Genomic DNA, 57,671 nt, shown 5'->3' with positions numbered 1-57,671 from the left:
ACATGCTCGTGGACGTGGAGGGCATGCGCTCGGCCGCCTACTACGCGGCGTGGGCCGTGGGCGCCGGCGACCCCGAGGCGTCGTCGGCCGCAGCGGCGGCCAAGGTGTGGTGCTCGGACGCGGCTCGGCGCGTCATGGCGTCGGGCCTGCAGGTGCACGGCGGGATCGGCTTCACGTGGGAGCACGACCTCCACCTGTTCCTCAAGCGGTCCCAGCTCGACCAGGTGAGCTTCGGCACCGCCGCCCACCACCGGGAGCGCCTCGCCAGGATCCTGCGGCCGCGCGCCGAGGCCGGCGAACCGGTCCTGTGACCGTCAGGGGCGACGGGCGAGGTCGGCCGCCAGCGTCCTGAGCGCCTTGCGGTCGGGCTTGCCCGCCGCGAGCACCGGCAGCGCGTCGAGCCGGACGACGATCTCGGGCGTCTTGTAGCGGGTGACGCCACGCGCCGCGAACCACGACCGGCAGGTGTCGAGGTCGAACGGGGCCGTCGCCTCCACGAAGGCGGCCACGCGCTCACCGACCTCGGGGTCGGGCACCGCCACCGCCACCGCGTGGCGCACGGCGGGGTGCGCTTCGAGGACGGCCTCGACCTCCGACGCCGAGATGTTCTCCCCGGCGCGGATGATGATGTCCGAGAGTCGACCCACCACCCGCAGCCACCCCTGCTCGTCGAGCACGCCCAGGTCGCCGCTGCGGTACCACCGTCCCCGGGAGGAGAGGACGGCCGCGGTGGCCGCGGGGTCGGCGTACCCGGCGAACAGCTCCGGGCCGCGCAGCCACAGTTCCCCGACGGCACCGGGCCCCAGGCGCACGGCGCTGTCGGGGTCGCGCACCTCGAGCTCGACCTCGCCCACGGCGCGGCCGTCGGTGTCCCGGGCGCGCCCGGGGCCGTCGTCGGGCCCCGAGGTGGTGACGGTCGGCGCCTCGGTCGACCCGTACGTGCGCTTCACCCGGCAGCCGAAGGCCTCGGCGGTGGCATCGACGAACGCCGGGCTGACCGACGCACCGCCGGTGGAGACGAGCCGGAGGCTGCGCACGCGCTCGCGCCGGAACCCTGCCGCGCCGGCCATCTGCGAGAAGAAGATCGGCGGCGCCCCCATGAACGACACGCCTTCGCCCTCGATGCGGCGCAAGGCCTCGTCGGGGTCCCACGCGGCCATGAGGACGGTGGGGATCCCCGCCGCGGCCGGGATGAGCACCCCGTTGAGGAGCCCCGACACGTGGGCCAGCGGCGCGGGCATGAGCACGGCGTCGCCGGGGCCCAGGCCGTGCACGGCGACCATGAGCGCCGCCTTGTACCCGAGGCTGCGGTGGGTGTGCAGCGCGGCCTTGGGAACGCCCGTCGACCCCGACGTGAACAGGGCGACGGCGACGTCGGCGGGACGGGCGGGGCAGTCCCGGGCGGCCATCGCCGGCGCCGGGGCCAGCCACTCGAGGAGGTCGCCGGGACCGGTCCCCCCCGCCACGACGAGCGCGCCGCGCACCTCGGCCGCCGGCGTGCCCGCGCCGGCCACCACGAGCACGGGCCGCACCTGGTCGAGGGCGGCACCCACCTCGGCGGCGCCCATGCGGTGGTGCAGCGGCGCCGCCACCGCACCGAGCCGCCAGCACGCCCGGTACAGCAGCAGCGCGGCGGCGCCGTTCGGGAGCTGCCAGGCGAGGGCGTCCCCGCGCCGGACCCCGGCGGCGCCCAGCCGTCCGGCCAGCGCGGCCACGCCGTGGCGGACGGCGGCGGCGTCGAGGCGGCCGGCGCCGTCGACGACCGCCGGCCCCGGGCCCGCCCGGAACGATGCGTCCAGCGCGCCGCGGTCCCAGGGGCCCCCGGCACGGCGGTAGCGCGCCGCCCCGGCGGGCACCAGGGTGGGGCGGAGCCGTGGTCCGGACCGTCGTCGCACCCCCTGCACCTGGGCCATCCGGCCACGCTACCGCCGCGCCGATTGCCCTAACCTGACGCCGTGGTCAGAGAACGCGCCGCCTCCCGGACGCACGTCGTGGCCCCGCCCGAGGTCGCCGAGCGCGTCGCCCTGGCGCCGGCACCGGGCGAGGCGCCGCTGCCGGCGCCCAACGCCGCCGCCCTGCTCAGGCGCAACGGCACCGACCCGGTGTACGCGCCGCGGCCGGCGCTGCACTTCGGCGATCGCACCTGGTCGCACGCCGAGCTGTTCGGGGAGGCCACGCGCTTCGCCGGGCTCTTCCGCCGACGCCTCGACCCCGACCGCCCGCCGCACGTCGCCGTGCTGCTCGACAACACCCCCGACTACGTCTTCGCCCTGGCCGGCGCTGCCCTCGTCGGGGCCGCGGTGGTGGGCCTCAACCACACGCGACGCGACGAGCACCTGCTCGCCGACATCACGCACACCGACGTCCAGCTGCTCATCACCGAGCCACGCCACCAGGAGCTCCTGGCCCCGGTGGCGGCCGAGCTGGCGCTCCCCGGTGGCCTGTTCGTGTCCGGGCGCTTCGCCGACGACGACGACCCCCCCGTCGTCCTGGGCGACGAGCTCGACGCCGCGCTGGCGCCCTGGGGCCCCGGTGAGGGCGACGCCGGCCTCGAGCCCGACGTGGAGACCCTGTGGGTGCTGCTGTTCACCTCGGGGACCTCGGCGGCCCCGAAGGCGGTGCGCTGCACGCAGCGGCGGCTGCTCACGACCGGCAACCGCATGACGATGGTCCTCGACGTCGGCCCCGACGACGTGGGGTACCTGGCCATGCCGCTGTTCCACTCCAACTCGCTCATGGTCGGCCTGGCCCCGGCGCTGGTGGCGGGAGCCTCGGTCGGCCTCGCCCGGCGCTTCAGCGCGTCGCGGTTCCTCGACGACGTGCGCCGGTACGGCGCCACGTGGTTCAACTACACCGGCAAGCCGCTGGCGTACCTCCTCGCCACGCCCGAGAAGCCGGACGACGCCCGCAACCCCCTCAAGCTGGCCTACGGCAACGAGGGCTCCCCGCACGTGGTGGAGGCGGTGGCCGAGCGCTTCGGGGTGGCGGTGGTCGACGTGTTCGGCTCGACCGAAGGAGGCATCGCCCTCGACCGCTCGGGCGGCGTGCCCCGGGGGTCGGTCGGCCGCCTGCGCCAGGGCATCAAGGTCGTCGACCCCGGCGGCAACGAGCTGCCCCGTGCCGTGTTCGACGGCGAGGGAAGGCTCGTGAACGCCGAGGAGTGCGTGGGCGAGATCGTCAACGCCGAGGGCGTGGGCCCGTTCGAGGGCTACTACCGCAACGCCGAGGCCATGGCCCGTACCACCCGCAACGGCTGGTACTGGAGCGGTGACCTCGGGTACGTCGACGCGCAGGACTGGGTGTACTTCGCCGGCCGCACCTCGGACTGGCTGCGCGTCGACGGAGAGAATTTTCCGGCCGCGCCGATCGAGGCCATCGTGGCCCGCCACCCCGACGTCATGCTGGTGTCGGTGTACGGGGTCCCCGACGCCGACGCCGGCGACCAGGTCATGGCGGCCGTGGTCCTGGGCGAGGGCGCGGCCTTCGACCCCGCGGCGTTCGCCGCCTGGCTGGACGCGCAACCCGACCTGAGCCCGAAGTGGCGGCCCCGCTACGTCCGGCTGTGCGGCGCGCTCCCCACCACGCCGACCAACAAGGTCCTCGTGCGCACCCTCGTGCACCAGAAGTTCCGCGCCGACCGGGTGGACGGGGACGCCGTGTTCACCCGGGGCCGCGGGGAGGACGCCTACCGGTCGTTCGGCCCCGACGAGGAGGCGGCGCTGCACGCCGCGTTCGGCGAGAGCGGTCGCACCCAGGCCTGGGACCTGTAGGGCCGCGGTGGACCTGTCGCTCGACGCCGACGAGCAGCGCTTCGCGACCGAGGTGCGGGCGTGGCTGGCGGCGCACGTGGAGCCCGCGCCCGACACCGACGACCTGGCGCAGGCCGTGGCGTGGGGGCGGGCCTGGCAGGCCGAGCTGGCGGCCGCCGGGTGGGTCGGCATCGACTGGCCCGCCGAGTACGGGGGACGGGGCGCGACGGCCGTGGAGGTGGCGATCTTCAACGCCGAGTACGCCCGCAGCGGCGCCGCCCAGCTCGTCAACCGCGTCGGCATCAACCTGGCGGGGCCCACCCTGCTCGCCCACGGCACGCCCGACCAGTGCCGGCGCTGGCTCCCGGCCATCACCACGGCCGAGGAGATCTGGTGCCAGCTCTTCAGCGAGCCCGGCGCGGGATCGGACCTGGCCGGCCTGTCCACCCGCGCCGAGCCGGTGCCCGGCGGCGGCTGGCGCGTGAGCGGCCAGAAGGTGTGGACCTCGTACGCGCAGTTCGCCCGGTACGGCCTGTGCCTGGCGCGCAGCGTCGCCGGCAGCACGGGACCACGCGGCCTGTCGCTGCTCGTCGTGGACATGGAGGCGCCCGGCGTGGAGATCCGCCCGCTCGTGCAGATCACCGGCGACGCCGAGTTCAACGAGGTCTTCCTCGACGGCGTCGAGGTCCCCGACGAGCACCTGGTCGGCCCGGCCGGCGAGGGCTGGGCCGTGGCGTCGACCACGCTGGCGCACGAACGGGGCACGACCTTCCCCTTCAAGGAGGAGGTCGTGCACGAGGGCTACCTCTCCCGGCTGTTCACCGAGGCCGCCCGCAACGGGTCGCTCGACGACCCCGACGTGGCCGACGCGCTCGTCGACGCCTACGTGTCGCTCGTCGTGCTGCGCACCCACAACTGGCGCACGCTGTCGAAGCTGGCGCGCGGCGGTGTGCCCGGGCCCGAGTCGAGCTGGGTCAAGCTCACGTGGTCCGACATGACCCAGCACCTGTCCGACGCCGCCCTGGCAGTGGAGGGGCCGGCGTCGAGCACGTGGGGGCCGTGGCAGCGGCAGTGGCTGTGGTCCAAAGCGGCGAGCATCGCCGGCGGCACGTCCGAAGTGCAGCGCAACGTGATCGGGGAGCGCATCCTGGGCCTCCCCCGGGAGCAGAGGAGGTAGGCGTGCCCGTCCACTACGAGCTTGGCGACGACCATGTGGTCTGGATCACCATCGACCGCCTGGCGGCGATGAACAGCCTCGACATGGACCACTTCGCCCAGCTGCGCGGCGCCTGGGACCGCTTCGCCGGCGACGAGGACGCCTGGGTCGCCATCATCACGGGTGTGGGCAACGCCTTCTGTTCCGGCGCGGACCTGAAGACCTACATACCCGAGGTCACGAAGCTCCAGCGCGAGATCGCCTCGCGGCAGGTGGAGGAGATCGACGGCTACCGCATCGACGACGGGGTGCGCGCCGTGCTGCGCGGCGTGAAGCTGTACAAGCCCATCGTGGCCGCCGTGAACGGGGCGTGCGTGGCCGGCGGCATGGAGATGCTGGGGGGCTGCGATCTGCGCGTGGCCGTCCCCGAGGCGTACTTCGGCGTGATGGAGCCCAAGCGCGGGCTGTTCGCCGGCGGGGGGACCACCGTCCGCCTGCCGCGCCAGATCCCGTTCCCGGCGGCCATGGAGTTCCTCCTGTGCGCGGATCGGGTGCCGGCCCAGCAGGCGCTCGAGTTCGGGCTGCTCAACGCGATCGTGCCCGCCGACCAGCTGCGCGCCAAGGCCGAGGAGTACGCGCACCGCATCACCGCCAACGGGCCCCTGGCCGTACGCAAGACCAAGGAGAGTGTGCTGCGCGCCCTGGCGGTCGACATGAAAGAGGCGTACCGGATCGAGTCGTCCATCGCCACCGAGGTGTTCTCGAGCGAGGACGCCAAGGAGGGGCCGAAGGCCTTCGCCGAGAAGCGCCCGCCGCGCTGGACCGGCCGGTAGGCGCGGCGGGGACCGGGGGATCGGGGGCGCTCGTGGAGCACCTGTCGCTCGAGGACGCCGTCGCCCGGCACGTGCAGCGCGGCGACACCGTGCACGTGCTGTGCGGGCACAGCCGGTGGACCGCGGCGGCGCGCGAGATGGCCCGGCAGCACTGGGGGAGCGACGCCGGCTTCACGCTGGTGATGCTCAGCCTGAGCTCGCTCGGCGCGCTGTTCTTCCGCGGCGGCATGGTCGCCAAGGTGGTCACGGCGTACTCGGGCGACACCTTCCCGACGTACACCCCCAACCCGATCTTCCAGGAGGCGTACGCCTCGGGCGCGGTCGAGGTCGAGCACTGGTCGATCCTGACCTTCACCCAGCGGCTCGAGGCGGCCGCGCGGGGGCTGCCCGCACTCGTCACCGGGTCGCTCCAGGGCTCCTCGATGGCCGCCAACGATGCGTTCAGCGTGGCCGACACCCCGTTCGGGCCCGTCGGTCTGGTGGCGCCGCTCGTGCCCGACGTGGTCCTCGTCCACGGGGCCGTCGCCGACGAGGAGGGCAACGTGGCGCTGTCCGAGCCCCTCCTCGAAGGGGCGTGGGGCGCGTGGGCGGCCCGACGCGGCGTGGTGGCCACGGTCGAGCGCGTCGTGGAGCGCCTCGACGGCCTCGGCCACCGGGTGCGGATCCCCGCCCACCGCGTGCTGGCGGTGGTGGAGGCCCCCTTCGGCGCCCACCCCGGCGGGCTGTACGCGCCCGGGCTCCCCGTGACCCCCTACGGGGAGGACATCGGGTTCTGGTCCGAGGCGCGCGCCGCCACCCGGAAGGGCTTCGAGGCCTGGGCCCGCCACTGGGTGCTCGAGCCGACGACCCACGCCGACTACCTCGAGCGCCTCGGGACCGAGCGCACGGCGTGGCTGGCGGGGCGCGCCGACCCGGAGTCGTGGCGCGCCGACGCCGAGGCCCACCCGGTCGACCCCGATGCGCCGACGAGCGCGTGGGAGCGCGCCGCCGCCTTCGGGGCCCGCGAGGTCGAGGCCACGGCCGCCGCGCTCGGCGCCGACGCCGTGCTGGCGGGCGCGGGGGTCGCCAACCTGGCCGCATGGGTGGCCGTCGGCCGGGCGCGCGCCGCGGGGAGCGCGCTGCGCCTCACCGCCGAGCTCGGCCTGTGGGGCTACACGCCGACGCCCGCCGACCCCTACATCTTCAACCACCGGGTCTTCCCGGGGTCCCCCCTGCTCGCCGACGCGTCGACCGTGCTCGGCATGGTGGTGGGCGGACCGGGGACGCGCCTCGTGGCCTGCCTGGGCGCCGCCCAGGTCGACCGGGACGGCAACCTCAATTCGACGCTGATCCCCGGGGGGCCGTTCCTGGTGGGTTCCGGGGGCGCCAACGACGTCGCCAGCCGGGCGGCGCGCTGCGTGGTGGTGTCCCTGGCGCGCCCCGAGCGGCTCGTCGAGCGGGTGGGCTACGTGACGAGCCCGGGCGACCGGGTCACGAGCGTCGTGACCGACCTCGGGGTGCTGCGCCGGGTCGACGGGGAGCTGCGCGTGGCGGCGGTTCCCGCCGGCACCGAGCCGGTGGCGGCGCGCGTGCGGGCGCTGGCCGGCGCGTGCGGGTGGGACGTCGAGGTGGCGCGCCACGTCGAGGAGCTCGCCCCGGTGGGCGCCGACGAGGTGCTGGCGCTGCGCCGCTACGACCCCGAGCGGCTCTTCCTGTCCTGAGTGGGGCCGGTCCTGTCGTGAGCGGGGCCGGTCCCGTCGTGCGCGGGGCCGGCCGCGCCGGGCGGCGTCAATTCGTGCGGAGGTACTTGTAGACGCCCTTGAAGTCGTCGTTGACCTTGTCGGGGAGCGGCACGGCGCCGCCGAGCGCCATGGCGCCGAGGACGATCTCGGCCGTCCGCTCGACGCACGCCGTGACGTGGAGCACGTCCGCGGGGTCCTTGCCGACGGCCACCATGCCGTGGTTGGCGAGCAGCGCGGCACCCCGGTCGGCCAGGCAGGCCACGGCGGCCTTCCCGACGTCGTGCGTGCCACTCGGCGCGTACTCGGTCACCGCCACCTCGCCGCCGACGTAGACGGTGAACTCGTCGATGCACGCCGGGATGGGCAGGCGGGCCACGGCGAACACGGTGGCGTGGACCGGATGGGAGTGGATGACCGACCCGACCTCCTCGAAGGCCTGGTAGCACGCCAGGTGGAGGGCCTTCTCCGACGACGCCGGCCGGGTGCCGTCGACCACCTCGCCCCGGGGGTCGATGACCACGAGGTCGTCGAGGGTCATCGCCCGGTAGTCGACCGACGACGGTGTGATGCAGACGTTGCCGTCGGGCATGCGGGCCGAGACGTTGCCGGCCGTCCCCTCGACGAGGCCCTTGGCCAACAGCTCCTTGGCCGTGGCCAACACGGCGTGGTGGGCGTCTTCGACCGTGCGCAGCGCCATGGTCCCGAGCACCTCCTGTGTTCGTCGGGGGCCGGCGGTGTCACGTCCCCCGGCACGGCGGGCGTCCGACGCCCAGCGCACGCCCAGGCTACAGTGGCCGAGCACGAACTGACACCGGCGTCAGGCACGTCGTCGACCGGAGCCCCGTCGGGAAACGGGGCGGCCCGTGGGTGGCGGTGGGCAGGGAGAGGGGGACTGATGTCGCGCAGTCGTCGGGGGAGGATCGCGACGGTCGGCTCGGCTGTGGCCGCGTTGGCTCTCGTGGTCTCCGGGTGCGCCAACTCCAAGGCGCAGGTGAGCACCGGCGGCAACGGCGCCCCCGGCGTTACCGCCACGGAGATCGACGTGGGCAGCATCGCCAACGTCACCGGGCCCTTGTCCTCGGACTTCGCCCCCGTGGTGAACGGGGTCCAGGCCTACTTCTCCATGGTCAACGCCGAAGGGGGCATCGCCGGGCGCAAGCTGAAGCTCGCCTACCAGACCGACGACCAGGGGAGCTCGACCATCGACCTCACCGTGGCCCAGAAGCTCGTCGAGCAGGACCACGTGTTCGCCGTGGTCGGCGTGGGGACGCCGTTCTTCGGTGGGGCGAGCTACCTCGCATCCCAGGGGACGCCGACGTTCGGCTACGTCGTGTCCACCGACTGGGCGAACAAGCCCACCTTGTTCGGCTCCTTCGGCTCCGTCCTCGACTTCCAGACCGCCGGGCCCGGAGACGCCTGGATGGCCCAGCAGCTGGGCGCCCAATCGGTGGCCGTGGTGGCCTACGGCGTGCCCCAGTCGGCGGCGGCCTGCCAGGCGGCGGTGACGGGCATGCGCCAGTTCGGCGTGAACGTGTCCTACACCGACCTCAGCTTCCCGTTCGGCTCCGACCCCACGGCGGACGTCCTGCAGATGAAGTCGCACAACGTCGACCTCTTGTTCTCGTGCCTCGACGTCAACGGGAGCGTGTCGTTCGCGCGGGCCATCAACCAGAACGGCCTGACGATGCACCAGATCTGGTTCAACGGGTACGACCGCACCACGCTCCAGCAGTACGGGTCGCTCATGACCGGCGTCTACATGGGCCTGCAGCACGTGCCGTTCGAGGCTGCGCTCACCTTCCCCGGCGTCTACCCGGGCATCGCCACCTACATTCGCGAGATGCAGAAGTACCAGCCCGCGCACACCTACGACGAGGTGGCCCTCGACGGTTGGGTCTCGGCCGCGCAGTTCGTGGCCGGGCTGAAGGCCGTCGGCAAGGACCTCACACAGAAGCGGCTCGTGGACGCGATCAACTCCCAGAAGGGCTTCACGGGCGACGGTGTCACCACCCCGGTCCCATGGCCGGCCTCCCACACCACTGCCACGCCGCCGTTCTGCTCGGCGAGCGTGAAGGTCGACAACGGCAACTTCGTCCCGTCCTTCGTCCAGGGCACCAACCAGGTGTTCGTCTGCTTCGACCTCAACAGCACCACTCCGGTCCCCCCGCCGGCGGGCTCGCCGGGCACCTGACGACCGACGTGACGCCGGTCGACTGAACGGGAGGCCACCAGGGACATGAGCACGTTCCTCAGCTACGGAATCCCCGGGATCCCCTACGGGTGCGACTTCGCCCTGATGGCGGTGGGTCTCGTGCTCACGTTCCGGGCCACGGGCGTGTTCAACCTGGCGTTCGGGGCGCAGGCCTTCGTCGCCGCCTTCGTCTTCGACGTGCTGGTGCGCAGCGCCCACGTCCCGGTGCTGGCGGCGTTCGTGCTGTCGGTCCTCGTGCTGTCGCCCGTGCTGGGCCTGGCGTTCGACCGCTTCCTCTTCCGCCACATCCCCACCGCATCGACCACGGCCAAGCTGGTGTCGTCGGTGGGCCTGCTCATCGCCATCCCCCTCACCGTGCCGATCATCTTCGGCAACCAGCCGAGGTTGAACCCGCCTTTCCTCTGGCTGAACCCCGACCACGTCTACTTCCACCTCTTCACCACGCCCGTCAACGGGGGTGAGATCACCATCACCGTGATCACCCTGGTCGTGGTGGCCGCCGTCATGGCGATGTTCCGGTGGACGAGCATCGGCCTGCAGATGCGGGCGGTGGTGGAGAGCCGCCGCCTCTCCCAGCTCGAGGGCATCAGCGCCCCCAGCGTGGCCGCCGGCGCATGGGCACTGTCGAGCACCCTGGCGGGCCTCGCCGGTGTGCTCTTCCTGCCGCTGCAGCCCCAGCTCATCCCGACCGACCCCTTCGAGTTCACCTCGTTGCTGGTGGCGGGCCTGACCGCCGCCGCCGTGGCGAGCATGCGCTCGCTGCCGGTCGCGCTCGGCGCGGCGGTTGCCCTCGGAGTGATCGAGAACCTCATCAAGGGGTTCCTGCCCTCGGGTGGCGTCCTGGCCCAGGCCGTGGACCCGGCGTTCCCCTTCGTGGTCCTGATGGGGACGCTGCTGCTCAACCCCGGCCTCCGCACGCTCGACGCCAGCACGGACCCGCTGTCGTCGTGCGACCCTCCGCTGGCGCCCCCCGCCGTCACCATCCGCGACCGCCGCCTGGAACGGCCCACGAAGTGGGCCTTCTACGTGCTGGTCGTCGCCTTCCTCGTCTCGAACATGACGTGGGTGCCCGGCCTGTGGGTGACGACGTTCAGCGAAGGTCTCGGGTTCTCGATCATCTTCCTGTCGATCACCCTCATCACCGGCATGAGCGGCCAGATATCGCTGTGCCAGGCGACGTTCGCGGGCGTCGGGGCCTTCACGGCTGCCCAGCTGGCCACCCACGCCGGCCTGCCCATGCTGCTCGGCGCCGTCGTGGGCGGCCTGCTGGCCGCGGCCGTGGGGACCGTCATCGCCATCGTGGCCGTGCGCATCTCGGGCCTGCTCCTGGCGCTCGTCACCCTGTCCTTCGCCCTCTTCGCCGACCAACTGCTGTTCCAGTACTCGTGGTCGGGCGGTGGCCTCACCGGGGTGGCGGTGCCGAGGCCGGTGGTGGGCCCGGTCGACTTCGGCTCCGACCGCTCCTACCTCCTGCTGTGCTTCGGCGCCCTCGTGCTGTGCATGGTGCTCGTGCTGCTCGTCCAGCGGGGCACGGTGGGCCGGTACCTGGGGGCGATGCGGGGGAGCCCCACGGCGGCGGCCAGCATGGGCATCAGCCTGGCGACGGCCCGGCTGACCGTGTTCGCCATGTCGGCCGGCATCGCGGGCTTCGGCGGCGCGCTGTACGGGTCGACGCTCGCACCGGCCCCCGTCCCGGCGGCCAACTTCAACTACGTGTGGGCGCTCGTCTTCGTCGTGGCCGTGATCACCCTGGGGGCGCGCACCGTGGAAGGTGCCGTGCAGGCCGGCATGGGCTACGCCGTGTTCGCCACCGTCCTCACGTACCTGCCGCAGCGCTTCGCCGGCATCGAGCCGATCCTCTTCGCCTTCGGGTCGGTCACCTACGCCGTGCACCCCGAGGGGATCCTGGAGTACCAGAAGGGGCGCTGGATGAAGCGGGTCAACCGGCTGTTCAGCGCCTACGACCGCCGCCGGGCAGGGGGCCTTCCCGTGGAGGGTGAGGCCGCCTCCGTCGATGCCGCGCCCCTCGAGGTGTTGCCGGCCGCCAGCCTTTCGGGGGAGGTCCTGGGTGGGTGAGGCCGGTGGTGCGCTGCTGGACGCTCGCGGGATCTCGATCCGTTTCGGGGGGATCGCGGCGCTGAAGGACGTCTCGCTCACGGTCGACGCCGGTGAGGCCGTCGGCCTCGTGGGGCCGAACGGCGCCGGCAAGACGACGTTGTTCAACTGCATGTGCGGCCAGCTCCGCCCCGACGGCGGGACGGTGTCGTTCGACGGCCGGCCCATCGAGGACCTGCCCGCCCACGCCCGGGCCCGGCTCGGGATCCGGCGTACCTTCCAGCGGGTCGAGGTCTTCCCGGAACTGTCGGTGCGCGACCACCTGATCGTGGCCGAGCGCGCCCGCCGCGGCGACGGCGCGCTGTGGAAGGACCTGTTGAACAAGGGCAAGCCCCATGCCGACGAGCTGGCGCACGTCGAGGAGGTGCTCCAGCTGGTGGGCCTGGCGGACATGGCCGACGTCCCCGTCGCGGCCCTGAGCCTCGGGCACTGCCGGCTGGTCGAGCTCGGCCGCGCCCTGGCCGGCAGGCCCCGCCTGCTCATGGCCGACGAGCCTTCGTCGGGGCTCGACATCGCCGAGACCGCGGCGCTGGCCACCGTCCTGCGCAGCGCCCAGCGCGAGCAGGGCATGGCCGTGCTCCTCGTGGAGCACGACATGGAGATGGTGGCGAAGGCGGTCGATCGTGTCATGGTCCTCGACGTGGGAGAGGTGATCGCCGAGGGCTCGTTCGAGGACGTGGTGGCCGACCCCGAAGTGCGGCGCGCCTACCTGGGGCGCACGGCATGACGACGGCGCCCGTCCTCGAGCTCGAGGACGTCTCGGCCTCCTACAGCACCTACCGGGCACTGTTCGGCATCTCGCTGACCGTGCCCGCCGACGGCATCGTGGCCCTGGTGGGCTCGAACGGAGCGGGGAAGTCGACGCTGGCGCGCGTGGCGAGCGGGCTGGTGCCCGCCAGCAGCGGCTCGATCCGCGTGGACGGCGAAGACGTCACGAGGCTCTCGGCCCACCGCATCGCCCGGCGCGGCGTGGCGCACGTGCCCGAAGGCCGTGCCGTGTTCTCGTCGCTGACGGTGGAGGAGAACCTCACCCTGTCGTTCCTCCGGCGCGTGGGGCGGCGGGGCACGGCCGACGCGCTGGGACGGGCGTACGAGGCCTTCCCCGTGCTGTCCGAGCGCCGGCGCCAGGCGGGCGGGACCCTGTCGGGGGGCCAGCAGCGCATCCTCTCGCTCGCCAAGGTGCTGGCCGTGCCGCCCAAGCTGCTGATCGTGGACGAGCTGTCGCTCGGCCTGGCGCCTGTCATCGTCGACCAGGTCTACGACGGGCTCGTGGCCATCCATCAGCAGGGCTCCGCCGTCCTCGTGGTCGAGCAGCAGGTGGATCGGGCCCTCGCCATCGCCGACCGGGCGGTGCTCCTGGTGAAGGGAGCGGTGGCCTGGGAGGGCCCGGCGAGCGACGCCAAGCCGGTTCTGGAGGCCGGGATCTTCGGCGGCCACGCGTCGAACGGCAGCGCCCCCCCGGTGACGAACGGGTCGCGCGGCGCCACCGGCATGCCGTTCGCGGCTGCGCCCCGTGCCGCGCCCGGCGGTGCCGTGCCCGGCGGTGCGGTGCCGGCGCCGGGTCCACGCCCGCCGCAGCCACTCGGGGGCACGGCGCGGTTGCGGCCACAGGGCCCGGCCCTCCGGAGCGCCCCCGCGGCGGCACCGCCGAGCGCACCGGCGACGCCGCCGCCGAGCCTGCCCGGGGCGGCACCGGCGGGCGCCGCGCCGGCGGACAAGGCGGCCCCCCCGTCCGACCTCTGGATCGTGGGACCGACCTTCCCCGGCCAGGACTGATCCCGACGTGACCGAGAGCGAGGTGTGAGCGGCATGGGACTGCTCGACGGCAGGGTGGCGGTCGTCACCGGTGCAGGCGGGGGCATCGGGCGTGAGATCGCCGTGTGCCTGGCGGCCGAGGGCGCCCGTGTGGTGGTGAACGACCTCGGCACGACGCTCGGCGGCGACGGCGCCGCCCAGGGGCCGGCGGCCGAGACGTGTGCGCTGATCGAAAAGGCGGGGGGGACTGCCGTCGCCAACGGCGAGTCGGTGTCGGATTTCGAGGGTGCCGGGCGCATCGTGGCGCAGGCCGTCGACACCTTCGGGTCGATCGACATCCTCGTCAACAACGCCGGCATCGTGCGCGACCGCACCCTTCTCAAGATGACGTCGGAGGACTACGACGCCGTGGTGGCCGTGCACCAGAAGGGCACCTTCAACTGCGCGCACCACGCCGCCGCCCACATGAAGGAGGCCGGCTACGGCCGGATCGTCAACATCACCTCGTCGGCGGGCCTGCGCGGGAACTTCGGGCAGAGCAACTACGGCGCGGCCAAAGCCGCCATCATGGGCATGACCTTCGTGTGGGCGCTCGAGCTCGGCCGCTACGGCATCACCGTCAACGCCGTGGCCCCCGCCGGGCTCACCCGCATGACCGAGAACCTCTTCGGCGGGGCGGAGGCACCCCCGGACCAGGACCCCGCGCTCAACGCCCCGCTCGTCGCATTCCTCGCCTCGGAGCAGGCGGGCTACGTGAACGGCCAGGTGCTGGGGCGGACCGGGTACGCGTACACCATCTTCCAGACGCCGCGGCAGGTGGCGGCCATGTGGCGCGACGGCGGCTGGACACCGGGCGAGGTGGCCGAGCACTTCCACGACGTCCTCGGCCAGCACCTCCAGCCGATCGGCATGCCGGCGCACCCCCTGCTGGGCAAGAAGGACTGAGCCGGGGCGCTACGAGACGGGCTCGAGGATCACGACGGGGATCTCGCGCTCGGTGTTCTGCTGGTAGTCGTCGTAGGCCGGCCACGCCGCGGTGGCACGCGGCCACCACTCCCGCCGCTCCTCGGGGGTGGCGGTACGCGCCCGCAGCTCCATCACCCGGGCACCGTCCTGGAGCCGGACCATCGGGTCGGCGACGAGGTTCAGGTACCAGACCGGGTGCCGGGGGGCGCCGCCCATGGAGGCCACGACGGCGTAGCGCCCGTCGTGCTCGACGCGCATGAGCGGCGACTTGCGCTCCGCCCCGGTGCGCCGGCCCCGCGTCGTCAGGATGACGACCGGCTTGCCCTCGAGCGTGTCACCCTCACGTCCTCCCGTCGCCTCGTACAACCGAACCTGGTCGGCCACGAAGTCGAATGCGCTCGGCCGGTAGTCGCCAGTCGTGTCCATCGGCTGTCCTCCATGGCGTCGGCCCGCGGGTGCAGGCGAGGCCCGGTGTGGCGCGACGGCGTCCCGGGCGGTTGCCAACCTACGCGACGGGCGTGCCCGGGCGGCGTCGCCCCGCGGGCGGGCGGCTACCGTGCACCGCATGCCGCCTGACCGGCCCGCGCCCCCGCCCGTGATCGGCTTCGACTTGGACATGACGCTGATCGACCCGCGCAGGAGCGTGCGGGGCGCCCTGGACGCGCTGGCGGGCGAGACGGGCGTCGACGTCGACGCCGACGAGATCCTCGCCACGCTCGGCCCACCGCTCGAGGTGGCGCTCTCGCCGTGGTTCGGGCCCGACGACCTCGCCGCCGCCTGCGCCCGGTTCCGCGCCATCCACGCCACCCTGCTCCACCTGACCGAGGCGATGCCGGGAGCGGCGACCGCCGTGCGGACGGTGCACGGGCGCGGTGGCCGCGTGGTGGTGGTCACGGCCAAGTTCGAGCCCCACGCGCGCACGAGCCTCCAGGTCGTGGGCATGGCCGCGGACGTGGTGGTGGGCCAGCGGTTCGGCGCCGCCAAGGGGGGCGCGCTGGCCGACAACGGCGCGCTGGCCTACGTCGGCGACCACCCGGCCGACGTCGATGCCGCCCGGGCGGCGGGGATCGTGGCGGTGGGGGTGTCCACGGGGCCGGCATCCGCCGACGAGCTGCGCGCTGCGGGCGCCGAGGTGGTGCTGCGGGATCTCGGGGGATTCGGGGAATGGTTCGAGGCGTGGGACGACGACCGCCGCGCGGCAGGGACGAGGAGCCCGACATGACCGAGGTGTCCGACAGGTACCGACGACGCTCCACCGCCTTGGGCGACAAGATCGCGGCGGTGCCCGACAGGTGCTGGTCGAGCCCGACGCCGTGCGAGGAGTGGACGGCGCGCGACGCCCTACTGCGTGCGTAGGAGCTGCCCCGAGGTCTTCGAGCGCGCCGCGGCGAGGGCCGGGGCGACGGCCAGGAGGTTCGCCACCACCAGGACGCCCGCCCCCAGGGCGACGATGATCCCGGCGGGCACGACGGCGACGGGCACGGCCCCCAGGTTGGCGGCGAAGGCGCGCCACACCGTCTCGCCCACGGCCACGCCGACGGGGATGCCGACGACGATGCCCACGAGGGCGACGGTGGTCGCCTGCCAGCACACGGTCGCGCCGACCTGGCCGTTCAGGAACCCGATGGACTTGAGCAGGCCCATCTCGCGCCGCCGCCGGGTGACGCTCACGACGAGGAGGTGCAGCAGTGTCGCCACACCGAACAGCGCCAGCATGAATCCCAGGATGAGCGGGAAGTTCACGGCCTCCCCGAAGTTGACCAACGACGTGGGGACAACCGGTGGTTCGCCAGCACCCTGTGAGGCGGCGATGATGCGCGTGGCGTCGGCCCGGCCCTTCGCCCCCGGCGCGACCTTCGCCAGCACGGCGAAGATCTGGTCGGACTGGTAGGCCCGCCGGCAGGCCGTCGCGGCAGGGCCGGCAGGGCACGCCGCGTCCAAGTAGCCGCCCATCGTGAACGCCGCGCCGGTGCCGATGCCGCCGAGGCCGAACTGGCTGGGGAAGGGGATCGTGCCCACGACGCGGAACGGGGCCGTGTGCGAGCCGCCGGTCGGCGACTGCACCGTCACGTGCACCACGGACCCGATGTGCGCACCGACGTGGCGCATCGTCGTGGCGCCGAGGGCGATTTCGCCGTTGGCACCCGGGACCCGCCCACTGGCAGCGGAGATGAGCAGGGGCCCGCGCACGGCCTTCCCCACGACGGCGAAGACGTTCGTCCCGTTGACGGTGATCTCGTCCCTGGTGCCCAGCATGATCCCGGTGACCGACCGGTCGTGCGACAGCTGGGTGAGCACGGCGGCCGCGTTGCCCTGCCCGGCCTCGTTGCCGAACGAGATCTGGTAGTCGTCCCCGTACAGCTCGGGGGTGGCGGTCAGGTGCGACAGGCTGGCACCGAACACTGCGGTGGCGCACAGGCCGAGGACGGCCAGGGCCGTCCCGAACAACGCGGTGCCCACCGGGATGGTGGCGGCGCCGCGCCCCCGCTCGAGCGCGTGGCGGACCCCGACGACAGCGCTGGGGGGCGCCCCCGTCGCGGCCACCCGGGCGGCGACGACCGAAGGGCGGGCATAGGTCGCCTGGTCGTCACCGATCTGGACCCGGGTGGCGCGCAGGGCCGGCCACACCCCGAGGAGCAGCACGACGACAACGGTGGCGAGCGCCCCGAGCGGGAGAACGAGGGTGTCGAAGGAGAGCCCCGTCGAGGGCTCGGCCAGGCGCGCCTCGCCGACCGGTGTGAGCGGCGACAGGACGAAGGCCACGAGGACGGCGCCGACGGCGCCGGCCAGCGCCACCACGAGGTTCCGGGCCGTCCCGAGCGCCACCAGGCCGTTGCGAGGGAGGCCCAGCGCGCCGAGCGTCGGGTACTCCTCGCTCTCGACCACGCTCTGCCGGCCGATGGCCTGGCCGATTGTGGCGAGCGCGGCCAGTCCGGCCAGGACGGCGAGCACCCACCACCCCACCGCCTGGGGGTGGATGGCCGAGGCCACCGCCGAGGAGGTCGAGTCCAGGTCCTGCGTGAACGCCGGGTGCAGTGCGCTCAGGGCGGCGGTGAACCTCGGGAGGTCGGCTGCGCCGTGTCGCAACCGGACGAAGTACGAGTTGGCGCATCTCTCCAACGTCGTGCACGACGGGTCCGCGGCGCGGTCGAGCGCGGGCGTGCCCCAGAAGTCGTAGGTGGCCGTCGTTCCCGCCGAGAATTCGGCCGCGTCGACCTCGATCCCGACGACGTGCAGGGCGATGGTCGGGCCCGCCGGGCTCAGGTTGGCACCCTGGACCAACGCGGGGATCTGGGCGCGCGTGAAGAACGGCGTGTGGACGACGGTCCCGATGTGCACGCCGAACTTCTGCTCGAGGTTGTACGAGGCCAGCACCTCGTCCGGCGACGACGGTGCCGGCAGCCTGCCGGCGACGAGTTTGACCGTCTGCGCGAAGCCCCTTGGCGAGAGGTCGTTGATCGAGAAGCCCACGTCGTTGATGCCGCGGCCGCACCGACAGGTCACCGGGGCGTTGGGCGGGCCGCCGACCGCGGTGGCAGCGGCGACCTCCGGCAGCCGGGCGACCTCCGGCAGCGGGCTGTAGTTGAAGACGAGGTAGTCGTAGCCGTGGGCGCTCAGGAAGCGCGGGTAGGCGGTGGCGGTCCGGCGGCCGGCGGCCGCGGCCGCAAGGACCAGTCCCCCGACGACGGCGATGAGCACGGCCAGGGTCAGCCACGACCGCCACCGTCGGCGCAGCTCCGCGCCGAACACCAGCCTGACTGCGCTCACGTGCGACCTCCCCGCCCCAGTGTCGTGGATCGGGCCGCCGGCCCCAAGGGGGCTAGCCGGTTTCCGGGCCTGGTGCTACCACGAAGGCGGTCCGGGCCGCGGGCCGCCGGTGTCGGTCCGGGTCAGCTGCGGCGGGTCCGCGGTGGCCGGTCGCTCGTCGCGGTCAGCAGTTGCGGGTCAGCCGTTACCGGTCAGGATGTTCACGATGCTGGTCAGGATGTTCACGACCGAGACGCCCGGGCCGCGGCCGCCCACGTCGTGCCGGAGGGCGAAGCCGCCGCGGCCCCCGCCCGGTCCCCACGCCGCGCCCACGTCGCGCCCACGTCGGCCGCCACCGGTCGCCGCGACGGGGCCCCGCTGCCCACGCCGAGGACGGCCACCGGCCTCACGGCCGCACCGGCTTCCACCCCGGCCCCTCGGGGACGCGGCCGGCGAGCAACGAGGTGCCGACGAAGTTGCGCTGGATCTCCACCGTGCCCGCCCCGATGCACAGCCCCCGGATGTCGCGGTAAGCGCGCTCGACGGGGTACTCGCGGCTGTAGCCGTAGCCGCCGAGGAGCTGGATGGCCTCGTCGCACACCTGCTTGGCGGCGAGGTTGCAGGCGATCTTGGCCATGGCCGACTCGAGCGGCGGCGGGGTGCCGTGGGGGCCGGCGAGCACGAGGGCCCGCTGCAGCAGCAGGCGGGCGCCCTCGAGGGCCGTGGCCATGTCGGCGACCTTCCACTGCAGGCCCTGCAGGCTGGCGAGCGTCTTGTCGCCGACCTTGCGCTCGCGCATGTAGCCCATGGCGTACTCGAGGGCCCCCTGGGCGGCGCCCAGGCACATCGCCGCGTTGCCGCAGCGCTCGTGGTTGATGTGGGCGAGCAGCGTCTTGAGGCCGTGGTTGTCCGCGGGGTCGCCCGGCACCAGGACGTCACCGGGCTCGATGCGCACGCCGTCGAAGGCGAGCTCGGCCTCCGTGCAGCCCCGCAGGCCCATCTTGCGGTGCGTGCCGGCGATGCTCACCCCGTGGCGCGCCAGGTCGACGACGACGGCCCCGATGCCCCTGCCCGTCCCGGCCTCGCTGCCGGGGAACCGGCACCACACCAGGCAGGCGACGGCCTTGTGCCCGCCGGTCACGTAGTTCTTGTAGGCGTCGAGCCGCCACCCGTCGCCGTCGGGGGTGAGGTGTGCGCGCATGGAGGTGGCGGCCGAGCCGGCGTCGGGCTCGGTGATGCCGATGCAGAACAGCTCGCCCCGGGCGGCCTCGGGGAGCCACCGGTCCCGGAGCGCGTCGCCGCCGAGGTGTTCGATGGCCCGGGGGGGGCCGTTGAACACGAGCTGGCACAGGATCGCGCTCGACACGTCCACCCGGGCGATCTCCTCGAGCACGATGGCGGCCTCGACGTCGCCCATGCCCATCCCGCCGTAGTCCTGACCGACGGTCACGCTGAACAGCTCGGCGCGCCGCAGCGCCTGCAGGGACTCCTCGGCGAACTCCTCGGTCTCGTCCCAACGCGCCGCATGGGGGGCGATGTCGCGCTCGGCGACGTCGCGGGCCAGCGTGCGCAGCGCGGCCCGGTCGTCGTCCTCGGAGAGGTCGACAGAGCTCATCGGCCGGCCGCGCCCGCCGGCTCGGGCGGCTCGGGCGCGCGCTGGCGGGCGGGCACCGGACCTGACACCATCGTCAGCGAACTTACTACACTGAGCGTTCGCCATCCCCGGCGGGGGGAACGTGGGGGCGCCTGCGAGGAGGGGCCGATGAGCGGGAGCCGGGAGTCCAGCACCACCCTCGACGAGCCCGGTGCCCGACGCCGGGCGCGGGGCTGACCGTGGCCGCAGCGCGCGAAGCCGTCATCGTCGACACCTGTCGCACCGTCTTCGGCAAGCGCGGCGGCGCGCTGGCCACCTGGCACCCCGTCGACCTGCTCGCCCACACCCTGTCGCACCTGGTGACGCGCACCAAGGTCGACCCCGGGCGCGTCGACGACGTCATCGGCGGGTGCGTCAGCCAGGTGGGGGAGCAGTCGACCAACGTGGCCCGCAACGCCTGGGTGGCGGCGGGGCTCCCGCAGTCGGTGCCGGCCACCACCGTCGACCGCCAGTGTGGCTCGTCCCAGCAGGCCGTGCACTTCGCGGCCGCGGGTGTGGTGGCGGGCCACTACGACATCGCCGTCGCCTGCGGCGTGGAGTCCATGAGCCGCGTCCCGCTCGCCTCCAACGCCCGCGGCGGGACGGGCCCGTTCCCGCAGTCGTTCCTCGACGCGATCGAGGGCCGGCTGTGGATGCAGTTCCGGGTGGCGCAGCTCCTGGCCGAACAGTGGAAGATCACGCGCCGGGACATGGACGAGTACGCGCTCGAGAGCCACCGCCGCGCCGCGGCGGCCACGGACTCGGGGCACTTCGCCAAGGAGGCCATCCCCGTCCCCGTCCGCGACGACGAGGGCACCCTCACCGGCCAGGTGCTCAGCACCGACGAGGGCATCCGCAGGGACACCACCCTGGAGCGCCTCGCCGCGCTCCCCCCGGCGCAGCCGTTCGAGCCCGAGACCGCCACCGACATCACCGCCGGCAACTCGTCGCAGATGACCGACGGCGCCGCCGCCATGCTGATCGCCGAGCGGTCGGTGGCCGAGCGCCTGGGGCTCGCGATCCGCGCCCGGTTCCACGCCTTCGCGGTGGCGGCCGAGGACGCCGCCATCGTGTTGTCGGCCCCCGTGCCCGCCACGCGCAAGCTGCTCGAGCGCACCGGCATGGCGGTGGACGACTTCGACGCCGTGGAGTGCAACGAGGCGTTCGCGGTCATCGCCCTCATGTGGGCCCGCGCCTTCTCGCCGGAACCCGATCGCCTGAACCCGCGCGGGGGCGCCATCGCCATCGGGCACCCGTTGGGGGCGAGCGGTGTGCGCCTCATGACGACGCTGCTCAACCAGCTCGAGGCCACCGGCGGCCGTTACGGGTTCCAGACGATGTGCGAGGGCGGCGGCCAGGCCAACGCCACCGTCATCGAGCGCCTGGCGTAGCGGGCCGCGGTCAGGCAAGCCGACCCGTGGACTTCACCTTCTCCGCCGAGCAGGACGACTTCCGCGCCGCGGTGCGGACGACCCTGGCCTCCGAGGCGCCGTCCGCCTACGTGCGGGCCATGATCGAGGACCCCGTCGGCGTCACCCCGGCGCTGTGGGCCACCATGGCCGACCTCGGCTGGCTGGGCGTGCTCGTGCCGGAGTCGGCCGGCGGTCTCGGCCTCGGGCTCGTCGACCTGGTCGTGCTCCAGGAGGAGCTGGGCCGGCTGCCCTTCCCCGGCCCCGTGCTGTCCTCGGCGGTGGCGGCCACGCTGGGAGCGGTGCGCCTGGGCCTCGACGAGGTGCTGCCCGACCTGGCGGCCGGCCGGCGCCGGGGCACGGTGGCGGTCGAGGAGCCCGGCCACGGCGACCCGCTCGCCGGCCTGGGCGCGCGGGCCACGCCGGCGGGCGACGGGTGGGTGCTCGGGGGCACCAAGCCCGTGGTCCTGGACGGCGCCGCCGCCGACTTCGCGCTGGTGGTGGCCCGCGACGGTGACGGGCTCGGCACCTTCCTCCTCGAACAGCCGGCGGGCGAGCCCGTGCCCGCCCTCGACGTCACCCGCAAGGTGGCCCGCATCGTGCTCGACGGCCGCCGGGCCCGGCGCGTGGGCCCGCCCGGTGACCACGGCGCGCTGTGGCGGCGCGTGCTCGACGACGTGAACGTGGCCGTGTGCGCCGAGCTGGTGGGGACGGCCGAGCGCGCCCTGCACCTGGCGGTCGAGTACGCCCAGGTGCGTGTGCAGTTCGACCGGCCCATCGCCACGTTCCAGGTCATCAAGCACAAGGCGGCCGACATGCTGCACCGCGTCGAGCTGGCCCGGGTGGGGACGCACTACGCGGCGTGGGCGTCGGACGCCGAGGACCCCGAGCGCGAGCGCGCCGCGGCCATGTGCAAGGGGTTCGTGAGCGAGGCCGCCGACTTCGTCACGGCCGAGAGCATCCAGGTGCACGGGGGCGTGGGCTTCACCTGGGACGTCGACTGCCATCTGCTGTACCGGCGGGCGAAGCAGGACGACCTCCTCTTCGGCGCCCAGGGGTTCCAGCGGTCGCGCCTGGCCGACCTCGTCCTGGGACCGGCGGCTCGCTGACCGTTCCGCCGGCCGCGCCGTCACGCAGGACGGCGAGCGCCAGGGCCCAGCCGAGCACCGATGCCGCCAGCAGCCCGGCGATGGCGCCCGACGCCAGCGGGCCGTCTTGGAAGGCGGCGCGGACGACGAGCAGGGGGATGGTGAAGCCGACGCTGGCGGTGGCCCCCAGGCCCACGAGCGCCCTGCCGCGCACGGGCGAGGAGGCCCCGTCGGTCTGCAGGCGCGCCGTGGCCCAACGGGCGGCGGCGATGCCGAGCGGCTTCCCGGCCACGCGGGCCACCACCACGGCGGCGAAGACGCGCAGGCCCTGGGCGGTGCCGAGCCCGGAGCCCGACAGCGCCACCCCGGCGTTGGCCAGCGCGAACACGGGGAGGATGACGACGTTCACCCACGGCCCGAGGCGCAGCTCCCAGCGCCGGGCGCCGGTACCGGCCACGACGTGGGCGAACCGGGCGCGTCGGGCGGGTGCCCGGTGCGGGCGGTGCACCGGCGGCGCCAGGAGGCCGACGGCCACACCGACGACGGCGGCCTCGACGCCGGCGTGCAGCAGCGCCAGCCAGGCGGCGGCACCGAGGGCCACGACCAGCGGGCCGGCCCGGTCGACGCGCAGCCGGAGCACGACCGTCACCGCCAGGACCAGGAGGGCGGCCACCAGCCAGGCGGCGCGGACGCCGGCGCTGTAGAAGCAGACCAGGACCACGACCGAGAAGATGTCGTCGGCGACCGCCAGCGTCATGAGGAAGACGCGCAGCCGCGGCATGGAGCGCGCCCCCACGAGGGCCAGCGCCCCCAGGGCGAAGGCGACGTCGGTGGCCATGGGGATGCCCCAGCCGCGCGCCGCGGGCGACCCGGCGGTGACGGCGGCGTAGATCCCCGCCGGGACGAGCATCCCGCTCAGGGCCGCCATCACCGGGAGGGCCGCCCGGCGCCACGACGCCAGCTCCCCGGCGGTCGCTTCCCGGCGGATCTCGAGGCCGACGAGGAGGAAGAACACGAGCAGCAGCCCCTGGTCGACCCAGTCGCGCAGCGTCAGCCGCAGGCCCAGCGACGACGACCACGGCGCCACCGTCCCCCAGGCGTGGCGGTAGCTCGACCCGGGCCAGTTGGCCCAGGCCAGCGCGCCCACCGTGCCCAGCGCCAGCGCCACACCGCCGGCGCGGTCGCCGCGCATGGCGCGCACCAGGCGTCGGGGCCGGGTCGAAGAGGATGCCTGCGCAGTGCCGGACAATGGGAGCCCCCGCGTCGATCGATGTCGCCGACCAGACTTCCCGGCACGCCAGACGCCAGCCTACCGCCGGCTCGGGGCGGTCGTCAGCTGCGTGCGGTCGACACCAGGCCGTCGCGCAGCTGGGCCTTGAGCACCTTGCCGGTGGCGTTGCGCGGCAGTTCGGCCGCCAGCTCGATGCGCCGGGGGACCTTGTAGTCGGCGAGCACGCCGGCGCAGTGCTCGCGCAGCTCGTCGGGTGTGGCCGACGCCCCCGGGCCCAGCACCACCACGGCGGCGACGTCCTCGCCGAGCACGTCGTGCGGGACTCCCACCACGGCGGCCTCCACGACGTCGGGGTGCTCGAGCAGCACGGCCTCGACGTCCATGGCGTGGATGTTGTTGCCGCCGCGGATGATGACGTCCTTCTTCCTGCCGACGATGTAGAGATAGCCGTCGTGGTCGAGGCGGGCGAGGTCCCCGCTGTAGAGCCAGCCGTCGCGCCACATGCCGGCGGTGGCATCGGCATTGCGGTAGTACTCGCGCTCGCGCCCGGGCATGCGCAGGACGGCTTCGCCCACCTCCCCGGTGGGGACGTCGACGCCGTCGTCGTCGACGATGCGCACCTGCAGCGGCGGCACGGGCTGGCCCACCGACCCGATGCGCCGCAGCGACTCCCCCTTGGGCATCGAGCAGAAGGCCGGACCCGCCTCGGTCATGCCGTAGCTGTTGGAGACCGACGCCTCGGGCATGCGCTCCTGCAGGGCCCGCAGCGTGGCCGGGGCCAGGGGGGCGCTGCCGATGGCGCAGATCACGATGGACGACAGGTCCGCGCCCGCGAAGCCCGGGTGGGCGACGAGCAGCTGCGCCATCGAGGGCACCAGGAACACGAATTGGGGCCGGTGCTCCGCCACGACCTCGAGCCAGCGGCCGGCGTCGAAGCGCGGCTGGTACACGCCCGCCAGGCCGAGCTGCATGGGGTTGTAGATGAAGCCGATCCCGGCGAACGTGAACAGCGGGCTGGCGTGCAGCCAGCACTGGCCGGAGTAGCTCGGGTTGGGCGCGCCGGGTATCAACGCCACGTTGCGGTGGCGGACGGCGACCCCCTTCGGCAGGCCCGTCGTGCCCGAGGTGTAGAGGATGTCGGCGAGGTCGTCGCCGGTGAGCTCGACCTGGAAGGTGCTCGTGTCCTGCTCGCCGGTGAGCCCCCACGACCATGCCGGGCCGCCCGTCTCCTCCGTGAGCGGCGCCGACAGGACGTGCTCGACGGTCCCGATGGCGCCGGCCACCTCGTGGGCGAGCGGCGACAGCTCGGCGTCGGTGAGCACCACCCGCACCTCGGCGTGACCGAGCAGGCGCTCGAGCTCGGCGTCGGCCAGCCGCGTGTTCGTGGGCACGGCCACGGCGCCGGCCTTGTGGACCGCCGAATACGCCACCATGAAGCGCAGCCCCTCCTCGGCGCGCAGGTAGACGGACACCCGGTCACCCTTGGCCACGCCCAGCCCGACGAGGGCGCGCGCCAGGCGGTTGGACTCGCCCTCCCATTGGGCGTAGGTCATCTGGCCGCCGTCGACGACGCGGTAGGCGACCTCGTCGGGGAACGACCCCGCCATGGCCCGGAGGTGGTCGGTCAGGAGGGTGGTCACAGTCCCCCGTCGAGGGTGGCCGTGCGGCGGGCGAAGCGCCAGCCCTCGGGTGTCCGTACCAGCTCGTCGTGGTACCGGCCCGTGTTGCGCAGCCGCGAGGTGCGCCTGTCGGGCGCGGCGTCGGGCCCGGGCCGGGAGATCACGAGCAGTGTCACGTCCTGCACGGCGCGGTCGCCGTCCACCTCGACGGTGGCGTCCACGGTCACGTGCACGATCCCGTAGGGGGTGCGGCGGACCATCTCCGCCAGCGCGGCGCGCCCCGACGTGGTGGGGCCGCCCGTCACGGCCATCTCCCCGTCCTCGGTGAACGTGGCGGCGAAACCCTCGGGGTCGCCGTCGTCGAAGCACCGGTTGTAGCGCGCCGTCAGCTCGCGGATCCGGGCCCGGTCGACCATCCAGGCCACCGAGCCCGCGTCGCCACCACCACCACCACCACCACCGCCGCCACCACCACCACCACCACCGCCGCCGCTGTCGCCGCCCGAGTTCGGCGTCCGTCCTCCGCCTACGGCATCCCCCGCGTCCACGGTGTGTGCTCCTTCCCGGCGCCGGGTCCGCGCCCCCCACCGTGAGCGACGTTACCGCGCCGGCCCCGGCCCGAGCGGGCCGTCGGGCCGGAGGCCGGCGCGGGCATTCGGCGGCCGGCGGCGACGTCTAGTGTCGGCCCTCGCCCCCACCCACAAGGAGCCCACGTGAACCCCTTCGCATCGCTCGGGCGGTTCGCCGTCCGGTTCCGCTGGGTGGTGCTGGTGGTGTGGCTGGTGGGTGCCCCGCTGGCGGCGAAGTCGCTGCCGTCGCTGTCGAGCGTGGCCAAGAACGACAACTCCGCCTTCCTCCCCAGCAGCGCGCCGAGCGAACGGGCGGCCGCCCTGGCCGTTCCGTTCCTGCCCGCCAAGAAGGGGACGGCCCTCGTCGTCGCGGTGCGCGCCGGCGGGCCGCTCACTCCCGCCGACCAGGCCGCCATCGGCCGCGCCCGGGACGCCGTGGCCGGCGTCCGGGTCGTCGAGGCGGTGAAGGACCTCGGCGCCTCCGCCGACGGCCGTGCCGAGAAGATCGACCTGGAGCTGAACCTCCCGCCGTTCGGGGGCGGTGACAAGGCCACGAGCGCCGTCGATGCCGTGCGCCGGGCCCTCGGACGCGCCGGGGCCCCGCCCGGCCTGGCGTTCCACCTGGCGGGCAACATCCCGACCTCCGTCGACGAGCAGAGCGCCACCCGGCACTCCCAGGGCCTCACGCAACGGCTGGCGATCCTGTTCATCGTGGCCCTCCTGCTGGTGGTCTTCCGGGCCCTGCTGGCACCGTTGGTCACCCTCCTCCCGGCGGTGCTGGCCCTGGCGGTGGCGGGCCCGTTGATCGCCGAGGCCACCCACATCGGCGTGCAGGTGTCGAGCCTGCTGCAACTCCTGCTGGTGGTGCTCGTCCTCGGGGCGGGGACCGACTACGGCCTGTTCCTCATCTTCCGGATGCGCGAGGAGATGCGCGCCGGCCTCGCCCCCAAAGACGCCGTGGTGGTGTCGGTGACCAGGGTGGGCGAGTCGATCACCTTCTCGGCCGCCACGGTCATCGCCGCGCTGGTGAGCCTCCTGCTCGCCAGCTTCGGGTTGTACAAGGGACTCGGGCCCGGCCTCGCCATCGGCGTGGGCATGGTGCTCGTCGCCAACCTCACCCTGCTCCCCGCGCTGCTGGCGCTGCTCGGTCGGGCCGTGTTCTGGCCGCTCGTCCCGAAGGCGGGCCAGCAGCGCCGGAGCGTGTGGGGATCGGTGGCGGCCAGGATCGTCGCCCGGCCGGCGCCGACCCTCGTCGTCGGGGTGCTCGCCTTCGGCGCCCTCGCCCTCGCCATGCTCGACTACTCGCCCGCCGGGTTCGGGGCGCCGTCGGTGCCCTCGACGGCGGACTCCTCCCAGGGCCAGGCCGCGCTGGGCGCGCACTTCGCGTCGGCCGAGGCGAACCCCACCGACGTGGTCTTCCGGCTGCGCACGTCGGCGTGGGCCGCCCCCGACGTGCTCGCCCGCGCCCAAGACGCGTTGAAGGCCACCGGCGATTTCACCGACGTGGCGAGCGCCCTCAACCCCAACGGCCGCGCCACGGCCTTCACGCCGGCGCAGTTGGGGTCCCTGCACGTCGCCCTCGGGCCGCCCCAGGCCCTGCCCCCCACCCGGCCCGCGGGCTCCCCGGTGCCGGCGGGCGCGTACCAGGCGTACCGGGCGACCGCCCAGTTCGTGAGCGCCGACGGCCGCACCGTCCTGTACGCCACCTCGCTGACGGCGGGCGGCCCGGAGACGGCCTCCGCGTTGAACGCCGTCCCCGCCGTGCGCGCCGCGGTCTCGTCGGTGGCGGCGCGCATCGGCGCCGTGGACGACGGTGTGGCCGGCCAGGCGCCGGCGCTGAACGACGTGGCCACGGTCTCGGCCCGCGACCTGGCCAAGATCATCCCGGTGGTGCTCGCCGTCCTGGCGCTGCTGCTCGCCCTGGTGCTGCGCAGCCTCGTGGCCCCGCTGTACCTGGTGCTCAGCGTGGGCCTCTCCTACCTGGCCGCGCTCGGGCTGGCGGTGCTCGTCTTCGTCGTCGTCGGCGGCCAGGCGGGCATCAACTTCGTGCTCCCCTTCTTCATGTTCATCTTCATCATGGCGTTGGGGGAGGACTACAACATCCTCGTGATGAGCCGCATCCGGGAGGAGGCGCACTCGTTGCCCCTCCGTGCCGCCGTGCAGCGGGCGGTGCAGGCCACCGGGACGACGGTCACGTCCGCCGGCCTGATCCTGGCGGGGACGTTCGCCGTGCTCACCGCCTCGGGCGGGACGCAGGTGCAGGAGATCGGTTTCGGCCTGGCGGCCGGGGTGCTGCTGGACACGTTCCTCGTCCGCACCCTTCTCGTGCCGTCGACGGTCGTGCTCCTCGGCCGATGGAACTGGTGGCCGTCGCGGCTGTGGCGCGACGAACGAGACGGGGGCGTCCCCGCCCCGGAGCCTCAGGCCCGGGGGAGCGCGTAGGCGGCGATCGCCGCGAAGTGCAGCGCCGCGCCGGCCACGGTGAGGGCGTGGAAGACCTCGTGGTAGCCGAACACGCCGGGGACCGGGTTGGGCCGTCGCAGCGCGTAGCACACGGCACCGGCCGTGTAGCAGGCCCCGCCCGCGAGGATCAGAACGAACCCCCCTCCGCTGAGGCCCCGGACGAGCTGGGGCATGACGGCGAGGGCGCACCAGCCCACCACGACGTAGGGGACGGCGATGGCCCACTTGGGCGCGTCGAGCCACAGTTGGCGGACGGTGACGCCGGCGGCACCACCCACCCACACCAGGCTCAGCACGAGCGCGCGCGCCCACCCGCCGAGGGCCAGGCCGGCGACGGCGGTGTAGGTGCCGGCGATGGCGAGGAAGATGGTGGCGTGATCGGCGCGCCGCATGCGCCGCCGGGCGGCCGCCGACCACGGGACGCGGTGGAAGGCGGCGCTCACGCCGAACAGCGCCACCAACGACGCGACGTAGACGGCCAGCGCCGCCCGCTCGCCGGCGGTGGAGGCGTGCGCCACCAACAGCGGGCCGGCGACGAGCGTCACGCACAGCGCGACGAGATGGATCCAGCCGCGCAGCACGGGTCGGGCGGACGGGTCCGTGGGGACCGGCCCGGGGGTCGCCGCGGCGGACGGTTCGAGGTGGACGGGAGTGATGCGCGGCAGCGTATCCGCGTCGCCGCCGGTGGTCAGCGCTTGGTGGTCAGCGCTTGGTGGTCAGCGCGTGGTGGTCAGCGCGTGGTGGTCAGCGCGTGGTGCGGCGGTGGCGCCACGCCAGGAGGAAGCCCTCGAGCGGGTCGTCGATCGTCCCCAGGGCGCAGTTGCAGGCCGCGCACGACACCTCCCGCATACGGCATCCGCGTGCGGTGTGGTCGCGCATGGGCGGATCGAAGACGACCCAGCGCCACATGCGGACGTGGTGGGGTGCGGCGACCCCGGATCGGACGTCTGGCTGCTCCACGGCACGTACCCCCCCGCACGAGTATGCACCCCGGGCGCCGCCAAGGTAAGCCCTCAGGCCCGATTCACCGGGCGGCGTCGTCCACGACGAGCCCGTCGCGCAGCCGGATGCGCCGGCCGGCGTGCCGGGCCACCTCCTCGTCGTGGGTGGCGATGATCACGGTGACGGGCTCGTCTCCGGCCTGCAGCTCGACGAGCAGGGACATCACGCCCTCGGCGCTCTCGGAGTCGAGGTTGCCCGTGGGCTCGTCGGCGACGATGGCGCGGGGCTTGTTGGCGAGCGCCCGGGCGACGGCCACCCGCTGCTGCTCGCCCCCCGACAGCCGGGACGGCAGGTGGTCGACGCGCGGCCCGAGGCCCACGCGTTCGAGCAGCTCGGCCGAGCGCCGGCGCCGGTCCGTCTTGGAGAGCCGGCCGGGGACCATGGCGATGCCCACGTTCTCCGCGGCCGTGAGGGTGGGGATCAGGTTGAACTGCTGGAACACGAACCCGATCTCGGCGCTGCGGATGCGCGTCAGGGTGGCGTCGGAGGCCGAGCCCAGCTCGTGTCCGTCGAAGAGGACGGTCCCCTTCGAGGGGACGTCGAGGGCGCCGAGGAGCTGCAGCAGCGTGCTCTTGCCCGAGCCGCTCGGCCCCTCGATCGAGATGAACTCACCGGGCGCGACGTCGAGGTCGACGTCGCGCAGCGCCAGGACGGTGTTGCCGCCCCGCTCGTAGCGCCGCTCCACGTTGCGCAGCTCGTAGAGGTGCGCAACGGGTTCGAAATCGGCCACGCCGTCTCTCCCTTCGTCGGGTGTCGGGGTCCCGTCGCCGACCGTCATCCGAGGTCCCGCAGGGCCGAGGCCGGTGCGAGCCGGGCGGCGCGCAGCGCGCCGGCCACGCCCGCCACGAGGCCGCCGAGGATGGCGATCGCCGCCGCCACGACCACGGTGACGACCGAGATCGAGGTGTGGAGCTTGACCGTCCTGCCGATGGCGCTGGCCGCCGCGGTCGTGGCATGCACCAGGTTGCTGGCCGAGGACGACCCCACCACCGCACCGGTGGTGCTGTAGGCGAGCGTCGGCCCGAAGGCGTTCACCGCCGCGCACACGCCCAATCCGACGAGCACCCCGAGCGCGGCGCCGACGACGCCGATGCCGAGCATCTCCGCCAGGATCTGACTCACCACCCGGCCGCGCGACCACCCGACCGCCCGCAGCGTGCCGATCTCACGGACGCGCTTGGCGACGCTCGACAGGGTGAGCAGCGCGGCGATCAGCAGGGCGGCGGCGAGGATGATGATCCCCAGCGCCACGCCGAGGTCCGAGGCCAGCTTCTTGGCGTTCGACAGGCTGCCGGTGACCTGGCCGGCGAGCTGCTTGGACGTGAGCACCGTGGCGCCGGGCAGTTCCTTCTTGATGGCGGTGGCGACACCGTCCACGTCCGACGACTTGGCCACCTTGACCAGCACCTCGTTGATCCGGCTTGCCTGCGAGGAGCTCGATTGCAGCGTGGCGAGGTCGAAGTAGATGTCCGACACGTCGCCGGTGAGCGTCGGGTTCACCAACCCGACGACCTTGTAGCCCGTCGTGTCGATGGTGAGCGTCTGGCCGACCTTGATGCCGTTGGTGCTGGCGTACGCCGTGCTCACCAGGATCTCGTCGGCGGGCTTGGACGTGAACCAGGTGCCCGACACCAGCTGGGCCTTGGTGATCAGGCCCGAGGTCGTGTTCGACGGGTTGACGCCGGCCACCGTGTAGCCCTTGGTCTGCGTGTCGGTCGACGGGGGGTTGAGCACCCGCGTGATGGTCTGCTGCGGCACCACCACCTGCGCCTCGTACTGCTGGAACCGCTGGGGCAGGCACTGCGTGAAGGCGGCGCCGAAGCGCGAGTCCAGGGCGCCGGCGCTGAGGCCCCCGCCCCCGCCGAAGCCCCCGCCGCCGCCACCGAAGCCCCCGCCACCGAAGCCGCCGCCGGCTCCGCTGGTACCGCCCGGCGTGGTCGTGGTGGTGCCGCCCGGCGTCGTGGTGGTGGTGGACGGCGTCGGGAAGGCGCCGCTGTTCTCGAGGCACGTGCGCACCGCCGTGCGCTCGGCCGCGGTCAGGGGCGCGGGTGTCTGGGTCTGGGTGATGGTCTGGCCGCCGGTCGTGAGGGTGTCGGTGACCTGGGGGACGGTGCCCGACTCGTGCAACGCCTGCAGTGACAGGCCCGGCACCGCCGACTCGACGCCCGCGATCTTCGAGACGTCGGCCACCGCCGACTGGGGGAAGGTGATGAGGGTGCCCGTCACGAAGAAGTCGTAGGTGAACTTGGTCCCGGCCGGACCGAGCTTCGACAGGTCGGTGATCACCGAGGAGTTGTTGGCGGCCAGCGCGGTGCGGTCCGATGCGTTGGCGCCGGCGTTGCCGGCGCCTGCGAAGAACCCACCACCACCACCGGGCCCTCTCCCGAAGCCGCCGGGCGACGTGGTGGTCGTCGTGGTGGCGGTGGAGGGCGAGGTGCTCGCCACGCCCACGGTCCGCTCGACCACGATGTCGGTGCCGACAGAGGACAAGGGGGAGAGCACCTTGTTCTGCGCGTCCGAGAGCCCGTTGGAGACCCCGACGATGCCCATGACGAGGCCGACGCCGGCGGCCAACCCCAGGGCCGTGACCAGTGTGCGGCTCCAGCGGCGCCGCAGCTCGCTCCACGCGTAGCCCAGCGAGACCATCACCACCTCCGTCGTGTCGGCCCGACGGCGGATGGTAGGAGGCAATACTGTCAAATCACTGTGAGAATTCGCAGGTCCCTCGTGGGCCCACCCCGAGGGCGGGCACCCGGCGCACCGTGGGATCCGGCATACCTCGCGCCCCCGGTGGCTCAGCAGGCGTGCAGGAGGACGGTCCAGCCCGTCGCGGCCGTGTATCTCGCCTCGAAGGCGATGCCGCCGATGGAGCCCACCACGGCACCGGGCCCGGTCTCCCAGCGGATCGCCGGCAGCTCGGTGAGGCGGGTCCCGCCGCAGCTGGCGCAGCCGGTGTTGGCGAGCCCGACGTAGTCGAGCAGTGCCGCGAGCTCCTCGGCCGACCGCGAGGCCGGGGCGGCGGTGACCACCGGTGGCGCCGCCGACGCCAGCGCCCGCACGGCCGCCAGGTCGGTCGAGAACCGGGCCGCCGCCGTGGCGCCGTTGCGCAGGCACGCCAGGGCCATCGTCATCTCGGTCTCGGGTTGCCCGGGCTGCGGGACCGGGAACGTGTCCTGGTCCCCGGTGAAGACGCGGGTGAAGCCGTGCAACGACGCCGTCCGCGACACCAGGTCGCTGTCGACGAGCAGGACCGCACGCAGCAGAGCGGGTGACAGGCCGACCGGAATGGTGGCCGCCACGGTGGCCGGGTCGAGCGCCTCGACGGCGGCGACGGTGGCCCGGTCGGCGTGCAGCACCGTCGTGCCGATCCCCCCGTTGACGAGGTCGGCGGCGGCGGCGACGGCCCGGTCGAGGCGCGCCGCGGCGGTCACGAACGGTGTCAGGTCATCGAGGGCGCTCGGGGCCGGTGCCGAGGTCGACGTGACCGGAACGGTGGACGAGCCCCCCGCCGAGGTGGGCCCCCCGTTCCCGCCGCCGACCGGCGAGCTGGCGCAGCCCGACACCAGCAGCCCCACGACGAGCATCCACACAGGGAGCTTGTGCATCACGCCTCCCTCGATGACAGCGTCGCGCCCGACGGTGGGGATGGCCAGGGGCGGAAGTCACGTGCCGCTTCGCGACGACGTCCGCCCCCCGGATGGGGCCGGTAGCATCGGGGGGGCGTGGCCAGCAAAGGAGGCACGCATGTGGGTGATCGCCGGAGTCCTGCTCGGCCTCGTCGTCCTGGCGTCGCTCCTCGGCTTCCACGCCGGGCCCCACGTGCACGCACTGGCAGGGGTCCTCGGCGTCCTGGCCGCGGCCTGGCTCGTCCTGATGGCCGTCGAAGGACGGTCGCTGCCCGTCCTGTGGGCCCTGCTCAGCGCGGACGTCGTCGTGTCGGCCGGGGTCGGGGTGCTCGCCTGGAAGGGGCTCACCGCCCGGGGTGGGACCGGCCCGATGCACCGCCTGCTCACGGCCGAAGGCGCCGAGGGGCTCGCCGTCGGAGACCTGGCCCCCGAAGGGATCGTGCGTGTCGACGGCGAGACGTGGTCGGCCGTGTCGCTCAACGGGTTCGTGCCCGCCGGCGGCCGGGTGCAGGTCATCGGGGCCGGGAAGGTGCGCCTCGAGGTCTGGGGTGAGGAGTCCCTCCCCGGTGGCGACGCACCGCCCCACCCGCAGCCGTCACCGCCCGGGGTCGAGAGCGAAAGGCACCCACTGTGATCATCGGCATCATCATCGCCGTCGCCGTCCTGTTCGTCCTGATCGCCGCCGGGCTCTCCGTCAAGATCGTGCGCGAGTACCAGCGGGTCGTGCTGTTCCGGCTCGGGCGCGCCATCGGGACGAGGGGCCCGGGGCTGATCTTCATCAACCCGATCACCGACCGCACCAGCTGGGTGGACCTGCGCGAGCAGTTCCTGGAGATCCCCCACCAGACGGCCATCACCAAGGACAACGCCGGGATCTCCATCGACTTCATCATCTTCTACAAGGTGGTCGATCCCGCCATGTCGGTGGTGCGGGTGCAGAACTTCGCCGCCGCCGCGCAGAACGTGGCGGCCACGACGCTGCGCAGCGTCGTGGGGGACACCGCACTCGACGACGTCCTGTCCAAACGCGAGGAGATGAACGCGTCGCTGCGCGTCCGCCTCGACGAGGTCACCGAGCGCTGGGGCGTCAAGGTCACCACGGTCGAGGTCCGCGAGGTGAACCCGCCGCCCGGTGTGCAGGAGGCCATGACGCGCCAGATGTCCGCCGAGCGCACCCGCCGGGCCGCCGTGACCGAGGCCGAGGGCCAGAAGCAGGCGGCCATCACCCTGGCGGAGGGGACCAAGCAGGCCGCCATCCTGTCGGCGGAGGGCGAGCGCCAGTCATCGGTCCTGCGCGCCGAAGGGCTGGCGGCGGGCCTCGACAAGATCCTCACCGTGGCCCGCACCCTCGACGCCAACACCATGCAGCTCCAGTACCTCGAGACGCTCAAGCAGGTGGGCGTCTCGCCGTCGACGAAGATCGTCGTGCCGATGGAGGTCAGCGGGTTCCTCGACAACCTGCGCGGCGCGTTCAACGGGGGGGACGGCTCCCGCGGTGGCCGCGGCACATCGGCACCCCCGAACCGGCCCGGGGAGGCGCCGGCGAGGATCCTGTCCACAGAGCCGGCACCGGGTGAGCCGCCCTCGGAGGATCCCGCCGGTGTGGGACTTTGGTCCCTGGCCGAACAGGGCCCCACGACACAGGATGAGGAGTAGGGACATGATCGTTCTCGAGGAGGAGGTGAGGCACCTGGTGTATCGGGCCTTAGACCAGCGCCTCCCCGGTACTGGGCAGCGAGGCGGCCACGGGTCGCCCCGACGGGGCTGAACTCCGGCAACTGACGACGATCGACCCGACCGCTACGGCGCCCGGGTCCAGTCGCAAAGACCACGGCACTTGGAGCCGGCCGGAGGTCCCACCCACACCTTCCGAGGCGCGGACATCGAGGACAACGCCCGCCACCCCTGCAGGGGAGTGCGGGCGTTGTCGCGTCTGCGGCCCGCCGTGCGTGTCGAACGGGCGCGGGTATCAGGGCCGGGTCGCGTAGACCGCCCGGGCCCGGTAGCGGACCGGGCGCTCCTGGAGCTCCTCCAGGTAGTGCGCCGTCCATCCCGCCACGCGGGCGATGGTGAAGATCGTGCGCCCGGCGTCCTCGGGCATGCCACCGGCGAGCGCCAGGGCGGCCAGCCCGAGGTCCACGTTGGGGCCGGGGATGGCGCGCTCGGCCGCCAACGCCAGCACGCCGTCGAGCGTGCGCCGCCGATCGGCCGAGCCGATCTCGTCGACCATCTCCTTCAGGACCGTGAAGCGGGGGTCGGTGCCGCGGTAGACGGTGTGCCCGAACCCGGGGAGGCGCCGCTGCCACCGCAGCGTGTCGTCGAGGGCGCGCTCGGCCCCGAGTCGCTCGGCATCGCGCAGGAGCCCGTAGGCGAGCTGCGAGGCCCCTCCGTGCAGCGGCCCCGCCACCACGCCCAGCCCCGCCAGCAACGCGTCGTACAGATCGGCGCGCGTCGACGCCGCCACCCGCACGGCCACCGTGGACGTGGCCAGCTCGTGGTCGGCCAGCAGGACCAGGGCGGCGTTCACCGCCCGCACGAGCGCGGCGTCCGGCGTCGGGGCGACGTGCGCCGCGAGCTCGCCGGCCACCGACCCCTCGTACCGCCGCCCACCCACCTCGAGCGCCGGGGCCCCTGCGCCGGGGCCCGGGAGGGCCCGCACCACGGTGGCCACCAACCGCCGGGCCGTGGCCCGCACCGACGTCGGTCGCAGGTCCGAGCGCAAGGGGTCGCGCGCGCCCGCCATGAGCACGGCCCAGCGCAGGCGGTCCGACGGGCCGAGCGAGCCCGGGGGCCGCAGCCGGACCGGCTCCCAGGGCCCCGTGCGTCCCCGGTCCCCCTGCCACAGCAGCTCGGCGGCGTCCTCGTAGGGCCCCGACGTCGCCAGGGCCGTGGCCGGGACGCCCCGGTAGACGGGGCCGTCGTCGCGCAGCTGGGTGGTGCCCGTCGTGACCGTGGCCAGCCGGGTCTCGGTGGCCCGGCCGCCCCGGGACCGGCGGGCCAGGGCCTCGACCTCGTCGGCGACGAACAGGCTGCGCCGGCCGTCGGGCTCGGGGTGGGACGCCAGCAGGCCCCGGCTGACATACGCGTAGAGGGTCGGCAGCTTCACCCCGAGGCTGCGGGCGGCCTCCTGGCTGTGCAGCATGCGGGTCACCACCGTCCAGGCTATCGACGCACATTGAGTTGATCAACGTTTACAAGAGGGGGCGGCGAGGCGCACGATGGGTCGGGCGGCCGCCGGACCGGAGCGGCCCGCCTCCCACCGGGAAGGAGCCGCGCCCATGGTGACGGTCGTGCGTGATCTCATGTCCGTTCCGCCTGTGACCTGCGAGGTCGACGCGACGCTGGCCGGGGCGGCGGCCGCCATGCGCGACGCCGGCATCGGATCGGTGGTCGTGACGGCCCGGGGGAAGGTGGCCGGCATCCTCACCGAGCGCGACCTGCTGCGCGCCGCGGCGGCGTCGGCGCCGCCCGAGGCCGAGACGGTGGAGCTGTGGATGACCGCCAACCCCGACGTCCTCGGGCCCGAGGAGGAGGTCGACGCCGCCTGGGCGAGCCTCGCCCACCACCATTACCGGCACCTGCCCGTGGTCGACGGCCACGACCTGGTCGGCGTGGTGTCGTTGCGCGACCTCATGGGCGTGGCGCGCCTGCGCCCGGCGGACGAGCCCGGTGCCGACGTGCCGGCGGGGCTCGAGGGCGTCGTGGCGGCCGAGACCACCATCGGCGACGTGCGCGGCCTCGAGGGCTTCTTCCACTACCGCCAGTACTCGGCGGTCGACCTGGCGGCGCGACGGTCGCTCGAGGACGTGTGGTACCTGCTGTTCGAGGGCGAGCTCCCCGACGAGCGCCAGGCGGCGCGGTTCTCGGCCGAGGTGGCCGCCCTGCGGGCCATGCCGCCCGGACTGGCCTCGGCACTGCCCGGGGTGGCCACGCCGGGCACCCCCCTGGAGGTCCTGCGCACGGCGGTCTCGCTGCTCGGCGCCGAGCTGGGCTGGCGTCCCACCCACGACATCGGCGGCGAGGAGCTGCGAGCGCAGGCCCTGCGGTTGTGCGCGGTGGTGCCGACGATCCTGGCGGCCGCCCACAACCTGGGACGCGGCCGCTCGCCGGTGGAGCCCCGGCCCGACCTGGGGGCCACGGCCGATTACCTCCGCATGGTGACGGGCGCCGAGCCCACGCCGGGCGCGGCCCGGGCCGTGGAGCAGTACCAGATCCTCACGATCGACCACGGGTTCAACGCATCGACGTTCACGGCCCGGGTGATCACCTCCACCGGCGCCGACCTGGCGGCCGCGGTGTGCGGCGCCATCGGCGCGTTGTCGGGCCCGCTGCACGGGGGTGCGCCCAGCCGGGCGCTCGACATGCTCGACGATATCGGCACACCGGACCGGGCGGAGCCGTGGCTGCGCGCTGCGGTGGCCCGCGGCGACCGCGTGATGGGCTTCGGGCACCGCGTGTACAAGACCGACGACCCGCGCTCGCTGTTCCTGCGCGACGTGGCCCGCTCGCTCGGCGGCCCGCTGGTCGAGTTGGCGGCGTCGGTCGAGCACACCGCGGTCGACGTCCTGGCGGACATGAAACCCGGCCGCCGGCTGTTCACGAACGTGGAGTTCTACGCCGGCGTGGTCATGCACGCCTGCGGGATCCCCCGCGAGATGTTCACCCCGACCTTCACGGCCGGCCGCAGCATCGGCTGGGCCGCCCACGTCCTGGAGCAGGCCTCGCACAACCGGCTGATCCGGCCGGCGGCGCGCTACACCGGTCCGCCCGCCCCGAGCCCGGTGCCCGGACCCTGACCCGAGGCGCCGCTGAGCAACGCGGCGTCGCCCCCGTCGGCGCCGACCGCCGCCGAGGCGCCGTCGGTGTCGATGTCGGCGTCGGTGTCGGCGTCGGTGTCCTGGTGCTCGAACTGCGTGCGGTAGAGCTCGGCGTAGAGGCCGTCGACGGCGAGCAGATCGTCGTGGCCCCCCTGCTCCACGATCCGGCCCTCCGAGATCACAAGGATCACGTCGGCCTCGCGCACCGTCGACAGCCGGTGGGCGATGACGATGGAGGTGCGGCCGGCGAGGGCGGTCTTGAGCGCCTGTTGCACGGCGACCTCGGACTCGGAGTCGAGGTGGGCGGTGGCCTCGTCGAGCACCACGACATCGGGCGCCTTGAGCAGCAGGCGGGCGATGGCGATGCGCTGCTTCTCGCCGCCCGACAACCGGTAGCCGCGGTCGCCCACGACGGTGTCGAGCCCGTCGGGCAGCGTCTCCACGAGGGGCAGGATCTGTGCGGCCCGCAGCGCCTCGATCAGCTCCTCGTCGGTGGCGTCGGGCTTGGCGTAGCGGAGGTTGGACCGGATGGTCTCGTGGAACAGGTGGGCGTCCTGCGTGACCACGCCCACCACGGCGCGGATCGAGGCCAGGGTGGCGTCGCGCACGTCGACGGCGTTGATCCGCACCGCGCCGCCGCGCACGTCGTAGAGGCGCGGCACGAGGTGGCTGATGGTCGTCTTCCCCGCTCCCGACGGTCCGACCAGGGCCACGAGCTGACCGGGCTCCGCCCGGAAGGACACGTCGAAGAGCACCTGCTGCGAGGGTGTGCGGTCGAGGATGGCGACCGACTCCAGCGAGGCCAGCGACACCTCCTCGGCGCTCGGGTAGCCGAAGTCCACATGATCGAATTCGATCGACGCCCGGCCGCGCGGGATCGGGACGGCATCGGGTTTGTCGTCGATCATCGGGGGGAGGTCGAGGACCTCGAACACCCGGTCGAACGACACCAGGGCCGTCATGATGTCGACCTGTACGTTCGACAGCGCCGTGAGCGGCCCGTACAGGCGGTTCAGGTAGGCGGTGAGGGCGACCACGGTGCCGGTGAACAGCAGTCCCCGCGCGGCGAGCACGCCGCCCCATCCGTAGACCAGGGCGGTGGCGAGCGACGCCGTCAGGAGCAACGCGGCCATGAACACGCGCGTGTACATGGCCTGGGTCACGCCGATGTCGCGCACTCGGGCCGCCTTGCTCGAGAAGCTCCCGGTTTCCTCCTCGGGATGACCGAAGAGCTTGACCAACAGGGCACCGGCCACGTTGAAGCGCTCCGTCATGGTGTTGGTCATGTGGGCGTTGAGCGTGTACGACTCGCGGGTGATCGAGGCCAGGCGCTTGCCGACGAAGCGCGCCGGCAGGAGGAAGATCGGCAGCATCAGGAGCGCCACCAGCGTGATGGGCCACGACAGATAGAACATGGCCGCCAGCGTGATGGCGACGCCGATGACGTTGCTCACCACCGAGGAGAACGTGTCGGTGAACGCCTGCTGTGCGCCCAGCACGTCGTTGTTGAGCCGCGACACGAGCGCCCCGGTCTGGGTGCGGGTGAAGAAGGCGATGGGCATCCGCTGGATGTGCTCGAACACGCGCGACCGCATGTCGTAGATCAGGCCCTCACCGATGCGGGCGGACACCCAGCGCTGCCACAGCGAGAGGACGGCGTCGAAGACGGCCAGGGCCGCCACGACCAGCGCCAGCTCGACGATGAGACCGGACCGGTGCTTGGCGATGCCGGTGTCGATGATGGCCCGGTAGATGAGGGGGTTGGCCGCGCCGATGACGGCATCGACGACGATCAGCACCAGGAAGACCCGCAGCATGGCCCGGTACGGCCGGGCGAAGCCGACGATGCGTCGCACGATCCCCCGCGGCAGCTGCTGCTGCATGACCGAGTCGTCGCGGCGCAGGGACCGCATCAGCCCCCAGCCCATGCCGCCGTGGCCGCCCATTCCCATTCCCATGCTCATGCGTCACCTCCGCGTGCGCCGCGGGCCGCCGGGCCCCTTCTGCGGTTCCCCGGGTCGCGATGCCCTGCGACCGGATGCCCTGCGACCGGATGCCCCGCGACCGGATGCCCCGCCACCCGGCCACCCTCGGGGCCCGCCGCCCCGCTGCAGCTGGTGCACGATCCCCGTTCGCACAGCGATCCGAGCAGGTCGAGGAGCTGGTCGCGCTGCGCCGGTGCCAGGCCTCCGAACACCCTCTCGGCACTGTCGCGCCGGGCGTCCTCGAGCCCGTGGAGCAGCCGGCGCCCGCCCGGGGTGAGCGACACGAGCACGGACCGGCGGTCGGCGGTATCGGCGTGGCGGGCCGCCAGCCCCGCCGCCTCGAGGGCGTCGACCATGGTCGTCACCGACCGCGGCACCACGTCGAGCTGGGTGGCGAGATCGGCCATGCGCAGCGGGCGGCCGGCTGCGGCGACCAGGCGGAGCACCCTGGCCTGGGCGTCGGTCAGGCCGAGCGGGGCGAGTTGGGTGCTCGACCCCCGGCGCAGGCGCCGGGCGGTATGGGAGAACAGCTCGGCGAGCTCGAGCGTGGCGTCCGCGCCCGTCGCCGAGCGGATGGTGTGTGGGCGCGGTGGCACCAGGCTCCTTCCTGCTCCCGGCCGCGGTCGTCCGGGCAGTTAGTGAGATTACCTCTCAATGAGCCTGGCTCATCACCTGCCGGGGCGGGCCGGCCCGGGGTCAGGGCCTGTTCGGCCCGGAGTGCCAGGTGGCGACCGGGGGCCAGCATCACGGCCGCGGCACGGGGCCCGCACCCCGGCGCGCTGTCAGCCCGCGATGAGCCCGCCCAGCAGGTCGACGGTGGGGTTCGCCTGCGTGAGCCAGCTGTCGTCGACCCCGAGCTGAGCCAGCAAGCGCGCGGCCCGGACGAGGATGGCCCCGCTGCGCAGGGCGGCGAACGCCTCGTACCACCGCAGGTCGGCAAGGGGACGCCCCAGCCGGCCCTCGTAGGCGGCGACGGTGGCGTCGCGCCCGGGGAACCCGGGGAGGTCGCCGCGGCAGCGGTCGACGGCCATGGCGTGGAGGACCAGGAACCAGGCCAGGTCGACCTCGGCGGGGGCGATCGTCGCCATCTCGAAGTCGAGGACGGCGGTGATGTCCATGTCGTCGCCCACGAGGACGTTGCCGAGCTGCACGTCGCCCCACAGCAGCGACGGGGGCGGCTCGTGGCGGGGGAGGTGCGCACGGCACCACCGGACGCCCTCCTCGAACACCGCGGGCGCCGACCCCTCGCCCGCCCATGCCAGGTAGCCGGCCCAGTGTTCGACCTCGCCGGCCAGCCGACCGGTTCCCGAACCCCCGGCCGACCGTGCCGGCAGGACGGCGTCGCAGCCCAGTGCCACCGGGTCCAGCCGGTGGACCCGGGCCAGGACGTCGACGACCTGGGCGTGGAGCTTGGCCTGCCCCGCCGGCGTCGCCTCCGCCAGCCACCCCGTGCGCAGATAGGGCTTCTCGGCCTGCACCACCCGGCCCGCCACACGCGGCATGAGCAGGAACGGTGCGCCCACCCACCCGGCGTCCTCCTCGACGGCCAGGGGCGCCACGGCCGGCACCCCGGCGCCGGCCAGCACCGCCTGCAGCCGGCCCTGCATTCCGAGGTCGTAGGTGGGGAACAGCCCGTCGCCGTTGGGGGGGAGCCGGACGACGGCCGAGGTGTGCTCGAGGCGTGGTGCCGCGCGCTCACCGAGCTCCCACGCCACCTCGAGGAAGAGCGTCTCGCTCGACAGGCCGGTGGCGGGCTGCTCGAGCGGGGCCACGCGCACGTCGAGCGCATCGGGCCGCCGGGAGCGCAGCCACCGGGTGAGCCCGTGGCGCAGCGCGTCGAGGTCGCGTGGCTGAGAGATCCCCATGGGAGGCCATCAAACTATCGTCGGGCCGGTGACCACGGTGGCCGAGCTCTTCCTGTCGCGCCGTGACGACGACCACCCGGGACTGCGCTTCGAGGACGAGTCGTGGAGCTGGCGGCAGATCGTGGCCGCGTCCACGGCACGGGCGCACATGCTGTCGGCGCTGCGGCGCCCCGGGCCCTTCCACATCGGGGTGCTCCTCGAGAACGTCCCGGAGTACCTCTTCCTGCTGGGGGGCGCGGCGCTCGCCGGTGCCGCGGTCGTGGGCATCAACCCCACCCGTCGGGGCGAGGAGCTGGCCCGTGACGTGCGCCACACGGACTGCCAGCTCGTCGTGACCGACAGCGCACAGCTGTCCCTGCTCGACGGCCTCGACATCGGCGTCGCCCCGGGCCGGGTCCTGGTCGCCGACGACCGGGCCTATGCCGACGGACTGCCGCCGGGCGTGCCGGCCGTGCCGGCCGTGCCGGGCGCGGCGCCGGCCGTGCCGGGCGCGCCGGGCGCGCTCCCTGGAGCCGACGCGCTCTACCTCCTGCTGTTCACGTCGGGATCGACCGGGGCCCCGAAGGCGGTCCGTGTCAGCCAGGGCCGCATGGCGGCGCAGGCGAGCGTGATGGCGGCGGGGTCGGGCTTCGGTCCCGACGACGTCATGTACTGCGCCATGCCCATGTTCCACGGCAACGCCCTCAACACCTGCGTCGTCCCGGCGGTGGCGGCCGGGGCCACACTGGTGCTCCGGCGGCGCTTCTCGGCTTCGGGCTTCCTCCCCGACGTCAGGCGCTACGGCGTCACCTACTTCAACTATGTGGGCCGGGCTCTGGCGTACGTCCTCGCCACGGCGCCCGCCGACGACGACGCCGACAACACGCTGCGGTTCGGCTTCGGGACCGACGCCTCGCCGCGCGACATCTCGACGTTCAAACGGCGCTTCCGCTGCCCGGTTGTCGAGGGGTACGGGTCGAGCGAGGGAGCCATCTCGATGTCGCGCGTGCCGGGCACGCCCCGCCAGGCCATGGGCAAGCCCCCGCCGGGCACCGACGTCGTCATCGTGGACGACGCCGGGCGGGTGTGCCCCCCGGCCGACATCGACGCCGAGGGCAGGCTGCACAACGCGGCGGCCGCCATCGGCGAGATCGTGGGCCGCGACGGGGCGGCGCGCTTCGAGGGCTACTACGCCAACGACGAGGCCGACGCCGAGCGCACCCGGGACGGCTGGTTCTGGTCGGGGGACCTCGGGTACCGCGACGCCGAGGGCTTCTTCTACTTCGCCGGGCGCAAGGCCGACTGGCTGCGAGTCGACGGCGAGAACTTCGCGGCCGCGCCCGTCGAGCGGATCCTGGCCGGGTTCCCCGGGGTCGTGACCGCCGTGGTCTTCCCCGTGCCCGACCCCCGGACCGGGGACCAGGTCATGGCGGTGCTCGAGCTCGCCGACCCGGGCGGATTCGACCCCGACGCCTTCGACTCGTTCCTCGCCGCCCAGCCCGACCTCGGCACGAAGTGGGCGCCGCGATTCGTGCGCGTCACGGCCGGCGTCCCTCTCACGGGCACCGGCAAGGTGGACAAGCGTCCCCTGCGGCGCGAGTCGTGGAAGACGGCCGACCCCGTGTGGTGGCGCCCGATCGAGGAGCGCCGGGGGAGCAGCACCGCCTACCGGCGGCTCACCGCCGGCGACGTGGCCGAGCTCGACGACCGTTTCGACGCCCACGGTCGACGGGCATTGCTCGACGTGTGAGCCCGGGCGGTGCGGGACCTCGAGGGCACCGTCGTGGTCATGGGTGCGAAGGTGTCCTCGGCCGGGCCACGGCCGGGGAGCTCGCGCGCCGCGCCCCATCGTCGTCGACGCCCGTCGCCTACAGTCGGGTCCGACCGTCGCGCCGCAGCCGCGTCCCGCGACGTGTCCCGACGAGGAGGTCGGTCATGGGATTGATGGACAAGGTGAAGTCACAGGCGACACAGCTCGCGGAGAAGGCCCAGCAGGCCGGGCAGGCGGGCCAGGCGAAGCTCGCCGAGGTGCAGGCCAAGCGCAAGGCCGACGCCCTGCTCCTGGAACTGGGCGGCATCTCCTACCACCAACGCGTCGGCCGTGCCGATGCCGGCGCCGAGGCGAGGGCGGCCGAGCTGGTCGGCATGATCCAGGCGCACGAGGCCGAGCACGGCGCGGTATCGGTGACGTCGGCCAACGCCGCGGTGGCGGAGTCGACCGGGGTGGTCGACCCCACCGCCACCATGCCCACCGCCACCATGCCCACCCCCACGTCGCCCACCCCCACGTCGCCCCCCGCCCCGGCGGCGCCACCGCCGGCGGCGTCGGGCGGGGCCATCCCCCAGGCGCAGTACGGCTCGGGCGATAGCGAAGGCTGAGGCCGGCCGTTGGGTTGGGACTTCTCCACGGAGCCTGAGTTCCAGGCCAAGCTCGACTGGATGGACGCCTTCGTCCGCGAGGAGGTCGAGCCGCTCGACCTGCTCTGGGGCGACCGCACCTTCCATCCGCTCGACGACGAGCTCCGGAAGATCGTCGACCCGCTCAAGCACGCCGTGCGGGAGCAGAAGCTGTGGGCGTGCCACCTCGGCCCCGAACTCGGGGGCGAGGGTTACGGCCAGGTGAAGCTCTCGCTCATGAACGAGATCCTCGGGCGCTCGCGCTGGGCGCCGATCATCTTCGGCTGCCAGGCGCCGGACACGGGCAACGCCGAGATCATCGCCCACTACGGGACCGACGAGCAGAAGGAGCGCTACCTGCGCCCGCTGCTCGACGGCGAGATCTTCTCGTCCTACTCGATGACCGAGCCGCAGGGCGGGTCGGACCCGACCCGGTTCACGACCCGCGCCCGGCGCGACGGGGACGAGTGGGTCATCGACGGATGGAAGTTCTTCTCGTCGAACGCCCGGACGTCGTCGTTCCTCATCGTGATGGCCGTGACCGACCCCGACGTGAGCGCGTACCAGGGGATGTCGATGTTCCTGGTGCCGACGGACACCCCCGGCGTCGAGATCGTCCGGAATGTCGGGCTCATGGGCGAGCACTTCGGCGACGGCCACGAGGGCATGCACGCGCTCATCCACTACGACGAGGCACGGGTGCCGGCCGACAGCCTGCTCGGTGGCGAGGGGCAGGCGTTCGCCATCGCCCAGACGCGCCTCGGCGGGGGCCGGATCCACCACGCCATGCGCACAGTGGGGGTGTGCCAGAAGGCGCTCGACATGATGTGCGAGCGCGCACTGTCGCGCCAGACGCAGGGCAGCCTGCTGGCGGACAAGCAGAGCGTGCAGAACTACATCGCCGACTCCTATGCCCAGCTCATGCAGTTCCGGCTGTTCGTGCTGTACGTGGCGTGGGAGATCGACCGGTACCGCGACTACCGCAAGGTCCGCCACGACATCGCGGCGATCAAGGTGCTCACCGCCCAGGTCCTCCACGACATCGTCCAGCGGGCGATCCAGGTGCACGGCGCCCTCGGCGTCTCCAACGAGCTCCCCCTCGGCGGCTACTGGATGATGGTGCCGGTCATGGGCCTCGTCGACGGGCCGAGCGAGGTGCACCGGGTCACGGTCGCCCGCCAGGTCCTGAAGCGCTACAAGGCGGCGCCCGGCGCGTGGCCGACCGAGCACCTCCCGGTGAAGCTGGCCGCGGCGCGTGAGAAGTTCGTCGAGCACCTCGAGCACGAGGTGGCCAACCAGTGAGCCCCGAGGCGCCCGCCGCCGACGAGGCCCGCACACAGGGACTCGTCGACCTCGACCGCCTGGCCGCCTTCCTGGACGAGCAGGGGCTGCCGGGGGCGGGCGAGTCGCTCGAGGCGACGTTCATCACCGGCGGCGCCTCCAACGAGCTGTTCGACCTGCGCCGCGGCGAGCACCGCATGGCGCTGCGGCGGCCGCCGCGCATCGTCCCCGAGGGCCGCAACGAGACCATGCTGCGCGAGTACCGGCTCCTCGCCGCGCTGGCCGACACCGGCGTGCCCCACGCCCGGGCCCTGGCGGTGTGCGACGACCCCGACGTGATGGGCGGCTGCTTCTACGTGATGGAATATGTCGACGGCTGGTCGCCGATGGGCGGCGGAGGGTGGCCCGCACCCTTCGAATCGGACCTCGATGCCCGCCGTGGCCTGGCCTTCCAGCTGGTCGACGGCATCGCCACGCTCGCCACCGTCGACTGGCGGGCGAAAGGGCTGGAGGGCTTCGGCCGGCCCGACGGGTTCCACGAGCGCCAGGTGGACCGGTGGATGAGCCACCTGTCCGCCGTGCAGTTCCGCGACATCCCCGGGCTCGACGCCGCCGCGCAGTGGCTGCGCGCCCACCGGCCACGTCACTACGAGCCGGGGATCATGCACGGCGACTACCAGTTCGCCAACGTCATGTTCCGCCACGGCGCCCCGGCGCGCCTGGCCGCCATCGTCGACTGGGAGATGGCCACGGTGGGCGACCCACTGCTCGACCTCGGCTGGGTCATACAGGGCTGGCTCGACGCCGACGAGGATCGCACCGCGGGCAGCTACGTCGACTACACCGGCATGCCGTCGCGCGCCGAGCTGCTGGAGTACTACGCCCGCACGAGCGGGCGCTCCGTGGACGAGATCGACTACTACGTCATCCTGGCCCGCTTCAAGCTCGCCGTCGTCCTCGAGGCGGGATACGCGCGCGTCGTCCAGGGACGCGCCGACAACCCGAAGATGGAGGCGTTCGGCGACGTCGTGCTCAGCCTGGCCGAGCGCGCCGCCGAGCTCGCCGGCACCACCACGCTGTGATGGCGGGCCCGGCGCCGACACCGCCGTCACGCCCGACGCCGACGTCGCGCCCGGCGCCGGCGCCGGCGTCGCCATCACCGGCGGCGCGCTTCGACCTCACCGGCAAGGTGGCGCTGGTGACGGGCGGGAGCCGGGGGCTCGGGCGAGCCATGGTGCTCGGCCTGTCCGCCGCGGGCGCCGACGTCGTCATCGCCAGCCGCAAGCTCGACGCCTGCCGGGCGGCAGCCGCCGACGTGGAGGCGATGGGCCGCCGGGCGCTCGCCGTGGCGTGCAACGTGGGGATCTGGGACGAGCTCGAGTCCCTGGCGGACGCGGCGTACGACGCCTTCGGGCGCGTGGACGTGCTCGTGAACAACGCCGGGATGTCGCTGCTCTACGGCGACGTCACCGAGGTGACCGAGGCCATGTGGGACAAGGTGGTGAACCTCAACCTGAAGGGTGTCTTCCGCCTGACGGCGCTGGTCGGCAGCCGCATGGTCCGCGACGGCGGCGGCTCGGTGATCAACGTCAGCAGCGTGGGCTCGGTCCGGCCCACCCCCGAGATCCTCCCCTACGCCGCCGCCAAGGCCGGGGTGAACACGCTCACGGTGGGGTTCGCCCGCGCGCTGGGCCCGACGGTGCGCGTCAACTGCATCATGGCGGGCCCGTTCCTCACCGACGTGACCAAGGCGTGGGACATGGACGCCTTCGCCCAGGGCGCCATGCGTCACGCGCTGCAGCGCGGCGGGCAGCCCGACGAGGTGGTCGGGACGGTCCTGTACTTCGCCAGCGACGCCTCGAGCTTCACGACCGGCACCGTGCTGCGCGTCGACGGCGGCATCCCCTAGGAACCAGGTCCGCCGCCGCTCTCGCCGCCGCGAGTCCCGCCGCCGCCGTCACCGAGGGCGGCCGCCGGGGATGCCAGGGCGAGCTCGAGCCGGTCGAGCAACGGCAGCTGTCCGGCCAGGAGCCTGGTGCGGGCCACGGCGAGCGGGAACCAGGCGGCCCGGTCGACCTCGGGGAAGGTGCGCCGCTCACCCGACTGCGGCGGCCACTCCACGTCGACCAGGTTGCTGGTCACGGCGGTGGCGTCGAAGTCGCCGTGCACCGCCCAGGCGCGCACCCGCTTGCCGCCGGCCTGGCGGACCTCTCCGAGGTCGGTGCGGGGACCCTCCGGCGCGCGCCGCCCGAGCTCCTCCGCGAACTCGCGCTCGGCGCAGGCCCTGGGGTCCTCGCCCGGTGCGTACTCGCCCTTGGGGACCGACCACGCGCCGGCGTCCCTGCGCGCCCAGAACGGCCCGCCCGGGTGGACGAGCATGACCTCGATCCCGCCCCCGCCCACCCGGTAGAGCAGGAGGCCTGCGCTCGTCCTGGCCGCCACGGCCCCAGTGTGCCCGGGGCGGCCCGCCCCGGGCCACCATGGCGGCGGTCCGCGGGGCCGGCCGAGCCACTCGTTGTCGTGGCGAAACACCCTCCACCCCAGGTGGCAGGGGTGTCCGCCGAGATGACTGGCACCGTCGCGCGGAACTCACTACCGTCAGTGGTGGGTGCTTTGCCGGGCGGCAGAGCGAGCGGAGGAGCACGAGAACCACCGTCACGCGTCGCGATGCCGCGCGGTCGTCATCCGCCTGTAGGACCCGAACGGACCATGACCGGCGAACCCGTGTACACCGACGAGATCCGCTCGGCGCGACGCACTTCCCGTCGCCCCGCCAGCCGGACGATCGCGCGCTTCGGCCTCATGGTGGGGCTGCCGGGGGCGTCGATCCTGGCGGCGACGGCGGGGCCCGCGACGGTGGCGGCGGCGGGCAGCAAGCACCTTCACCACGACGGCCACACCTCGACCGCGTCGCGCACCGAGTCGCCCTTGGTGGCGATGCGGCGCATCCTCGAGGAAGAGGCCGCGTCGACCACCACGACGACGGCCCCCGCACCGCCCCCGCCTCCCACGCCGACGACCCTGCCGTCGCCCCCGATCGCGGCCGTCGCCGCCGCCCCGACCCCCCGGACGGCCCCGGCCCCCGCCCCGGCCGCGCCCCGGCCGGCCCCACCGAAGCCGGCCCCACCGACGCCCTCCCCGCCACCGGCGGCCCCCACCGTGGGCATCGTGCCGCCGGCCAATCCCGCCGCCAGCCTGCCGCCGAGCCCGCAGTTCGAGAGCATCTGCCTGGCCGACGGGGCCATGTCCGCCCTGTGCGTCGCCTCCACCCTGCAGGCCACGGACTCGGCCCGCGCAGCCGAAGGCATCGGGCCCATGACGCTGCCCGGCGACTACGCCACCCTGACCCCGGCCGAGCAGCTGTTCGTCCTGACCGACATCGAGCGGGTCGACCGGGGCCTGCCCCCCGCGGTCGGGTTGGTGAGCGAGTTCAACCAGGACGCCCAGGCCGCCGCGCAGGCCAACACCGACCCGTCCCCCGGTGCCGTCCCCCCCGGGGTCGGCATCCTGCGGTGGGCGTCGAACTGGGGCGAGAACGCCGGCGCGCTGGGGTCGAACTACGGCTGGATGTACGACGACGGCCCCGGGTCCGGGAACGTGGCCTGCGGAAGCGGCGGGGGCGGGTGCTGGGGGCACCGCGACAACATTCTCGGCTTCGACGCGGCACAGCTCGGGGGGGCGACGCTCGTGATGGGCGCGGGAGAGGCGGCACCGCCGGCGGCGTCGCCGTGGATGAGCGACACCGAGCTGTTCGCGGTGATCACCGGCAATCCCGCGTACTACGTCTACACCTGGGCACAGGCGGTGACAGCCGGCGCCCGCTGAGGCGCCGGTGTCGGGCCCCCGGCGCTCAGGACGACCGTGTGGAGGGCTGCTCGGCCAGGCCGCGGTCGACGACAGGCTCGCGATGGCCGTCGATCTCCCGGACCGCCATGGCGGTGCCCCACAGGCCCAGTGCCGTGCCGCCCAGTGTGACGGCGAACAGCGTGGTGAGCATGGCGGCGTCGGCGCCGGCCTTCACCGCCAGCACGATGACGGTCGTGACGAACACGACCAGCATCGGCACGGCGTAGGCCAGTGGCCGGATGCGCCCCGGCGGCGCGACGTCGGCGGGCCGCACTGACTCGTCGTGGCGACTGCGCTCGTCTTGCATCCCGAAGTCATCGGCGCGCGACGGACACGGCTGTACCTCGCGCGCACTGCGTGCGCATCACGGCCGCGGTGTGGTGCCCGCGGCGCGTCGACGTGCGCGCGCACGGTCGCAGGGCGACGGGAGGGGGTCACCGAGCGTGAAGGGCGGGGGGCCTCCTGGCCACCAGATGCGGCGCTTCCGGCAGGGGCTGGGGTCCGGGGACGTGCACCCGGCCCGGGGAGAGGGGGTGCCGCCGCCGGTTGCCGCAGCGCGGCTAGACCCGGCCGGCGGTGGCGGCGGCAAGGACCCGTGCGAACGACGCGGGGTCGGTCACCGCGGGCAGGTGCCCGCAGGCGAGGCGGACGACCTCCGGGGGACGGGGGAGGTGGGTGAGCATCTCCTCCTGCAACGCCGGGGGGATCGGGCGGTCGCGCTCGTTCAGGACGTAGGTGACGGTGACGTCCCGGGCGATGGACCACCGGACCGGCTGGAAGTAGTGGTGCACGGTGTCGGGGACGCAGCGTACCGGGTCGACCATGAACGCCAGCGACCCGTCGTCGAGCGGGTCCCCGCCGTAGGCGGTGCGGAAGGCCTCGGGATCGGCAGGGGGCCCGGGCAACGTGATGGCGGTGCCGTCGCGCCGGGCCCGCTCGACCGACGCCACGAGGCCGTCGCGGTGGTGGGGCTTCATGCAGTCGAGCCCGCACCCGCCCTCGGCGGGCACCAGCGCGGCGTTGAGCACGACGTGTGCCACGCGCCCGCCGAGTCCGGCCACGACGCCGGGCACGACGAGCCCCCCCGACGAATGCGCCACGACGACGACGGGCCCGGCCGGCACCGCAGCGGCGACGTCGGCCAGCACCGAGGACACCTCGTCGTCGACGGTGAGGGTCGCCAGGTCCGCAGGCCTGTCGTGGCGGCCCGGTAGGTCGACCGCCAGCACCGGCCCGTCGACATGCGGCACCAGGCGGTCCCAGAACCGCGCCGTCGAGCCGCCCCCGTGGATGAGCACGTACGTCATGACTTCCCCCCGCCTGCGCTCCGTCGCCGGGAGCAGGCGGAACGTAACAGGCGGCGGTGATCGCCTGCGACCCCGGCGCCCCGGGGCCGGCCACGACGACGGGCAAGGGCCCGCATCGACCGTGACGTCGCCACCGGTCCCGGCGTCGCGCCGAGGCCCACCCGGATTTCCCTCCTCGGGCGACCACGATCAAGATGGGCCCACACGCAAGACGGGCCCCACACGGCCGGGAGGGCGAGCCATGCGCGTCGGGATCCATTTCGTGAACTTCACGCTGCCGGGGGCGCCCGAGTCCCTCGGCCCCACCCTCGCCGCCACCGCCCGCATCGCCGAGGACGGCGGCGTGTCGGTGTTCACCTTGATGGACCACTGGTTCCAGATGGAGATGATGGCGACCGCCCAGGACCCGATGCTGGAGGGCTACACGTCGCTCGGCTTCCTCGCCGGTCACACCGCCACGATGACCCTCGGGCTGCTCGTCACGGGGGTGACATACCGGCATCCGGGCCTGCTGGCCAAGACCGTCACTACCCTCGACGTGCTCTCGGGGGGTCGCGCCCAGCTCGGCATCGGCGCCGCCTGGTACGAGCGCGAGCACCTCGGCCTCGGCGTCGCATTCCCGCCGGTGGCGGAGCGCTTCGAGCGCCTGGAGGAGACCCTGCAGATCTGCCTGCAGATGTGGAGCGACGACGACGGCCCCTACGAGGGTCGGCACTACCGGCTCGCCGAGACGATCTGCTCGCCGCCGCCGGTGAGCTCGCCGCGCCCGCGCGTGCTCGTCGGGGGGAGCGGCGAGCGCAAGACGCTGCGGCTCGTGGCCCGCTACGCGGATGCCTGCAACCTCTTCGCCACGGCGCCCGCCGACATCGCCCACAAGCTCGACGTGTTGGCCCGGCACTGTGACGCCGAGGGGCGTGACCCGGCGACGATCGACCGGACGATCCTGGCCCTCGGCAACCCCCTCGCCGACGTCGACGGGTTCGTCGCCCTGATGGGCGAGTACGCCGCTCTCGGGGTCGACGCGGTGGAGCTGGTGCCGGTCGGCGACCCGACGGCCTTCACGACGACGGTGTGCGAGCGCATCGTGCCCGCCCTCGCCGAGATCGGGTCGTGACCGGGCTGCGGCGCGCCGTCGTCGCCGTGACGGCGATCACGTCCCCGGCCGCGGCCCACGGGGGTGATCACCGGGCGGGCCCGGCCCCCACCCGGAACACGGCGGTGCGCCAGCTGGCGATCACGATCGGCTGATTCCCGCACGGGGGACCGGTCGACCGCACGGGGACCGCCCGCCCTCAAGCTCCGGGCCGGTCGAGCCGACTGATACGTACCGGGCCCGCACGCGCCCGGCTCTGTCCCGATGCGCCGCTGACCAAGAGCGGACCGACGCGTGAGCAGGCGCCCCATGGCACCGTCCAAAACAGCCAGTGGTGGTGATCTCTTCCTGGCGAGGAAGCGCCGGCTGTCGCGCACGCGCCACCGCGCCAATGGTGGTATCGAGCGATCCACCTCTCCCACCGAGCCGGCCGAACGCGAGGTCGAGGAGGCCGCCCGGCTCCGGGAGCACCGGCAGCAGCTGATACGTGTCACCGTGGCCAACGAGGACTTCGAGAGCGTCTTCCAGCCGATCGTCGACCTGGGTTCGGGCGGGGTGGTGGGGGCCGAGGCGCTGACACGCTTCGAGACGACGCCCGCCCGCCCGCCCGACGCCTGGTTCGCCGACGCCAAGGCGTGCGGCCTGGGCGTCGAGCTCGAGGTGGCCGCCCTGCGCTCGGCGCTCGGGCAGCTGAACCGGCTCCCTCCGGGTCTCTACCTGTCGCTCAACGCCTCAGCGGACACGTTGATGTCCCAGGAGTTCCGGGCCGCCGTGGCCGGGGCGCCGGCCGAGCGCATCGTGCTCGAGCTCACCGAGCACGACAGCGTCGACGACTACGGGGCGCTGCAGGCGACCATCGAGGAATTGCGTGCCCACGGCGTCCGGCTCGCCGTCGACGACGCCGGCGCGGGGTTCTCGAGCTTCCGCCACATCCTCAACCTCCGGCCCGACATCATCAAGCTCGACATCGCGCTGACCCGGGGGATCGACGCCGACCCGGCCCGTCGTGCCCTCGGGTCGGCCATGCTCACGTTCGGCCTCGACGCCTATGACGCCGCCATCGTGGCTGAAGGGATCGAGACCGAAGCGGAGTACCGCACGCTGCGGGGACTCGGGTGCCGGTTCGGGCAGGGCTTCTACCTCGGGCGCCCCGGCCGGCTGCGGCCCATGGGCGTCCAGCTCGACGTCCCCGGGCGGCTGGTGCTGCCGGAGCGGCCGGCGCCATCGATCGCGCGGGCGTCATAGCGCCCTGACCTGGGCTGATTCGACCCCGGTCAAGAAGGTGACAACGCATGTCGACACCTCTCGGAGCCATGGTGCGCACACGTAAGAACCCGCATGCCGGCGACACACCGCGCGGCGACGAGGGCCCGGTCGTCGGACCGGGGCCCGGCCACGACGGTCGCGCCCCGAAGGAGGGCGCGCCGCGGTGGCGCCCGGGCGTGCGCTTCATCCTCGTCCTCGTGGTGGCGCTTCCCATCCTGTCCACGGGCATCCTGACGGCGTCGGGCGCCGCGGGAGGCTGGGCCTACCGGCAGAACGCGCAGGTCGTGGCGCGCGACGCCGCCCAGCTCCAGACCGTGGCTGCCGCCCGGGCGCAGATGAACCCGCTCGAGGTGCCCATGCTGGCGGTGTCGTACGCCGCCCAGATCGGCATCAGCGAGCCCCTCCTCGACACCCTGCTCAAACCGGCGGTCCCCTACCGGGTCCAGATCGCCGAGGGCACGGCCAAGATCGCCGGCTTCCCGACGTTCTCGTCGACGCCGATCCTGCGGGCGGACGTGGCCGGCCTGAAGCGGATGATCCCCAAGGTGGCCGCCAACACCATCTCGTTCACCGACGCCCGGGCGTACACGGTGAAGATGTCGGTGGACGTCGACAACCTCTGGTACCGGGACTACAACCGCATGCTGGCGGACATCTCCACGTGGCAGCCGCCCGGATCGTTCGAGGTGCACGCGGCGGCGCTGCGCCAGGCGTACGAGGCGTTCCTCTCCGGCGGCCACGAGGTCGATGGCGCCATCTTCGTGCTCGAGGGCATCGGCCCCGCCGACGCCAAGCAGGAGCTGATCCAGGCCGCCGGCCAGTACGACGTCGCCACGACCGAGTTCGCCGGCCACCTGAGCCCGCGGGCGGCGGCGGCGTGGAACGTCCTCCAGCAGAGCCCCGCCGACCGGCACTTCGAAGGGACCATCCAGCAGGGGCTGACGGTGGCCCTGAACGGGCAGCCGGCGCCCTTCGTGGACAACACCACGTTCGCGGGGCAGTCCATGGCGCCGGGCCTGCACTTCCTCGCGGATCTCAACAAGCTGGTGACCTCGGCGTCCCAGGACCTCCGTGAGACGGCACTGGTCCAGGCCGCCGACGCCACCAGCCGGTTCGTCGGCGAGCTGCTGTTCCTGGTGGCCCTGGCCCTCGTCAGCGTGGGCGGCGTGATCGCGGCCGGCCGCGTGCTCACCCGGCCGCTCAAGAAGCTGGCCACCACGGCGCTCCAGGTGCACACCGGCGACTTCGACGTGTCGCCCCTGCCCGAGACCGGGCCCAAGGAGGTGGTGACGACCACGGCGGCCTTCAACGACATGACGTCGACCCTGAAGGCCGTCGAAGCCCAGGCCGTCGCCCTGGCGGCCGAAGACCTGTCGCACCTCGAGATGCTCACCCCGCTGCCGGGCCGGACGGGTCGGGCACTGCAGGCCTCGGTGGACACGCTGTCCGCCCGGATCCGCGAGCGCGAGGCCCAGCGCAAGCAGCTGCACGAGGCGGCCACCCACGACCCGCTGACCGGCCTGCTCAACCGTTCCGCCGTGCTCGACTACCTGGCGACGGACGTGAGCCGGCGCCGCGACCAGGGCGAGACCGTGGCCGTCCTGTTCATCGACCTCGACGGGCTGAAGCCCCTCAACGACACCTACGGGCACGAGGTCGGCGACACCGCCATCCTCAGCACCGGCGTGGCCCTCATGGAGGCCACCGGCGAGTGTGACGTGGTCGGCCGTCTCGGCGGCGACGAGTTCCTCGTCGTGCTGTGCCACGACCACAGCTGCGACGGCGACGCCGTGGCGGAGCGGATCCGCCAGAGCGTGGCCCAGCGCTCGATCCCCGTGCAGGACTTCGTGGTCCCGCTCGTCGCCAGCGTGGGCATCGCCCTGGCGCAGTGCGACTCCGACACCGACCCCATGAAGCTCGTCCGCCAGGCCGACGAGGCCATGTACGAGGCCAAGAAGGCGGCCCGCGCCGTCCGCGACCGGATGGGCGCCGTCCACAGCTGACCCGCCGGGCCCGGGACCCGGGCCGGGATCCTCAAGGGATTCGGCGCCCACGCCGATTTCACAGTGTGGACCAGGAAATTCCCGTTCCGGGAGAGACGCCGCCCTCGATCCGGGCGCGGCTCGTGGACGTCACCACGAGCCCCTCCGTCCTTGCCGGGCCGCCCGTGGCCGCCGTCATGTGCCTGTTCCGGGCCCTGCACCTGACGGCGCAGCTCCCCTACTGGGTGATCGTCGCGCTGGTCCTCGTGGGGCAGGCCGTCGCGATCCTCGCCGCCGTGGCCTGGCCCGCGCCGCACCGCGGCCCGGCCCTCTACGGCCGGGTCGGGGTGATGATGGCGGTCATCGGCGCGGTCAGCTACAGCACGGGCTGGGGCCCCGTGCTCGCCATCGGCTTCGTCTTCGGGGCGGCCGACGCCATGGAGGTCTCGGGCCCCGCGGCCGCCACACCGGCGCTCATCTGCAGCGCCGTCTACATCGGCCTGGGCCAGCTGGCGATCGCCACCGGCACCGCGCCCAGCCTGATCCAGCCCGACCATGTGAACGGCCTGGCGGGGCTCTCCGCCGTCGGGATCCTCCTCGCCGTCAAACTCCTGGAGCGCTTCATCAGGGACCGCGACGGCATCGAGCACGACCTGCGGGAGAGCCAGGGTGAGCTGCGCCAGCGCGAGGCGCGCTTCCGGACCCTGGTGGAGAACTCCGGCGACATCATCGCCGTGGGCGACTTCGACGGCCTTCCCCTGTACGTGAGTCCGGCGTTCGAGCGGATCCTCGGGTACCCCATGGATACGCCGGTCCCGCTGAAGGAGATCATCCACCCTGACGACCTGGTCGAGATCGCCCGGCGGTGGCCCGAGGCCTTCGGGGACACGGCCGACCCGTCGGCCGTCCTCGAGACCGAGTTGCGCATGCGGGACGCCACCGGCGAGTGGCACTGGTTCGACACGAAGATCTCCGACCGCCTGCACGACGAGGACGTGTCGGGGTTCGTCGGCAACCTCCATGACATCACGGCGCGCAAGGCGGCCGAGGAGGCGGCGCGCGAAGCCCACGAGAGCATGCGATCAGCCTTCGAGAACGCACCGAGCGGGATGGCGGCGGTCGACCTCGAGGGGCGGATCCTGCGTGCCAACACGGCCCTGGGGCGGATCCTCGGCCGCGCCGCCGACGAGCTCACGGGCATGAGCGTGCTCGACCTCGTCCACCCCGACGACCGCGAGGGGGCGATCGAAGCAATGCAATTGGTGGCCGACGGGGAGGCGCGGGACTTCCAGCTCGAACGGCGGGTGACCCACGCCGACGGCCACGAGCTGTGGATCGACGCCAGCGCGTCGTGCGTGTACAACGAAAAGGGCGAGGCCCTGTACCTGATCAGCCAGTTCGAGGACGTCACCGAACGGCGAGACCTGCGAGAACAGCTGGCGCACGCGGCCGTGCACGACTCCCTGACGGGACTGCCCAACCGCGTCCTGTTCACGGACCGCCTGGAGCTGGCCCTGCGCCGCGCCCGGCGCGACAACCACCAGGTCGCGGTGATGTTCCTCGACCTGGACCGGTTCAAGCTCGTCAACGACAGCCTCGGGCACGACAGCGGCGACCGCATCCTGCAGCAGGTGGCGCGTCGCCTGGCCCACGCACTGCGGGGCAGCGACACGTTGGCGCGCTTCGGCGGCGACGAGTTCACGGTGCTGTCGGAGGTGGAGGACAAGGGCCAGGCCTACGACATCGCCGAGCGCCTTGTCGAGGCCTTGCAGACGCCGCTGTTGCTGGACGACACGGAGTTCTTCGTGTCCGCCAGCGTCGGCATCGCGCTGTCGGAGAGCGGCACCGGGCAGGGGGCCGACCTGCTGCGTGCCGCGGACGTCGCCATGTACCGCGCCAAGAAGCTCGGGTCCGGGCGGATCGAGGTCTACCGCCGCGAGGAGGAGGGGGGGACGATCCGGCGGCTGCGGATCTCCAACGAGCTGCACCGCGCCCTCGAACGCGACGAGCTCGAACTGCACTACCAGCCCTGCGTCGATCTGCACACGGAGACCATGGTCGGCATGGAGGCGCTCGTCCGCTGGCGCCACCCCACCCGTGGGCTCCTGCTCCCCGGTGAGTTCGTCCCGCTCGCCGAGGAGAGCGGGCTGATCGTCCAGCTCGGCGAGTGGGTGCTCCACGAGGCCTGTCGTCAGACGGCGGTATGGAACACCCGCCGGAACGCAGCGGGCCAGGAGGAGGCCCGGCTGAACATCTCGGTCAACGTCTCGGCCCGGCAATTCGCCGATCCGGGCTTCCCCCGCCATGTCACCTCGGCGTTGGTCGACTCGGGACTCGACCCCGACAAGCTGTGGCTCGAGATCACCGAGAGCACCCTGATGGGCCAGAACGAGTCCACCGCCGAGCTGCTGCGCCACCTGCGATCGGTCGGCCTGCATCTGGAGATCGACGACTTCGGGACGGGCTACTCCTCGCTCAGTTACCTGAAGCGGCTGCCCGTCGAGACGCTGAAGATCGACCGAAGCTTCGTCGAGGAGCTCGAGCTCAATGCGCCGAACGACCTCGCCATCGTCCGGGCCATCATCGCGCTCGGCGACTCCCTGGGCCTGTCGGTGATCGCCGAGGGCGTCGAGCGCCAGGCCCAGGTCACCCAGCTCCGGAACCTCGGGTGCTTCCTGGCCCAGGGGTACCTGTTCGGCGTGCCCCTCTCGGCGCGGGCGCTGGACCCGTTCCCGTCCGACGATCTCGGGTCGTGGCAGTCCCGGGCCCGCTCGACCGCCTGACCCGACACGGCGCCGGCGCTCCCGGCATGCGGGGCGACGAGGACCGGGCTCAGGGCGACGTTCGCACCATTGGCCTTCCGACGCCCCGACAGCATGGGGCACGGTGGTCGGCGACACGGTAGCCGCGCGGGAACCGCCCGACGGCTGCGTCCGATTCGGTGAGGCGGCACACGGGC

The 57,671-nt window shown here is 73.6% G+C and carries 49 protein-coding genes and 1 pseudogene (1 of these 50 running past the window's edge); 29 read left to right on the top strand and 21 right to left on the bottom strand.

Annotated features, from left to right (window positions below):
• Positions 1-311: the 3' end of an acyl-CoA dehydrogenase family protein gene (locus VMV22_02330; protein ID HUY21156.1), read on the top strand. It extends 880 nt beyond the left edge of the window; the window shows 311 of its 1,191 coding nt (coding positions 881-1,191); its start codon lies beyond the left edge, outside the window; its stop codon occupies positions 309-311.
• A 3-nt stretch (positions 312-314) separates the two neighbouring features.
• Here VMV22_02330 and VMV22_02325 read toward each other — a convergent pair whose 3' ends face one another.
• A complete protein-coding gene (locus tag VMV22_02325; protein ID HUY21155.1) occupies positions 315-1,913 on the bottom strand; it encodes a class I adenylate-forming enzyme family protein in 1,599 nt (532 codons plus the stop codon).
• A 42-nt stretch (positions 1,914-1,955) separates the two neighbouring features.
• Between VMV22_02325 and VMV22_02320 the strand changes: the two genes are divergently transcribed.
• From VMV22_02320 to VMV22_02305, 4 genes are read left to right on the top strand one after another with little or no spacing between them, the layout of a single operon-like run.
• Positions 1,956-3,770 (top strand): AMP-binding protein, encoded by a 1,815-nt coding sequence (locus VMV22_02320; GenBank protein ID HUY21154.1) that lies wholly within the window; start codon positions 1,956-1,958, stop codon positions 3,768-3,770.
• Between the two features lie 7 nt (positions 3,771-3,777).
• Entirely contained in the window at positions 3,778-4,926 is a 1,149-nt protein-coding gene (locus VMV22_02315) for an acyl-CoA dehydrogenase family protein (protein ID HUY21153.1), read from the top strand.
• A gap of 2 nt (positions 4,927-4,928) precedes the next feature.
• Entirely contained in the window at positions 4,929-5,738 is an 810-nt protein-coding gene (locus tag VMV22_02310; GenBank protein HUY21152.1) for an enoyl-CoA hydratase-related protein, read from the top strand.
• A 32-nt stretch (positions 5,739-5,770) separates the two neighbouring features.
• Positions 5,771-7,438: a CoA-transferase gene (locus VMV22_02305; GenBank protein HUY21151.1), complete on the top strand. Its 1,668-nt coding sequence runs from the start codon at positions 5,771-5,773 to the stop codon at positions 7,436-7,438.
• Between the two features lie 67 nt (positions 7,439-7,505).
• On the opposite strand, the gene VMV22_02300 is transcribed toward VMV22_02305, so the two are convergent.
• A complete protein-coding gene (locus VMV22_02300) occupies positions 7,506-8,237 on the bottom strand; it encodes a class II aldolase/adducin family protein (protein ID HUY21150.1) in 732 nt (243 codons plus the stop codon).
• A 117-nt stretch (positions 8,238-8,354) separates the two neighbouring features.
• Here VMV22_02300 and VMV22_02295 point away from each other — a divergent pair, with 117 nt between their 5' ends.
• The 5 genes from VMV22_02295 to VMV22_02275 are packed head-to-tail and all read left to right on the top strand — an operon-like array spanning position 8,355 to position 14,486.
• Positions 8,355-9,650 (top strand): ABC transporter substrate-binding protein, encoded by a 1,296-nt coding sequence (locus VMV22_02295; protein ID HUY21149.1) that lies wholly within the window; start codon positions 8,355-8,357, stop codon positions 9,648-9,650.
• Between the two features lie 45 nt (positions 9,651-9,695).
• Positions 9,696-11,747, top strand: a complete 2,052-nt coding sequence (locus VMV22_02290) for an ABC transporter permease (GenBank protein HUY21148.1) — start codon at positions 9,696-9,698, stop codon at positions 11,745-11,747.
• Complete coding sequence (locus VMV22_02285) at positions 11,740-12,513, top strand: ABC transporter ATP-binding protein (GenBank protein ID HUY21147.1); 774 nt, start codon at positions 11,740-11,742, stop codon at positions 12,511-12,513. Before VMV22_02290 ends, VMV22_02285 begins: the two co-directional genes overlap by 8 nt.
• Entirely contained in the window at positions 12,510-13,562 is a 1,053-nt protein-coding gene (locus tag VMV22_02280; protein ID HUY21146.1) for an ABC transporter ATP-binding protein, read from the top strand. Before VMV22_02285 ends, VMV22_02280 begins: the two co-directional genes overlap by 4 nt.
• A gap of 33 nt (positions 13,563-13,595) precedes the next feature.
• Positions 13,596-14,486, top strand: a complete 891-nt coding sequence (locus tag VMV22_02275) for an SDR family NAD(P)-dependent oxidoreductase (protein HUY21145.1) — start codon at positions 13,596-13,598, stop codon at positions 14,484-14,486.
• Positions 14,487-14,495: 9 nt separating this feature from the next.
• On the opposite strand, the gene VMV22_02270 is transcribed toward VMV22_02275, so the two are convergent.
• Positions 14,496-14,933, bottom strand: coding sequence for a nitroreductase family deazaflavin-dependent oxidoreductase (locus VMV22_02270; protein HUY21144.1), 438 nt, complete (start codon positions 14,931-14,933; stop codon positions 14,496-14,498).
• A gap of 139 nt (positions 14,934-15,072) precedes the next feature.
• Between VMV22_02270 and VMV22_02265 the strand changes: the two genes are divergently transcribed.
• Positions 15,073-15,729, top strand: coding sequence for an HAD hydrolase-like protein (locus tag VMV22_02265; protein HUY21143.1), 657 nt, complete (start codon positions 15,073-15,075; stop codon positions 15,727-15,729).
• On the top strand, positions 15,726-15,863 hold the full coding sequence (locus VMV22_02260; GenBank protein ID HUY21142.1) for a hypothetical protein: 138 nt from the start codon (positions 15,726-15,728) through the stop codon (positions 15,861-15,863). Before VMV22_02265 ends, VMV22_02260 begins: the two co-directional genes overlap by 4 nt.
• On the opposite strand, the gene VMV22_02255 is transcribed toward VMV22_02260, so the two are convergent.
• The 3 genes from VMV22_02255 to VMV22_02245 all read right to left on the bottom strand — a co-directional run bounded on the left by VMV22_02255 (position 15,849) and on the right by VMV22_02245 (position 19,869).
• Positions 15,849-18,275 (bottom strand): ABC transporter permease, encoded by a 2,427-nt coding sequence (locus VMV22_02255; protein ID HUY21141.1) that lies wholly within the window; start codon positions 18,273-18,275, stop codon positions 15,849-15,851. The two genes, VMV22_02260 and VMV22_02255, sit on opposite strands and share 15 nt — an antisense overlap.
• Before the next feature lie 177 nt (positions 18,276-18,452).
• On the bottom strand, positions 18,453-18,587 hold the full coding sequence (locus VMV22_02250; protein ID HUY21140.1) for a hypothetical protein: 135 nt from the start codon (positions 18,585-18,587) through the stop codon (positions 18,453-18,455).
• Between the two features lie 73 nt (positions 18,588-18,660).
• Entirely contained in the window at positions 18,661-19,869 is a 1,209-nt protein-coding gene (locus VMV22_02245) for an acyl-CoA dehydrogenase family protein (GenBank protein ID HUY21139.1), read from the bottom strand.
• 218 nt (positions 19,870-20,087) lie between these two features.
• Between VMV22_02245 and VMV22_02240 the strand changes: the two genes are divergently transcribed.
• Both VMV22_02240 and VMV22_02235 read left to right on the top strand, forming a co-directional pair.
• Positions 20,088-21,278 carry a thiolase family protein gene (locus VMV22_02240; GenBank protein HUY21138.1) on the top strand — a complete coding sequence of 397 codons (1,191 nt, stop codon included), beginning with the start codon at positions 20,088-20,090 and terminating at the stop codon, positions 21,276-21,278.
• Positions 21,279-21,304: 26 nt separating this feature from the next.
• Positions 21,305-22,405, top strand: coding sequence for an acyl-CoA dehydrogenase family protein (locus tag VMV22_02235; protein HUY21137.1), 1,101 nt, complete (start codon positions 21,305-21,307; stop codon positions 22,403-22,405).
• Positions 22,406-22,442: 37 nt separating this feature from the next.
• Here the strand turns inward: VMV22_02235 and VMV22_02230 are convergent.
• From VMV22_02230 to VMV22_02220, 3 genes and pseudogenes are all read right to left on the bottom strand, one after another.
• Positions 22,443-23,576: pseudogene (locus VMV22_02230) on the bottom strand (Na+/H+ antiporter NhaA).
• 140 nt (positions 23,577-23,716) lie between these two features.
• Positions 23,717-25,255 (bottom strand): AMP-binding protein, encoded by a 1,539-nt coding sequence (locus VMV22_02225; GenBank protein HUY21136.1) that lies wholly within the window; start codon positions 25,253-25,255, stop codon positions 23,717-23,719.
• Complete coding sequence (locus tag VMV22_02220; protein ID HUY21135.1) at positions 25,252-25,782, bottom strand: nuclear transport factor 2 family protein; 531 nt, start codon at positions 25,780-25,782, stop codon at positions 25,252-25,254. The genes VMV22_02225 and VMV22_02220 overlap by 4 nt, the downstream gene beginning before the upstream one ends.
• Positions 25,783-25,947: 165 nt before the next feature.
• Between VMV22_02220 and VMV22_02215 the strand changes: the two genes are divergently transcribed.
• Positions 25,948-28,245, top strand: a complete 2,298-nt coding sequence (locus tag VMV22_02215; GenBank protein HUY21134.1) for an MMPL family transporter — start codon at positions 25,948-25,950, stop codon at positions 28,243-28,245.
• Here the strand turns inward: VMV22_02215 and VMV22_02210 are convergent.
• The 5 genes from VMV22_02210 to VMV22_02190 form a co-directional block, all read right to left on the bottom strand.
• Entirely contained in the window at positions 28,224-28,847 is a 624-nt protein-coding gene (locus VMV22_02210) for a hemolysin III family protein (protein HUY21133.1), read from the bottom strand. The genes VMV22_02215 and VMV22_02210 overlap by 22 nt on opposite strands.
• A gap of 163 nt (positions 28,848-29,010) precedes the next feature.
• The gene (locus VMV22_02205; protein ID HUY21132.1) at positions 29,011-29,226 is read right to left on the bottom strand and encodes a hypothetical protein; all 216 of its coding nucleotides are present in this window, start codon (positions 29,224-29,226) and stop codon (positions 29,011-29,013) included.
• A 64-nt stretch (positions 29,227-29,290) separates the two neighbouring features.
• The gene (locus VMV22_02200) at positions 29,291-29,998 is read right to left on the bottom strand and encodes an ABC transporter ATP-binding protein (protein HUY21131.1); all 708 of its coding nucleotides are present in this window, start codon (positions 29,996-29,998) and stop codon (positions 29,291-29,293) included.
• 44 nt (positions 29,999-30,042) lie between these two features.
• Positions 30,043-31,914 carry an ABC transporter permease gene (locus tag VMV22_02195; GenBank protein ID HUY21130.1) on the bottom strand — a complete coding sequence of 624 codons (1,872 nt, stop codon included), beginning with the start codon at positions 31,912-31,914 and terminating at the stop codon, positions 30,043-30,045.
• A 149-nt stretch (positions 31,915-32,063) separates the two neighbouring features.
• Entirely contained in the window at positions 32,064-32,873 is an 810-nt protein-coding gene (locus VMV22_02190) for a hypothetical protein (protein HUY21129.1), read from the bottom strand.
• 139 nt (positions 32,874-33,012) lie between these two features.
• Here VMV22_02190 and VMV22_02185 point away from each other — a divergent pair, with 139 nt between their 5' ends.
• The gene (locus tag VMV22_02185) at positions 33,013-33,528 is read left to right on the top strand and encodes an NfeD family protein (GenBank protein ID HUY21128.1); all 516 of its coding nucleotides are present in this window, start codon (positions 33,013-33,015) and stop codon (positions 33,526-33,528) included.
• On the top strand, positions 33,525-34,550 hold the full coding sequence (locus VMV22_02180) for an SPFH domain-containing protein (GenBank protein HUY21127.1): 1,026 nt from the start codon (positions 33,525-33,527) through the stop codon (positions 34,548-34,550). The genes VMV22_02185 and VMV22_02180 overlap by 4 nt, the downstream gene beginning before the upstream one ends.
• 313 nt (positions 34,551-34,863) lie before the next feature.
• On the opposite strand, the gene VMV22_02175 is transcribed toward VMV22_02180, so the two are convergent.
• Positions 34,864-36,036: a citrate/2-methylcitrate synthase gene (locus tag VMV22_02175; protein HUY21126.1), complete on the bottom strand. Its 1,173-nt coding sequence runs from the start codon at positions 36,034-36,036 to the stop codon at positions 34,864-34,866.
• Positions 36,037-36,172: 136 nt separating this feature from the next.
• Here VMV22_02175 and VMV22_02170 point away from each other — a divergent pair, with 136 nt between their 5' ends.
• Positions 36,173-37,690 carry a citrate synthase gene (locus VMV22_02170; protein ID HUY21125.1) on the top strand — a complete coding sequence of 506 codons (1,518 nt, stop codon included), beginning with the start codon at positions 36,173-36,175 and terminating at the stop codon, positions 37,688-37,690.
• Here the strand turns inward: VMV22_02170 and VMV22_02165 are convergent.
• From VMV22_02165 to VMV22_02155, 3 genes are all read right to left on the bottom strand, one after another.
• Positions 37,648-39,675: an ABC transporter ATP-binding protein gene (locus VMV22_02165; protein HUY21124.1), complete on the bottom strand. Its 2,028-nt coding sequence runs from the start codon at positions 39,673-39,675 to the stop codon at positions 37,648-37,650. The genes VMV22_02170 and VMV22_02165 overlap by 43 nt on opposite strands.
• Positions 39,672-40,292 (bottom strand): MarR family transcriptional regulator, encoded by a 621-nt coding sequence (locus VMV22_02160; protein ID HUY21123.1) that lies wholly within the window; start codon positions 40,290-40,292, stop codon positions 39,672-39,674. Before VMV22_02160 ends, VMV22_02165 begins: the two co-directional genes overlap by 4 nt.
• A gap of 186 nt (positions 40,293-40,478) precedes the next feature.
• Positions 40,479-41,561, bottom strand: a complete 1,083-nt coding sequence (locus tag VMV22_02155; protein ID HUY21122.1) for a phosphotransferase family protein — start codon at positions 41,559-41,561, stop codon at positions 40,479-40,481.
• A gap of 28 nt (positions 41,562-41,589) precedes the next feature.
• Between VMV22_02155 and VMV22_02150 the strand changes: the two genes are divergently transcribed.
• From VMV22_02150 to VMV22_02130, 5 genes are all read left to right on the top strand, one after another.
• Positions 41,590-43,290 carry an AMP-binding protein gene (locus VMV22_02150; GenBank protein ID HUY21121.1) on the top strand — a complete coding sequence of 567 codons (1,701 nt, stop codon included), beginning with the start codon at positions 41,590-41,592 and terminating at the stop codon, positions 43,288-43,290.
• Positions 43,291-43,475: 185 nt separating this feature from the next.
• Positions 43,476-43,919: a hypothetical protein gene (locus tag VMV22_02145; protein HUY21120.1), complete on the top strand. Its 444-nt coding sequence runs from the start codon at positions 43,476-43,478 to the stop codon at positions 43,917-43,919.
• Between the two features lie 9 nt (positions 43,920-43,928).
• A complete protein-coding gene (locus VMV22_02140; GenBank protein ID HUY21119.1) occupies positions 43,929-45,239 on the top strand; it encodes an acyl-CoA dehydrogenase family protein in 1,311 nt (436 codons plus the stop codon).
• A complete protein-coding gene (locus VMV22_02135; GenBank protein HUY21118.1) occupies positions 45,236-46,300 on the top strand; it encodes a phosphotransferase family protein in 1,065 nt (354 codons plus the stop codon). The genes VMV22_02140 and VMV22_02135 overlap by 4 nt, the downstream gene beginning before the upstream one ends.
• On the top strand, positions 46,300-47,127 hold the full coding sequence (locus VMV22_02130) for a glucose 1-dehydrogenase (protein HUY21117.1): 828 nt from the start codon (positions 46,300-46,302) through the stop codon (positions 47,125-47,127). Before VMV22_02135 ends, VMV22_02130 begins: the two co-directional genes overlap by 1 nt.
• On the opposite strand, the gene VMV22_02125 is transcribed toward VMV22_02130, so the two are convergent.
• A complete protein-coding gene (locus tag VMV22_02125) occupies positions 47,124-47,660 on the bottom strand; it encodes an NUDIX domain-containing protein (protein HUY21116.1) in 537 nt (178 codons plus the stop codon). The genes VMV22_02130 and VMV22_02125 overlap by 4 nt on opposite strands.
• Positions 47,661-47,927: 267 nt before the next feature.
• Between VMV22_02125 and VMV22_02120 the strand changes: the two genes are divergently transcribed.
• Positions 47,928-49,043 carry a hypothetical protein gene (locus tag VMV22_02120; protein HUY21115.1) on the top strand — a complete coding sequence of 372 codons (1,116 nt, stop codon included), beginning with the start codon at positions 47,928-47,930 and terminating at the stop codon, positions 49,041-49,043.
• A gap of 25 nt (positions 49,044-49,068) precedes the next feature.
• Here the strand turns inward: VMV22_02120 and VMV22_02115 are convergent, their stop codons facing one another.
• Both VMV22_02115 and VMV22_02110 read right to left on the bottom strand, forming a co-directional pair.
• Positions 49,069-49,371 (bottom strand): hypothetical protein, encoded by a 303-nt coding sequence (locus VMV22_02115; protein ID HUY21114.1) that lies wholly within the window; start codon positions 49,369-49,371, stop codon positions 49,069-49,071.
• 253 nt (positions 49,372-49,624) lie between these two features.
• Positions 49,625-50,371, bottom strand: a complete 747-nt coding sequence (locus VMV22_02110; protein ID HUY21113.1) for an alpha/beta hydrolase — start codon at positions 50,369-50,371, stop codon at positions 49,625-49,627.
• A gap of 241 nt (positions 50,372-50,612) precedes the next feature.
• Here VMV22_02110 and VMV22_02105 point away from each other — a divergent pair, with 241 nt between their 5' ends.
• The 5 genes from VMV22_02105 (at position 50,613) to VMV22_02085 (ending at position 57,495) form a co-directional block, all read left to right on the top strand.
• The gene (locus tag VMV22_02105) at positions 50,613-51,485 is read left to right on the top strand and encodes an LLM class F420-dependent oxidoreductase (GenBank protein HUY21112.1); all 873 of its coding nucleotides are present in this window, start codon (positions 50,613-50,615) and stop codon (positions 51,483-51,485) included.
• Entirely contained in the window at positions 51,482-51,619 is a 138-nt protein-coding gene (locus tag VMV22_02100) for a hypothetical protein (GenBank protein ID HUY21111.1), read from the top strand. Before VMV22_02105 ends, VMV22_02100 begins: the two co-directional genes overlap by 4 nt.
• 154 nt (positions 51,620-51,773) lie before the next feature.
• Positions 51,774-52,709, top strand: coding sequence for an EAL domain-containing protein (locus VMV22_02095; protein ID HUY21110.1), 936 nt, complete (start codon positions 51,774-51,776; stop codon positions 52,707-52,709).
• 47 nt (positions 52,710-52,756) lie between these two features.
• On the top strand, positions 52,757-54,733 hold the full coding sequence (locus VMV22_02090) for a diguanylate cyclase (protein HUY21109.1): 1,977 nt from the start codon (positions 52,757-52,759) through the stop codon (positions 54,731-54,733).
• A 65-nt stretch (positions 54,734-54,798) separates the two neighbouring features.
• Positions 54,799-57,495: an EAL domain-containing protein gene (locus tag VMV22_02085; protein ID HUY21108.1), complete on the top strand. Its 2,697-nt coding sequence runs from the start codon at positions 54,799-54,801 to the stop codon at positions 57,493-57,495.
• The last annotated feature ends 176 nt before the right edge of the window (positions 57,496-57,671 follow it).

Source organism: Acidimicrobiales bacterium, from assembly GCA_035531755.1.
GTDB lineage: Bacteria > Actinomycetota > Acidimicrobiia > Acidimicrobiales > UBA8190 > DATKSK01.
Note: the sequence above shows the minus strand (reverse complement) of the source record. Positions and strands in the feature narration are given on the sequence as shown.

Coding starts and splice junctions, on each gene's coding strand:
- VMV22_02325 (HUY21155.1), bottom strand. CDS start 1,913: ATGGCCCAGGTGCAGGGGGTGCGACGACGGTCCGGACCACGGCTCCGC.
- VMV22_02295 (HUY21149.1), top strand. CDS start 8,355: ATGTCGCGCAGTCGTCGGGGGAGGATCGCGACGGTCGGCTCGGCTGTG.
- VMV22_02290 (HUY21148.1), top strand. CDS start 9,696: ATGAGCACGTTCCTCAGCTACGGAATCCCCGGGATCCCCTACGGGTGC.
- VMV22_02280 (HUY21146.1), top strand. CDS start 12,510: ATGACGACGGCGCCCGTCCTCGAGCTCGAGGACGTCTCGGCCTCCTAC.
- VMV22_02275 (HUY21145.1), top strand. CDS start 13,596: ATGGGACTGCTCGACGGCAGGGTGGCGGTCGTCACCGGTGCAGGCGGG.
- VMV22_02270 (HUY21144.1), bottom strand. CDS start 14,933: ATGGACACGACTGGCGACTACCGGCCGAGCGCATTCGACTTCGTGGCC.
- VMV22_02265 (HUY21143.1), top strand. CDS start 15,073: ATGCCGCCTGACCGGCCCGCGCCCCCGCCCGTGATCGGCTTCGACTTG.
- VMV22_02260 (HUY21142.1), top strand. CDS start 15,726: ATGACCGAGGTGTCCGACAGGTACCGACGACGCTCCACCGCCTTGGGC.
- VMV22_02245 (HUY21139.1), bottom strand. CDS start 19,869: ATGAGCTCTGTCGACCTCTCCGAGGACGACGACCGGGCCGCGCTGCGC.
- VMV22_02195 (HUY21130.1), bottom strand. CDS start 31,914: ATGGTCTCGCTGGGCTACGCGTGGAGCGAGCTGCGGCGCCGCTGGAGC.
- VMV22_02190 (HUY21129.1), bottom strand. CDS start 32,873: ATGCACAAGCTCCCTGTGTGGATGCTCGTCGTGGGGCTGCTGGTGTCG.
- VMV22_02185 (HUY21128.1), top strand. CDS start 33,013: ATGTGGGTGATCGCCGGAGTCCTGCTCGGCCTCGTCGTCCTGGCGTCG.
- VMV22_02175 (HUY21126.1), bottom strand. CDS start 36,036: ATGCTGCACAGCCAGGAGGCCGCCCGCAGCCTCGGGGTGAAGCTGCCG.
- VMV22_02170 (HUY21125.1), top strand. CDS start 36,173: ATGGTGACGGTCGTGCGTGATCTCATGTCCGTTCCGCCTGTGACCTGC.
- VMV22_02165 (HUY21124.1), bottom strand. CDS start 39,675: ATGAGCATGGGAATGGGAATGGGCGGCCACGGCGGCATGGGCTGGGGG.
- VMV22_02155 (HUY21122.1), bottom strand. CDS start 41,561: ATGGGGATCTCTCAGCCACGCGACCTCGACGCGCTGCGCCACGGGCTC.
- VMV22_02145 (HUY21120.1), top strand. CDS start 43,476: ATGGGATTGATGGACAAGGTGAAGTCACAGGCGACACAGCTCGCGGAG.
- VMV22_02130 (HUY21117.1), top strand. CDS start 46,300: ATGGCGGGCCCGGCGCCGACACCGCCGTCACGCCCGACGCCGACGTCG.
- VMV22_02120 (HUY21115.1), top strand. CDS start 47,928: ATGACCGGCGAACCCGTGTACACCGACGAGATCCGCTCGGCGCGACGC.
- VMV22_02115 (HUY21114.1), bottom strand. CDS start 49,371: ATGCAAGACGAGCGCAGTCGCCACGACGAGTCAGTGCGGCCCGCCGAC.
- VMV22_02110 (HUY21113.1), bottom strand. CDS start 50,371: ATGACGTACGTGCTCATCCACGGGGGCGGCTCGACGGCGCGGTTCTGG.
- VMV22_02105 (HUY21112.1), top strand. CDS start 50,613: ATGCGCGTCGGGATCCATTTCGTGAACTTCACGCTGCCGGGGGCGCCC.
- VMV22_02095 (HUY21110.1), top strand. CDS start 51,774: ATGGCACCGTCCAAAACAGCCAGTGGTGGTGATCTCTTCCTGGCGAGG.
- VMV22_02090 (HUY21109.1), top strand. CDS start 52,757: ATGTCGACACCTCTCGGAGCCATGGTGCGCACACGTAAGAACCCGCAT.